Source organism: Allobosea sp. 117 (genome assembly GCF_000702305.1).
Lineage (GTDB): Bacteria > Pseudomonadota > Alphaproteobacteria > Rhizobiales > Xanthobacteraceae > Ancylobacter.
The window spans coordinates 1-56,622 of sequence record NZ_JNLC01000014.1; the positions used below are offsets into that span (position 1 = coordinate 1).

Annotated in this window: 53 protein-coding genes and 1 pseudogene (1 of these 54 only partly in view); 38 read left to right on the plus strand and 16 right to left on the minus strand. The window is 69.2% G+C overall.

Annotated elements, in window-relative coordinates; translation table 11 throughout:
• The 3 genes and pseudogenes from U742_RS0113120 to U742_RS0113130 form a co-directional block, all read left to right on the plus strand.
• Nucleotides 1-340: pseudogene (locus U742_RS0113120) on the plus strand (GTP 3',8-cyclase MoaA); the annotation flags it as partial.
• Between the two features lie 112 nt (nt 341-452).
• On the plus strand, nt 453-1,652 hold the full coding sequence (locus tag U742_RS0113125; RefSeq protein WP_038361527.1) for an MFS transporter: 1,200 nt from the start codon (nt 453-455) through the stop codon (nt 1,650-1,652).
• Between the two features lie 89 nt (nt 1,653-1,741).
• Nucleotides 1,742-2,641: a DMT family transporter gene (locus tag U742_RS0113130; protein WP_051661156.1), complete on the plus strand. Its 900-nt coding sequence runs from the start codon at nt 1,742-1,744 to the stop codon at nt 2,639-2,641.
• Nucleotides 2,642-2,654: 13 nt separating this feature from the next.
• Here the strand turns inward: U742_RS0113130 and U742_RS0113135 are convergent, their stop codons facing one another.
• From U742_RS0113135 to U742_RS0113155, 5 genes are all read right to left on the minus strand, one after another.
• Entirely contained in the window at nt 2,655-3,755 is a 1,101-nt protein-coding gene (locus U742_RS0113135; RefSeq protein ID WP_029353724.1) for a TRAP transporter substrate-binding protein, read from the minus strand.
• Nucleotides 3,756-3,778: 23 nt separating this feature from the next.
• Nucleotides 3,779-4,864, minus strand: a complete 1,086-nt coding sequence (dctP, locus tag U742_RS0113140; protein WP_029353726.1) for a TRAP transporter substrate-binding protein — start codon at nt 4,862-4,864, stop codon at nt 3,779-3,781.
• Between the two features lie 125 nt (nt 4,865-4,989).
• The gene (locus tag U742_RS0113145) at nt 4,990-6,078 is read right to left on the minus strand and encodes a TRAP transporter substrate-binding protein (RefSeq protein WP_029353727.1); all 1,089 of its coding nucleotides are present in this window, start codon (nt 6,076-6,078) and stop codon (nt 4,990-4,992) included.
• Nucleotides 6,079-6,233: 155 nt separating this feature from the next.
• Nucleotides 6,234-7,580, minus strand: coding sequence for an ATP-binding protein (locus tag U742_RS0113150; protein ID WP_029353729.1), 1,347 nt, complete (start codon nt 7,578-7,580; stop codon nt 6,234-6,236).
• Nucleotides 7,581-8,309 carry a response regulator gene (locus U742_RS0113155; protein ID WP_029353731.1) on the minus strand — a complete coding sequence of 243 codons (729 nt, stop codon included), beginning with the start codon at nt 8,307-8,309 and terminating at the stop codon, nt 7,581-7,583.
• Between the two features lie 213 nt (nt 8,310-8,522).
• Between U742_RS0113155 and U742_RS22540 the strand changes: the two genes are divergently transcribed.
• Together U742_RS22540 and U742_RS0113165 are read left to right on the plus strand one after the other, a co-directional pair.
• Complete coding sequence (locus U742_RS22540) at nt 8,523-9,251, plus strand: hypothetical protein (RefSeq protein ID WP_029353733.1); 729 nt, start codon at nt 8,523-8,525, stop codon at nt 9,249-9,251.
• 143 nt (nt 9,252-9,394) lie between these two features.
• Nucleotides 9,395-10,249, plus strand: a complete 855-nt coding sequence (locus U742_RS0113165; RefSeq protein WP_029353736.1) for a sterol desaturase family protein — start codon at nt 9,395-9,397, stop codon at nt 10,247-10,249.
• Between the two features lie 7 nt (nt 10,250-10,256).
• Here U742_RS0113165 and U742_RS0113170 read toward each other — a convergent pair whose 3' ends face one another.
• Entirely contained in the window at nt 10,257-11,459 is a 1,203-nt protein-coding gene (locus U742_RS0113170; protein WP_029353737.1) for an Mrp/NBP35 family ATP-binding protein, read from the minus strand.
• Nucleotides 11,460-11,704: 245 nt separating this feature from the next.
• On the opposite strand from U742_RS0113170, the gene U742_RS0113175 reads away from it, so the two are divergent.
• From U742_RS0113175 to U742_RS0113185, 3 genes are all read left to right on the plus strand, one after another.
• Nucleotides 11,705-12,481, plus strand: coding sequence for an ABC transporter substrate-binding protein (locus tag U742_RS0113175; RefSeq protein ID WP_029353739.1), 777 nt, complete (start codon nt 11,705-11,707; stop codon nt 12,479-12,481).
• 120 nt (nt 12,482-12,601) lie between these two features.
• Nucleotides 12,602-13,324, plus strand: coding sequence for an ABC transporter permease (locus U742_RS0113180; protein WP_029353741.1), 723 nt, complete (start codon nt 12,602-12,604; stop codon nt 13,322-13,324).
• The gene (locus U742_RS0113185; protein WP_029353743.1) at nt 13,324-14,073 is read left to right on the plus strand and encodes an ABC transporter permease; all 750 of its coding nucleotides are present in this window, start codon (nt 13,324-13,326) and stop codon (nt 14,071-14,073) included. The genes U742_RS0113180 and U742_RS0113185 overlap by 1 nt, the downstream gene beginning before the upstream one ends.
• On the opposite strand, the gene U742_RS0113190 is transcribed toward U742_RS0113185, so the two are convergent.
• The 4 genes from U742_RS0113190 to U742_RS0113205 form a co-directional block, all read right to left on the minus strand.
• Nucleotides 13,997-14,719 carry a uracil-DNA glycosylase family protein gene (locus U742_RS0113190; protein WP_081852992.1) on the minus strand — a complete coding sequence of 241 codons (723 nt, stop codon included), beginning with the start codon at nt 14,717-14,719 and terminating at the stop codon, nt 13,997-13,999. The genes U742_RS0113185 and U742_RS0113190 overlap by 77 nt on opposite strands.
• A 219-nt stretch (nt 14,720-14,938) precedes the next feature.
• Entirely contained in the window at nt 14,939-17,149 is a 2,211-nt protein-coding gene (locus U742_RS0113195) for a xanthine dehydrogenase family protein molybdopterin-binding subunit (protein ID WP_081853016.1), read from the minus strand.
• 5 nt (nt 17,150-17,154) lie between these two features.
• A complete protein-coding gene (locus U742_RS0113200) occupies nt 17,155-17,607 on the minus strand; it encodes a (2Fe-2S)-binding protein (RefSeq protein ID WP_029353750.1) in 453 nt (150 codons plus the stop codon).
• A gap of 183 nt (nt 17,608-17,790) precedes the next feature.
• On the minus strand, nt 17,791-18,273 hold the full coding sequence (locus U742_RS0113205) for a thermonuclease family protein (protein ID WP_248310358.1): 483 nt from the start codon (nt 18,271-18,273) through the stop codon (nt 17,791-17,793).
• 111 nt (nt 18,274-18,384) lie between these two features.
• Between U742_RS0113205 and U742_RS0113210 the strand changes: the two genes are divergently transcribed.
• On the plus strand, nt 18,385-20,001 hold the full coding sequence (locus tag U742_RS0113210) for a sensor histidine kinase (RefSeq protein WP_029353753.1): 1,617 nt from the start codon (nt 18,385-18,387) through the stop codon (nt 19,999-20,001).
• A 29-nt stretch (nt 20,002-20,030) separates the two neighbouring features.
• Here U742_RS0113210 and cobT read toward each other — a convergent pair whose 3' ends face one another.
• Nucleotides 20,031-21,053 carry a nicotinate-nucleotide--dimethylbenzimidazole phosphoribosyltransferase gene (gene cobT, locus U742_RS0113215; protein ID WP_029353755.1) on the minus strand — a complete coding sequence of 341 codons (1,023 nt, stop codon included), beginning with the start codon at nt 21,051-21,053 and terminating at the stop codon, nt 20,031-20,033.
• A gap of 129 nt (nt 21,054-21,182) precedes the next feature.
• Here cobT and bluB point away from each other — a divergent pair, with 129 nt between their 5' ends.
• Genes bluB through U742_RS0113235 form a run of 4 tightly spaced genes read left to right on the plus strand, consistent with a single transcriptional unit; the run spans nt 21,183 to nt 23,579 of the window.
• Nucleotides 21,183-21,824 carry a 5,6-dimethylbenzimidazole synthase gene (gene bluB / locus U742_RS0113220; RefSeq protein ID WP_029353757.1) on the plus strand — a complete coding sequence of 214 codons (642 nt, stop codon included), beginning with the start codon at nt 21,183-21,185 and terminating at the stop codon, nt 21,822-21,824.
• A 4-nt stretch (nt 21,825-21,828) separates the two neighbouring features.
• Nucleotides 21,829-22,635, plus strand: a complete 807-nt coding sequence (gene cobS, locus U742_RS0113225; RefSeq protein WP_029353759.1) for an adenosylcobinamide-GDP ribazoletransferase — start codon at nt 21,829-21,831, stop codon at nt 22,633-22,635.
• A gap of 21 nt (nt 22,636-22,656) precedes the next feature.
• The gene (locus tag U742_RS22940) at nt 22,657-22,860 is read left to right on the plus strand and encodes a DUF1289 domain-containing protein (protein WP_038361534.1); all 204 of its coding nucleotides are present in this window, start codon (nt 22,657-22,659) and stop codon (nt 22,858-22,860) included.
• A complete protein-coding gene (locus tag U742_RS0113235) occupies nt 22,857-23,579 on the plus strand; it encodes a retropepsin-like aspartic protease family protein (RefSeq protein ID WP_029353763.1) in 723 nt (240 codons plus the stop codon). The genes U742_RS22940 and U742_RS0113235 overlap by 4 nt, the downstream gene beginning before the upstream one ends.
• Before the next feature lie 4 nt (nt 23,580-23,583).
• Here U742_RS0113235 and U742_RS0113240 read toward each other — a convergent pair whose 3' ends face one another.
• From U742_RS0113240 to U742_RS0113250, 3 genes are all read right to left on the minus strand, one after another.
• Entirely contained in the window at nt 23,584-24,414 is an 831-nt protein-coding gene (locus U742_RS0113240) for a sulfite exporter TauE/SafE family protein (RefSeq protein ID WP_029353765.1), read from the minus strand.
• A gap of 83 nt (nt 24,415-24,497) precedes the next feature.
• Nucleotides 24,498-25,508, minus strand: coding sequence for a tRNA dihydrouridine(20/20a) synthase DusA (gene dusA, locus U742_RS0113245; RefSeq protein ID WP_029353767.1), 1,011 nt, complete (start codon nt 25,506-25,508; stop codon nt 24,498-24,500).
• Between the two features lie 124 nt (nt 25,509-25,632).
• Complete coding sequence (locus tag U742_RS0113250; RefSeq protein WP_248310359.1) at nt 25,633-26,436, minus strand: IclR family transcriptional regulator; 804 nt, start codon at nt 26,434-26,436, stop codon at nt 25,633-25,635.
• Nucleotides 26,437-26,621: 185 nt separating this feature from the next.
• On the opposite strand from U742_RS0113250, the gene U742_RS0113255 reads away from it, so the two are divergent.
• From U742_RS0113255 to mmsB, 23 genes are all read left to right on the plus strand, one after another.
• Nucleotides 26,622-27,911, plus strand: coding sequence for an ABC transporter substrate-binding protein (locus U742_RS0113255; protein ID WP_029353771.1), 1,290 nt, complete (start codon nt 26,622-26,624; stop codon nt 27,909-27,911).
• A gap of 98 nt (nt 27,912-28,009) precedes the next feature.
• Nucleotides 28,010-28,906 (plus strand): branched-chain amino acid ABC transporter permease, encoded by an 897-nt coding sequence (locus tag U742_RS0113260; RefSeq protein ID WP_029353773.1) that lies wholly within the window; start codon nt 28,010-28,012, stop codon nt 28,904-28,906.
• Nucleotides 28,903-29,856, plus strand: a complete 954-nt coding sequence (locus tag U742_RS0113265) for a branched-chain amino acid ABC transporter permease (protein WP_029353774.1) — start codon at nt 28,903-28,905, stop codon at nt 29,854-29,856. Before U742_RS0113260 ends, U742_RS0113265 begins: the two co-directional genes overlap by 4 nt.
• Nucleotides 29,853-30,614: an ABC transporter ATP-binding protein gene (locus U742_RS0113270; RefSeq protein ID WP_029353777.1), complete on the plus strand. Its 762-nt coding sequence runs from the start codon at nt 29,853-29,855 to the stop codon at nt 30,612-30,614. The genes U742_RS0113265 and U742_RS0113270 overlap by 4 nt, the downstream gene beginning before the upstream one ends.
• Nucleotides 30,607-31,284 (plus strand): ABC transporter ATP-binding protein, encoded by a 678-nt coding sequence (locus U742_RS0113275; protein ID WP_029353779.1) that lies wholly within the window; start codon nt 30,607-30,609, stop codon nt 31,282-31,284. Before U742_RS0113270 ends, U742_RS0113275 begins: the two co-directional genes overlap by 8 nt.
• A gap of 81 nt (nt 31,285-31,365) precedes the next feature.
• Entirely contained in the window at nt 31,366-32,523 is a 1,158-nt protein-coding gene (locus U742_RS0113280) for an iron-containing alcohol dehydrogenase (RefSeq protein WP_029353781.1), read from the plus strand.
• A gap of 83 nt (nt 32,524-32,606) precedes the next feature.
• A complete protein-coding gene (locus U742_RS0113285; RefSeq protein WP_029353783.1) occupies nt 32,607-34,061 on the plus strand; it encodes an NAD-dependent succinate-semialdehyde dehydrogenase in 1,455 nt (484 codons plus the stop codon).
• Between the two features lie 225 nt (nt 34,062-34,286).
• Complete coding sequence (gene ytfQ / locus U742_RS0113290; RefSeq protein ID WP_029353785.1) at nt 34,287-35,264, plus strand: galactofuranose ABC transporter, galactofuranose-binding protein YtfQ; 978 nt, start codon at nt 34,287-34,289, stop codon at nt 35,262-35,264.
• 280 nt (nt 35,265-35,544) lie between these two features.
• Nucleotides 35,545-37,065 carry a sugar ABC transporter ATP-binding protein gene (locus U742_RS0113295; protein ID WP_029353787.1) on the plus strand — a complete coding sequence of 507 codons (1,521 nt, stop codon included), beginning with the start codon at nt 35,545-35,547 and terminating at the stop codon, nt 37,063-37,065.
• Nucleotides 37,066-37,076: 11 nt separating this feature from the next.
• Entirely contained in the window at nt 37,077-38,069 is a 993-nt protein-coding gene (locus U742_RS0113300; protein WP_029353789.1) for an ABC transporter permease, read from the plus strand.
• A gap of 20 nt (nt 38,070-38,089) precedes the next feature.
• Nucleotides 38,090-39,073 (plus strand): galactofuranose ABC transporter, permease protein YjfF, encoded by a 984-nt coding sequence (gene yjfF / locus U742_RS0113305; RefSeq protein WP_029353791.1) that lies wholly within the window; start codon nt 38,090-38,092, stop codon nt 39,071-39,073.
• Complete coding sequence (locus U742_RS0113310; protein ID WP_029353794.1) at nt 39,070-39,792, plus strand: FadR/GntR family transcriptional regulator; 723 nt, start codon at nt 39,070-39,072, stop codon at nt 39,790-39,792. The genes yjfF and U742_RS0113310 overlap by 4 nt, the downstream gene beginning before the upstream one ends.
• A gap of 12 nt (nt 39,793-39,804) precedes the next feature.
• A complete protein-coding gene (locus U742_RS0113315) occupies nt 39,805-41,547 on the plus strand; it encodes an IlvD/Edd family dehydratase (protein WP_029353795.1) in 1,743 nt (580 codons plus the stop codon).
• Nucleotides 41,548-41,564: 17 nt separating this feature from the next.
• On the plus strand, nt 41,565-42,497 hold the full coding sequence (locus U742_RS0113320; RefSeq protein ID WP_029353797.1) for a dihydrodipicolinate synthase family protein: 933 nt from the start codon (nt 41,565-41,567) through the stop codon (nt 42,495-42,497).
• A 16-nt stretch (nt 42,498-42,513) separates the two neighbouring features.
• The gene (locus U742_RS0113325; RefSeq protein WP_029353799.1) at nt 42,514-43,455 is read left to right on the plus strand and encodes a Gfo/Idh/MocA family protein; all 942 of its coding nucleotides are present in this window, start codon (nt 42,514-42,516) and stop codon (nt 43,453-43,455) included.
• 7 nt (nt 43,456-43,462) lie between these two features.
• Nucleotides 43,463-44,551, plus strand: coding sequence for an aldose epimerase family protein (locus U742_RS0113330; protein WP_029353801.1), 1,089 nt, complete (start codon nt 43,463-43,465; stop codon nt 44,549-44,551).
• A 23-nt stretch (nt 44,552-44,574) separates the two neighbouring features.
• A complete protein-coding gene (locus U742_RS0113335; RefSeq protein WP_029353803.1) occupies nt 44,575-46,380 on the plus strand; it encodes an IlvD/Edd family dehydratase in 1,806 nt (601 codons plus the stop codon).
• Nucleotides 46,367-47,293: an SMP-30/gluconolactonase/LRE family protein gene (locus tag U742_RS0113340; protein WP_051661158.1), complete on the plus strand. Its 927-nt coding sequence runs from the start codon at nt 46,367-46,369 to the stop codon at nt 47,291-47,293. Before U742_RS0113335 ends, U742_RS0113340 begins: the two co-directional genes overlap by 14 nt.
• Nucleotides 47,293-48,225: a 2-dehydro-3-deoxygalactonokinase gene (locus U742_RS0113345; protein WP_029353807.1), complete on the plus strand. Its 933-nt coding sequence runs from the start codon at nt 47,293-47,295 to the stop codon at nt 48,223-48,225. Before U742_RS0113340 ends, U742_RS0113345 begins: the two co-directional genes overlap by 1 nt.
• On the plus strand, nt 48,222-48,887 hold the full coding sequence (locus U742_RS0113350) for a 2-dehydro-3-deoxy-6-phosphogalactonate aldolase (RefSeq protein ID WP_029353809.1): 666 nt from the start codon (nt 48,222-48,224) through the stop codon (nt 48,885-48,887). Before U742_RS0113345 ends, U742_RS0113350 begins: the two co-directional genes overlap by 4 nt.
• A gap of 84 nt (nt 48,888-48,971) precedes the next feature.
• Complete coding sequence (chvE, locus tag U742_RS0113355) at nt 48,972-50,042, plus strand: multiple monosaccharide ABC transporter substrate-binding protein (RefSeq protein ID WP_029353811.1); 1,071 nt, start codon at nt 48,972-48,974, stop codon at nt 50,040-50,042.
• Between the two features lie 64 nt (nt 50,043-50,106).
• Nucleotides 50,107-51,642 carry a multiple monosaccharide ABC transporter ATP-binding protein gene (gene mmsA / locus U742_RS0113360; protein ID WP_029353813.1) on the plus strand — a complete coding sequence of 512 codons (1,536 nt, stop codon included), beginning with the start codon at nt 50,107-50,109 and terminating at the stop codon, nt 51,640-51,642.
• Nucleotides 51,639-52,832 (plus strand): multiple monosaccharide ABC transporter permease, encoded by a 1,194-nt coding sequence (gene mmsB / locus U742_RS0113365; protein ID WP_029353814.1) that lies wholly within the window; start codon nt 51,639-51,641, stop codon nt 52,830-52,832. The genes mmsA and mmsB overlap by 4 nt, the downstream gene beginning before the upstream one ends.
• Nucleotides 52,833-52,841: 9 nt before the next feature.
• Here the strand turns inward: mmsB and U742_RS0113370 are convergent, their stop codons facing one another.
• A complete protein-coding gene (locus U742_RS0113370) occupies nt 52,842-53,786 on the minus strand; it encodes a LysR family transcriptional regulator (RefSeq protein ID WP_051661159.1) in 945 nt (314 codons plus the stop codon).
• 383 nt (nt 53,787-54,169) lie between these two features.
• On the opposite strand from U742_RS0113370, the gene U742_RS0113375 reads away from it, so the two are divergent.
• Nucleotides 54,170-54,772, plus strand: a complete 603-nt coding sequence (locus U742_RS0113375) for an NADPH-dependent F420 reductase (protein ID WP_029353817.1) — start codon at nt 54,170-54,172, stop codon at nt 54,770-54,772.
• A gap of 106 nt (nt 54,773-54,878) precedes the next feature.
• Here U742_RS0113375 and U742_RS0113380 read toward each other — a convergent pair whose 3' ends face one another.
• Nucleotides 54,879-56,027 carry an acyl-CoA dehydrogenase family protein gene (locus U742_RS0113380; RefSeq protein WP_029353819.1) on the minus strand — a complete coding sequence of 383 codons (1,149 nt, stop codon included), beginning with the start codon at nt 56,025-56,027 and terminating at the stop codon, nt 54,879-54,881.
• A 142-nt stretch (nt 56,028-56,169) separates the two neighbouring features.
• Here U742_RS0113380 and U742_RS0113385 point away from each other — a divergent pair, with 142 nt between their 5' ends.
• Nucleotides 56,170-56,622: the 5' portion of a winged helix-turn-helix transcriptional regulator gene (locus U742_RS0113385; RefSeq protein WP_029353821.1), read on the plus strand. Its footprint extends 249 nt past the window's final position; the window shows 453 of its 702 coding nt (coding positions 1-453); it begins with the start codon at nt 56,170-56,172; its stop codon lies off the right edge, out of view.

Genomic DNA, 56,622 nt, shown 5'->3' on the forward strand with positions numbered 1-56,622 from the left:
GACGCTGGAGGACATCCCGTTCCGCACCGGCGGACCGGCACGCTACGTCTCGATCCGCGAGACCGGCGGACGGCTCGGCCTGATCACGCCGCTGACGCATAATTTCTGCGAGGGCTGCAACCGCGTGCGCGTCACCTGCACCGGCACGCTCTATATGTGCCTCGGCCAGGACGACGCGGCCGATCTGCGCAAGCCGCTGCGCGCCTCCGAGAGCGACGAGCTGCTGCATGCCGCGCTGGACGAGGCGATCTTCCGCAAGCCCAAGGGCCACGACTTCGTCTATGACCGTCGCGGCCAGGCGCCGGCGGTGCGCCGTCACATGAGCGTCACCGGCGGCTGACAGCGTCCTGATCTCCGCATGACTGGGTTGCCGCGCCGCCCCTTGCTGCATTGCAGCATGAGGCGTAGGTAGAATCCCCGACTCAACATCCACCGCTTTCCGGGACGTTGCCATGCAGCTTCCGCTGATCGCCCTTGCCATGGCGTCCTTCGGCATCGGCACCACCGAATTCGTCATCATGGGCCTGCTGCCGGAGGTGGCGGCGGACCTTAACGTGTCGATCCCGGCCGCCGGCCTTCTGGTCACCGGCTATGCGCTGGGCGTGGTGATCGGCGCGCCGATCGTCGCCATCATCACCAATTCGCTGCCGCGCAAGGCGACGCTGATCGGGCTCGCCAGCGTGTTCGTGCTCGGCAATTTCCTGTGCGCGGTGGCCCCGGACTACTGGACGCTGATGGGCGCGCGGGTGGTCACCGCCTTCTGCCACGGCGCCTTCTTCGGCATCGGCGCGGTGGTGGCGGCCAATCTCGTGCCGCCGAACCAGCGGGCGAGCGCGATCGCGCTGATGTTCGCCGGGCTCACCCTCGCCAATGTGCTCGGCGTGCCGCTCGGCACCGCGCTCGGCCAGGCGATGGGCTGGCGCGCGACCTTCTGGGCGGTGGTGCTGATCGGCATCGCGGCGGTCGCGGGCATCGCGCTGTGGGTGCCGAAGGCGATCCCGCACGAGGGCGGCAACATCGTCAGCGAATTCGCGGTGCTGAAGCGCCCGCAGGTGCTGCTCGCCATGGGCATGAGCGTGCTCGCCTCCGCGAGCCTGTTCACCGTCTTCACCTATATCGCGCCGCTGCTGCGCGACGTGACCGGCCTTACCCCGCACAGCGTGACCTATGTGCTGCTGCTGTTCGGCGTCGGTATCACGGTCGGCAACTTCCTCGGCGGGCGGCTGGCCGACTGGCGGCTGATGCCCTCGCTGATGGCCATTTTCACCGGGCTCGCCGCGATCCTGGTCTCGCTGGTGTTCGCCAGCCCGTTCGCGACGATGATGGTCACCCTCGTCTTCGTCTGGGGCATCCTGGTCTTCGCCGTGGTGGCGCCGATCCAGATGCGGGTGGTCGACAGCGCGGTCGGCGCGCCGAACCTCGCCTCGACGCTCAACCAGGGCGCCTTCAATCTCGGCAACGCCTCCGGCGCCTGGATCGGCGGCGCGGTGCTGACCCTCGGCATCGGCTATGCGGAGCTGCCCTGGGTCAGCGCGGCGCTGGCGGTCGGCGCGCTCGGCCTGTGCGTCGCCTCGCAGGCGCTGGAGCGGCGCAACGGCGCGCTTGTCGACGAACCGGACGGCGAAGCGGCCACCGCCTGCGAGAATTGCTGACAACGCGCGGCTGACCCGCGCAGATTGTTCGGGCACCCATGGTGCAAATCAGCTAGAAGGACGCGGTCCGAACCCCTCGCGTCCTTCCCATGCACGACGTTTCAGCCAATCGCCGCGGCATCCTGCTGATGGTCGCCGGCACCGCCGTCTTCGCGGCCAACGACGCCAGCTCCAAGCTCGCCTCCGCCTACATGCCGGTCTCCGAATTCATGGCGGTGCGCGGCTTCTGCGCGGCGCTGATCCTGGCCGTCATCCTCGGCCTGCGCGGCGAATTGCACGGCATGCGCCATGTGGTGGACCGGCTGGTGCTCACCCGCGCCGGAACCGAGGCGGTGAGCGCTTTCTTCTACATCACCGCGCTGAGCATGATCGGCCTCGCCGACGCCTCCTCGATCATGCAGGTGGCGCCGCTGGTGACGCTGGCGGCGGCCGCACTGCTGATGGGGCAGCGTATCGGCTGGCGGCGCTGGATGGCGGTGGCGACCGGATTCCTCGGTGTGCTGCTGGTGATCAAGCCGGGCCCCGGCACCTTCCAGGCGGCGGCGCTGCTGCCGCTCGGCTGCGCCTTCCTCATCTCGTTCCGCGACTTCACCACCGGGCGGATCGCGGCGCATGTGCCCACCCTGGTGGTGGCGACCGCGACTGCTTTGTTCGGCATGCTGGTCGGGCTGCTCGGCAGCGACTTCCATAGCTGGCGCGCGCTCGGCGTCGAGGCGATCGCGATCACCCTGTTCGGGGCGGCGACGCTGGTCTGCGGCCACATGCTGGTGATCTCGGCGTTCCGCAGCGCCGACCCGACCGTGGTGGCGCCGTTCCGCTACGCCAACGTGCCCTTCGCGGTCACCTATGGCGCGCTGATCTTCGGCATGCGCCCGGACGTGATCGCCATCGCCGGCATGACGCTGATCGTCGCCGCCGGCATCTACACGCTGCGCTCGCAGACCCGCGCCGCCCGCCGCACCGAGCCGAGCCTCGAGCCGGCGGAGTGAGGGCGGTCCGCCCTCACCCCCGCGTGCGGGCGCGGATCATGTAGCCGTCATAGGGATATTCGCCGACCTGCCACCAGAGGTACTCCTCGTTGCGGAAGGCGAGCATCGATTCGTAGATCGTTTTGAAGTCGGCGTTCTTGGCCGCGATCTCGCCGAGCAGCTCGGACGTGGTCTTGTAGGCGGCGTCCATCACCGAGGCCGGGAAGGCGCGGAGCTGCGCGCCCGCCGCCACCAGACGGCGCAGCGCGGCGGGGTTGCGGGCGTCGTATTTCGCCAGCATGTCGGCATTGGCATAGGCGCTGGCGGCGGTGAACACCGCCTGATAGGCCTTGGGCAGCGCGTCCCACGCCTTGAGCCCGACGACGAAATGGATGGTCGGGCCACCCTCCCACCAGCCGGGATAATAGTAATAGGGCGCGACGCGATAGAAGCCGAGCTTCTCGTCGTCATAGGGGCCGACAAACTCGGCGGCGTCGATGGTGCCCTTCTCCAGCGCCGGATAGATGTCGCCGCCGGCGATGTTCTGCGGCACGAGGCCGTGGCGGGCCAGCACCTGACCGGCCAGCCCCGGCAGGCGCATCTTGAGCCCGCTGATGTCGGCGATGTCCTTGATCTCCTTGCGGAACCAGCCTCCCATCTGGGCGCCGGTATTGCCGCCGGCAAAGCCGATGACGCCGTATTTGGCGAGGAAGGCGTTCTGCAGGTCGAGACCGCCGCCATGGTAGAGCCACGCGGTCTGCTGGCGGGCGTTCAGCCCGAAGGGCAGCGTGGTGAAGGGCGCGAAGGCCGGGTCCTTGCCGATGTAGTAGTAGAGCGCCGTCTGCGCCGCCTCGACGGTGCCGTTCTGCACCGCGTCGAAGGCCTGCAGGCCGGGCACGAGCTCGCCGGGGGAGAACACCTCGACGTTGAAGCGCCCGTCGGTCGCCTCGCGCACATATTTCGAGAGCACGCCGCTGGTGCCGAAGATGGTGTCGAGCGACTTCGGATAGCTCGAGGTCAGGCGCCAGCGGATCTCCGGCGCGCTCTGGGCGATGGCGGGGGCGGCAAGGCCGGCGGTGGCGGCGGTGAGCGTGGCGCCGCGCAGCAGCGAGCGGCGTCCGAGCGTGGTCGTCATGGGCTGTTTCCTCACTGTCCGTCTTAACCGCGACTGCGGGCGCGGATCATGTAGCCGTCATAGGGATATTCGCCGACCTGCCACCAGAGGTATTCCTCGTTGCGGAAGGCGATCAGCGCCTCGGTGATCTTGCGGAAGCTCTCCGAGCGGGCGCCGAGCTCGGCATAGAGCTCGTTGGTCGCCGTATAGGCCGCGTCGAGGAAGCTCTGCGGGAAGGTCTTGAGCTGGGCGCCGGCGCCGACGAGGCGGCGCAGCGCGGCCGGATTGAAGGCGTCGTATTTCGCCAGCATGTCGGCATTGGCATAGGCGCAGGCGGCTTCGAAGATCGCCTGATAGGACTTCGGCAGCTCGTTCCACTTCGCCTGATTGACCACGACATGCATGGTCGGGCCGCCATCCCACCAGCCCGGATAGTAGTAGTAGGGCGCCACCCGCACGAAGCCGAGCTTCTCGTCGTCATAGGGGCCGACCCATTCGCAGGCGTCGATGGTGCCCTTCTCCAGCGCCGCATAGACGTCGCCCGGAGCGATCTGCTGCGGCACCACGCCGAGCTTGGCCACCACCTGCCCGGCAATGCCGCCGATGCGGAACTTCAGCCCGCGGAAATCCGACAGCTCCTTGATCTCCTTGCGGAACCAGCCGCCCATCTGGGTGCCGGTATTGCCGCCGAGGAAGCCGACGACGCCGTATTTCGCCAGGAACTCGTCCTGCAGCTCACGCCCGCCGCCATGGTAGAACCAGGCGTTCTGCTGGCGCGCGTTCAGCCCGAAGGGCATGGCGGTGAAGCAGGCGAAGGCGGGGTCCTTGCCGAGATTGTAGTAGAGCGGGGTCTGCGCCGCCTCCACCGTGCCGTTCTGCACCGCGTCGAAGGCCTGCAGGCCCGGCACGATCTCGCCGGCGGCGAAGCTCTGGATGGTGAAGCGCCCGTCGGTCGCCTCGCTCACATATTTCGCCACAAGCTCGTTGGCGCCGAAGATGGCGTCGAGCACCTTCGGCACGCTGGCGGTGAGGCGCCATTTCACGGGCGGGGCGGACTGGGCGACAGCCGGTGCCGCCACCGTGGTCGCGGCAAGCCCGGCGCCGGCGGCGAGGAGATCACGACGCTTCATCGGAGGGATCCTGCGTTTGCGGGCGCGATGTTTGCCGCAGGACGCGGTGAAGGGCAACCGTGCACGAGCCCGAAAGGAAACGGCCGGGCGATTGCCCGGCCGTCATGCCTGCGATCCGTTCGGGCTCAGCCGCGCACGCGGTTGCGGATCTGGAAGCTGTCGAAGGTGTATTCGGCGACCTGCCACCACAGATAGCCGTCGTTGCGGAAGGCCTGCATGGTCTCGATCGCCTTCTTGAAGTCGGCGTTCTTGGCGGAGATCTCCGACCAGAGCTGGTTGGTAGCCTTGAGGCTCGCGTCCATCACGTCGTTCGGATAGGGGCGCAACTGCGTGCCGTTCGCCACCAGCCGCTTGATGGCGAGCGGGTTCTGCACGTCGTAGCGCGCCTGCATGATGGTGTTGGCATAGGTCGAGCCGGCGATCAGCGCGGACTGGTAGTTCTTCGGCAGCTCGTTGAACTTGGCGAGGTTGGCGAAGGCGTGGATGGTCGGGCCGCCTTCCCACCAGCCGGGGTAGTAGTAGAACTTCGCCACCTTGTAGAAGCCGAGCTTCTCGTCGTCATAGGGGCCGACCCACTCGGCGCCGTCGATGGTGCCCTTCTCCAGCGCCGGATAGATGTCGCCGCCGGCGATCTGCTGCGGCACCACGCCGAGCTTGGCCATCACCTGGCCGGCGATGCCGCCGATGCGCATCTTCAGGCCGTTCATGTCGGCGACCGACTTGATCTCCTTGGAGAACCAGCCGCCCATCTGCGCCCCGGTGTTGCCGCAGGGCAGGCCGTAGACATTGTATTTCTTGAAGAATTCGTTGAACAGCTCGTTGCCGCCATGCTGGTAGAGCCAGGCGTTCTGCAGGCGGGCGTTGAGGCCGAACGGCACCGAGGCGGCGATCGCGAAGGTCGGGTCCTTCCCGACGAAGTAGTAGGAGACGGTGTGGCACATCTCCACGGTGTTGTTGGTCACCGCGTCGAGCACCTGCAGGCCGGGCACGATCTCGCCGGCGGCGAAGACCTGGATCTGGAACTTACCGTCGGTGAGTTCCGAGACCATCTTCGACATCACCTCGGCGCCGCCATAGATGGTGTCGAGCGACTTCGGGAAGCTGGAGGCGAGGCGCCATTTGATCTCGGGCGCGGACTGGGCGATGGCGGGGGCGGCAACGGCGCTGGCCGCGACGCCCGTGCCGGCGGCGGCGAGAAACTGACGACGCTTCATCGGATCGATTCTCCTCAGGGGGTTTCCTCGGTGACGCAACTGGCCGGACCGGCCGCTACGCCTTTGGCTTCAAGCCTTTTAAGTCCTCAAAGAGGTACGCTACGGCTTTCCGCAACGCAACAGCCGCGGCGTCCGCCTTTTGTCGGACGGACGCGTTAGGGCAGGCGCGGCAGCGCCAGCACGAAGCGCGCGCCGCCCCCCTCTCGCTCGCCCACGGTGAGCTCGCCGCCATAGGACTGCGCGAGCTGGCGGGCGATGGCGAGGCCGAGGCCGGCGCCGCCGTGGCGGCGGTTGCGCGAGGCCTCCAGCCGCCGGAACGGCTCGAAGATGTGCTCGCGCTCCCCGGGCGGCACGCCGGGGCCGCGATCCTCCACCCGCAGCTCCAGCCGGTCGCCCTGCGCCACCACGCTGACATCGGCGCAGCCTCCATAGGCGACGGCATTGTCGATGAGGTTGGCGGCGATGCGGGCGACGCCGGCCGCCCCGGCGCTGACCCGGGCCGCTGCCGGCAGCGCGGCGAGACGCACCGGCGCGCCGGCGGCGATGCGCGCCTCGCATTCGCGCTCCACCACCCGGCCGAGATCGACCGTCTGGTTCTCGCTGATGCCGAATCCGGCCTTGGCGAAGAGCAGCGCATCCTCCAGGAGGTCGTTCATGTCCTCGACGTCGCGCTGGCTGCGGTCCCGGATATCGCCCTCGGGCAGCATCTCGATGCGCAGGCGCAGCCGGGTGAGATAGGTGCGCAAATCGTGCGAGATGGCGCCGAGGATGAAGGTGCGCGCGCGCACCAGCGTGGCGATGCGCCCCTGCATGCGGTTGAAGGCGCGGGTCAGCGCCCGCACCTCGGAGGCGCCGGTCTCCGGCAGCGACACCGGCTGCGCCTCCTCGCCGAACCGCTCCACCGCCGCGCCGAGGCGGGCCAGCGGGCGGGTCTCGCGCACCACCGCGACCAGCGCCGCCGCCGCGATGAGGAAGCCGAGCAGGCCGCTCCACAGGCCCGGCGGCAGGCCGAAGACGCGGGCGGTCAGCTCATCGGTGCTCTCCACCACCAGCCATTGGCCGCCCGTCAGGCCGACGACGAAGCGCGCCGATACCCGCCCGAAGCGGCGGATCATCTCGCCGGGCAGGATCATCCGCTCGTCGGAGGTGAGCGCGTAGACGGTGATGTCGCGCGGCTTTTCGTCGGCAAGGTAGCTTGCCACCGCCTGCTCGACGATGCCGAGGCGGGTCGCGTTCGAGGGCAGCGGCGGCGCGGCGTCGACGATGCTGGCGCGCAGGCCGGCGCCGTTGATGGCGCGCAGCACCAGCGCGTGCTGGCCGGGGTCTGGCTCCTCCAGCAGATGCACCATGGCCGCCACCTGATCCGGCAGCGGCAGCCGGAATCCGGCCTCGGTGTCGCGGTCGCGCTGGATGTAGTTGGCGGCGATGGCGATGAACTGGACCGCCATCAGGGCGGCCGCCACGATGAGCCCGACGCGCCAGACGAGGCCGAAGCGGCGCACTCAGACCTCCCGCACCTCGGCGGCGAACAGGTAGCCGCCATTGCGAACGGTGGTGATCAGTGCCTCGCCTCCGGTTTCCACCGCATCGAGCTTACGCCGCAGCCGGCTCACCGTGACGTCGATGGTGCGGTCGAACGGATCGGCCATGCGCCCGCGCGTCCAGTCGAGCAACTGGTCGCGCGAGAGCACGCGGCGCGGGCGTTCGAGGAAGCAGGCGAGCAGGTCGAACTCGGCGGAGGTGAGCGGCAGCGGCGCGCCGGCCTCGGTCACGACCGAGCGCGCGTCGAGATCGGCGAGCAGCCCGGCGAAAGCGAGGCGCCGGCGCGGCGATCCCATCTCGGGCGAGCGCGAGGCGCGCCGCAGGATGGCGCGCAGCCGCGCCAGCAGCTCGCGCGGGTTGAACGGCTTGCCGAGATAGTCGTCGGCGCCGAGCTCGAGGCCGACGACACGGTCGATCTCGTCGCTCTTGGCGGTCAGCATCAGGATCGGCGTCTCGCTGCGGGCGCGCAGGCGCCGGCAGATGGAGAGCCCGTCCTCTCCGGGCAGCATCAGGTCGAGCACGATGATATCGGGCCGGCAGCGGACCAGCGCGCGGTCGAGCGAGGCGCCGTCCTCGGCCACCTCGACCTCGAAGCCCTCACGCGACAGGAAGCCGGCGAGCAGGGTCTGGATGTCGAGATCGTCCTCGACGATCAGCACGGTACGGCGGGGCGCGGCTGGATCGGACATCAATTCGCCTGACGAGGCTAACACCGTGGACAACCTGACGGTGCGGTGATCCCGCACGCTGCGGGATAGGTCCGCCGGCGGCAATGCTTAACGAAGCCGCTGTTACAAAACGTTACGAAACGGCCCTTCGCTGCAACACGGTAGTAAAGCGGAAAGGTCAAATTGCAATCATGAGTTTGGCGGTCAAGGCCGATCGCCTCATGGAGACAGCAGATGAAGACGACCTCGGTCATCACCGCCACCCTCGCCGGCGCCCTGCTCGTCGGCACCGTGGCGGAAGCCGGCGCCTGGGGCCGTAGCGGCGGCTTCACCGGCGCTCGCGGCTACTACGGCGTGCAGGCCCGCGGCGGCTGCACCTACGGATCCTGCTCACGCAGCCGGACGGTCACCGGCCCCTATGGCTATGGCGTGACGCGTCAGGGCACCGTTTCGCGTACCGCCCCCGGACAGTACACCTACACGGGCTCCTCGACCGGCCCGCGTGGCAACAGCATCACCCGCCAGGGCACGGCGACCCAGACCGCTCCCGGCCAGTACAGCTACCAGGGCAGCGCCACCGGCCCGCGCGGCTACAACACCGTGACCAAGCAGGGCACGGCGACCGTCAACGGCCCCGGCAACGTCACCACCAATGCGACGGTGACCGGCCCCTACGGCGCCACGGCCACCAAGCAGCGTCAGGTCAGCGGCGCACCCGGCCATTACACGTACAACAGCACGAGCACGGGCCCCTACGGCAACACCGTGACCCGCCAGGGCCAGACCAACAGCACCTACGGCAACTACCAGTACAACAGCACGGTCACCGGGCCCTACGGCAACTCGGTGAACCGCCAGGTCAATGCGGCCGGCACGCCGGCCACCGGCTACAACTATTCCGCGTCGCAGACCGGTCCCTACGGCAACACCTATTACGGCGGGGGCACCGTCTACCCCTACTGAGCCGTCCGGTCGCACTGATCTTGCTCTGACATCTCCCTTCGGGCCGCCGGCACGCCACACCGCCGGCGGCACCCGAACAGCGCCGGGCCGGCGTTCACCGCGTCGCCCTGCCGGCCCGGCGTTGCCAATTTCAGGCGTTCCCCATGGAAAGGCTGTTCGCCGGCGCCGCCGATCTGGCGGCGCAATACCCTGCCCTGCGCCTTATTCCCCTGCTGGCGCTGGCCCTGATGGCGGTCGAATGGCTCTATGCCCGGCTCGCCCTCCACGATGTCGAGACCTACGACCTGCGCGAAACCGCGGCCTCGCTCGCCATCGCGATCGGCAACCAGATCATCCGCCCGCTGACCGCCGGCCTCACCGCCGTCCCGCTGTTCCTCGCCTGGGACTACCGGCTGTTCGACATCCCGACCAGGGCGCTTGGACTTGCCACGCTGTTCGTGCTGGTCGACTTCGCGGCCTATTGGCACCACCGCGCGGCGCACCGCATCCGCTTCCTGTGGGCGACCCACGCCGTGCATCATTCGGCGACGCGGTTCAATCTCAGTTGCGCCATCCGCCTCGGCTGGACCGGCGCCTTCTCCGGCGTGATCTTTTTCTACCTGCCGATCGTGCTGATCGGCTTCCATCCGCTAGCGGTGCTCGGCATGGTCGGGCTCAACCTCGTCTACCAGTTCGTGCTGCACACCGAGCATGTGCCACCGCTCGGGCCGGTCGAGTGGGTGATGAACACGCCCACCCATCACAAGGTGCACCACGCCTCGAATGCGGGATGCCTCGACCGCAACTATGGCGGCGTCTTCATCGTCTGGGACCGGCTGTTCGGCACCTTCGCCCGCGCGCCGGAGGACGAGGCGCTGCGCTACGGCCTCGTCGGCGAGGACGGACCGAGCCGCAACCCGCTGGTCATCCAGTTCCGCGAATGGCTGCGGCTGGCGCGCGACGTGACGCGCGCGCCGGGCCTCAGGGCGCGGCTCAGGGCGCTGTTCGGCGCGCCCTGAACGCCGCCTACCCTTCCACCACGATGCGCGGCGCCGGGCGCGCGCCGACATGGCCGCCGGCCAGCGCCTCGCGCACCGAGCGGGCGATGGAGCGGTAGATCTCCGCCTCGGCGCTGTCCGGCGCGGTCGCCACGACTGGGCGGCCGGCATCGGAAGTCTCGCGGATCGTCATGTGCAGCGGCACCTCGCCGAGGAAGGGCACCTTGAGGCGCTGCGCCTCGTGCCGCGCCCCGCCATGCCCGAAGATGTCCGAGCGGGTGCCGCAATGCGGGCACAGGAAGTAGCTCATGTTCTCGACCACGCCGAGAACCGGCACGTTCACCTTCTCGAACATGGCGATGCCGCGCCGCGCGTCGATCAGCGCGAGGTCCTGCGGGGTCGAGACGATCACCGCGCCGGCGAGCGGCACCTGCTGGGCCATGGTGAGCTGCGCGTCGCCGGTGCCGGGCGGCATGTCGACGACGAGCACGTCGAGCGGCGCCCAGTTCACTTCCTTGAGCATCTGGCTGATGGCCGACATCACCATCGGGCCGCGCCAGATCATCGGCGTCTCCTCCTCGACGAGGAAGCCGATCGACATGACCTTCAGCCCCCAGGATTCGAGCGGCTGCAGCATGCGGCCCTCGGCGACCGGCCGGCCCTTGAGGCCGAGCAGGCGCGGCACCGAGGGGCCGTAGATATCGGCGTCGAGCAGGCCGACCTTGAGGCCGAGCGAGGACAGCGCCAGAGCGAGGTTCGCGGCGAGCGTCGACTTGCCCACCCCGCCCTTGCCGGAAGCGACCGCGATGATGGCGCCGACACCCGGCAGGCCGCGGCTCTCCTTCTGCGGGTCGGACGGCGGGGCGTGCGTGTGACCGGCATGAGCGTGACCGGCATGGGCGCCCTGCCCCGAGACGCGCACCGGCTGGGTCGACGTGCCGCCGGCAGGGGCGGGTGGCGCCGCGCCGGCCGGAGCCGTGCCAGCCTTGCGCTCGGCGGTGAGCGCCACCAGCGCCGAGACGACGCCGGGCGTGCCGCGCACGGTGCGCTCGACCGCCTGGCGCACCGGCTCCCAGGCCTGCGCCTGCGCCGCGTCCACCGAGATCGACAGATAGACCTTGCCGTCCGAGACCACGATCTCCGACAGCGCGCCCGTCTCGATGACCGGTCGCCCGTCGGGCGCCGTCACCTGGGCGAGCCGCGCCTTCACCTCGTCAGCGGTTACCGCCATCGTCGCGCTCCTTCGACTGTTCGGGACCGTGAGACACCAGTCGGACCGGAGCGTCAACCCGTCGGGACTGCTTGTTCGATCGGCATTTCCGATGGAAGCCGATTGCCTAATCAACGACCAGATGAGCGAAGTGATCAGGAATGCGGCAGCCCCGTTGCGCATCCCCCCGAATTAATGCCAGCATCGCGGCGGCCGGGAGAAAAACAACAGCCCGGCTCCAGAGCAATCTTCCAGAGGGGAACAGCATGAGCCTCGTCACCCGCCTCGCGGCAGCCGCCATCGTCGTCATGGCCGCCGCGACCGGCGCATCCGCCAAAGAGTGGAAGGTCGTCCGCATCGGCACCGAGGGCGCCTACCCGCCGTTCAACTATGTCGAGAACAACGAGATCAAGGGCTTCGACATCGACATCGGCAAGGCGCTGTGCGCGAAGATGAAGGTCGAGTGCACCTTCGTGGCGCAGGACTGGGACGGCATCATTCCGGCGCTGCTCGCCGGCAAATACGACGCCATCGTCGCCTCGATGTCGATCACCGAGGAGCGCAAGAAGCAGATCGACTTCTCCAAGAAGTACTACAACACGCCGGCGAGCTTCGTCGCCCCGAAGGACACCAAGATCACCGACACCTCGCCGGCCGCGCTGAAGGGCAAGGTGCTCGGCGCGCAGGGCTCCACCATCCACTCGAACTATCTCGAGGACATCTACGCCAAGGCCGGAGCCGAGGTGAAGCTCTACGGCAAGCAGGACGAGGCCAATCTCGACCTCGCCAATGGCCGCCTCGACGCCGTGCTGGCCGACAAGGTGGTGCTGCTCGAGTGGCTGAACTCGAAGGACGGCGCCTGCTGCAAGTTCGTCGGCGCCGAGTACAAGGACCCGAAATATTTCGGCGAGGGCGTCGGCGTCGGCATCCGCAAGGACAATCCCGAGCTGGTGACGATGTTCAACAAGGCGATCGACGAGATCCTCGCCGACGGCACCTACAAGAAGATCAACGACAAGTATTTCCCCTTCAGCGTCTACTGACGCGACCGGGCCGGTCGCCGTTCCGGACGAGGCTCCCGGAGCGGCGACCCGATCTGGGGCGAGCGGGCGCCTGACCCGCGACACCGGCGGCCGGCGCAACCGCGGAGCACTTCCCCTTCCATGCTCGAACTCCTGGACCTGCTCTCCTTCGGTCCAAACGGCTGGGGCGACGAGATCGCGCGCGGCGCGCTGCTCACCATCGAACTCGCCGTCGCGACATTGCCGGTCGGGCTCGCCATCGGGCTCGGCGTGGCGCTCGCCAAGGACTCCTCGTCACTTGTCGTGCGCGGCATCGGCGACATCTACACCACCGTGTTCCGCGGCCTGCCCGAGCTGCTGACGCTGTTCATCGTCTATTACGGCGGGCAGATGCTGCTCACCCGCATCGCCGGCTATTTCGTCGACGGCGCCAATGTCGAGGTGAACCAGTTCGTCGCCGGCGTCGCCGCGCTCGGCCTCGTGCTCGGCGCCTTCTCCAGCGAGGTGTTCTACGCCGCCATCCGCGCCGTGCCGCGCGGGCAAAAGGAAGCGGCGGCGGCGCTCGGGCTTTCGAAATACCGGGTGTTCCGGCTGGTCACCTTCCCGCAGCTCTGGCGCGTCGCGCTGCCGGGGCTGTCGAACAACTGGCTGGTGCTGCTGAAGGACACATCGTTGGTCTCGGTCATCGCCATCAACGACCTGATGCGGCAGACCGCGATCGCGGTCGGGGTGACCAAGCAGCCCTTCTTCTTCTATCTCGTCGCCTGCCTGATCTATCTCGTGTTCTCGATGCTCTCGAGCGCCGTCTTCGTGCGGCTGGAGGCGCGGGCCTCGCGCGGCTTCAAGCGCGTGGGAGGCCACTGATGCAGACGCTGCTCGACATGCTCGGCAACGGCTTCCTCGGAGTCATGGGGCTTCTCGGCCTCAACACCGAGCTGATGGCGCGCTACGGCCTGCGCTTCCTCGACGGCGTGTGGGTGACGATCGAGCTCGTCATCTGGTCCGTCGCGCTCGGCGGCCTGCTCGCGCTGCCGCTCGCCATCGCCCGGGTCGAGGGCAACAAATATGTCGCCCGCGCCGCCTTCGCCTATTCCTATTTCTTCCGCGGCACGCCGCTGCTGGCGCAGACCTTCCTCGTCTATTACGGCGCCGGCCAGTTCCGCGAGGAGCTGACCGCCATCGGCCTGTGGTGGTTCTTCCGCGACGCCTTCTACTGCGCGGTGCTGACGTTCACGCTCAATACCGCCGCCTATCAGTCGGAGATCCTGCGCGGCGGCATACAGAGCCTGCCGGCCGGGCAGATGGAGGGGGCCTTCGCGGTCGGCCTGTCGAAGGTGCTCGCCTATCGCAAGGTGATCCTGCCGCAGGCGATCGGCATCGGGCTGCGGCCGCTCGGCAACGAGCTGATCCTGATGATCAAGGCGAGCTCCATCGCCTCGGTGATCACCGTCTACGACCTGATGGGCGTCACCCGCCTCGCCTTCTCCCGCTCCTACGACATGGAGGTCTATCTCTGGGCGGCGGTGCTCTACCTCGTCATGGTCGAGGGCGTGCGGCGGGTGTGGAACGTGCTGGAGCGCCGGCTGAACCGGCACCTGCTGGTGGGGCGCTGAGGCATCGCTGCAGCGCCGCCGCCACCTCGGCGCGAAGGACCGGCAGCAGCTCCGTCTCGAACCACGGATTGCGCTTCAGCCAGCCTGTGTTGCGCCAGGAGGGATGCGGCAGAGCGAGGATGCGCGGATGCGCGCGCGCCTCGAAGATCTCCCGCCAGCGCAGCACGCGCTCGGTGAGGCTGAGCGGGACGAAGCGCTCCAGACCCAGCCGGCGCAGATGGTAGTTCTGGGCGGGCGCGCCGATCACCAGCACCAGCTCGAAGGCGGGCAGCGCGGCGAACAGCCGGTCGTGCCATGTGGCGACGCATTCGGCGCGCGGCGGCAGGTCCGCGCCCTTGGCATCCTGCCCCGGGAAGCAGAAGCCCATCGGCGCGATGGCGATGCGGCCGACGTCGTAGAAGGTCTCCACATCGACGCCGAGCCATGAGCGCAGCCGGTGGCCCGAGGCATCCGTGAAAGGCATGCCCGACAGATGCACCCTGGTGCCGGGCGCCTGGCTGGCGATGAGGATGCGCGCGCTCTCCGACACCCGCAGAACCGGGCGCGGCTCGTGCGGCAGGGGCCGGCGCAAGGGCGCGTCCACGCAGACGCGGCAGGCGCGAATCTGCGCGACGAGAGTATCGAGGGTGTCGGGGAGCGCGGACATCGCCGCAAGAGATGGGCGTTCCGGCCGCGCTTGTCACGGCCGGAACGCCCAGGGGATCGCTTTCCCGCTGCGCGCCTATGATCGGGGAGACGTCATGGCCGGGCTTGCCCCGGCCATCCACGTCTTCCTCGACCTAAGGGCGTGGATGCCCGGCTCAAGGCCGGGCATGACGCATGCCGGAGGAGGCCGGCGCGGCCCGATGCGCCGCGAGCCGGCGGTTCAGGTCGCCTTGAACTCGTCGAGCTTGAACGGCAGCGAGTAGAGCCGCTTGCCGGTGGCGTCGAAGATCGCGTTGGACAGGGCCGGCGCGATCACCGGCACGCCCGGCTCACCGACCCCGGTGGGCGCGTTCGCCGACGGCACGATATGCACCTCGATCTTCGGCATCTCGGAGATGCGCAGCGGCACATAGGTGTCGAAGTTCGCCTGCTCGACCACGCCCTTGTCGAGCGTGATCTCGTCATGCAGCGCCGCGCCGAGGCCGAAGCCGATGCCGCCCTCGATCTGCGCGGCGACGACATCCGGGTTGACGGCGATGCCACAATCCAGCGCGCAGACCACCTTGTCCACCTTGATGCGGCCATCCACCACCGAGACGTCGACGATGCTGCCGACCACGGTATCGAAGGATTCGTGCAGGGCGATGCCGCGGCCCTTGCCCGGCCCGGCCGGCTTGCCCCACTCGCCCTTCTCGGCGAGCAGCTTCAGGACGCCGAGATGGCGCGGATGCTCCTTCAGCAGCTCGGTGCGGAAGGCGACGGGGTCCTTGCCGGCGGCGCGCGCCAGCTCGTCGATCGTCACCTCCATCACATGCGCCGTGTGGGTGTGGCCGACCGAGCGCCACCACAGCGTCGGCACGCCGACCTTCACGGTGTGCAGGTCGACCTCGAAATCGGCGATGGCGTAGGGCGAATCGGCGGAGCCCTCGACCGAGGTGCCGTCGATGTCCTCCTTCACGATCACCGGCTCGAAGGGCGTGCCGACGATGAAGGACTGGCCGACGATGCGCTGCCGCCAGCCGGCGATGCGCCCGTCGGAGGTGATGCCGGCCTGCACCTTGTGCACGAAGAGCGGGCGATAGAAGCCGCCCTTGATGTCGTCCTCGCGGGTCCAGACGAGGTGCACCGGCGCCTTGCCGTCGATCGCCTTCAGGATGGTGGCGGCTTCCGCCATGTAGTCCGCCGGCGGGTTGGCGCGGCGGCCGAAGGAGCCGCCGGCCCATTGCGTCTCGATCTTCACCTGCTCAGGCTTCAGGCCGAGGATGCCGGCGACCACCGCCTGCTCGACCGTCTGGAACTGCGAGCCGGCCCAGATGGTGACGCCGTCGCCGGTCTTCTCGATCACGCAGTTGAGCGGCTCCATCGGCGCGTGGGCGAGATAGGGGAAGGCGAAGTCGAGATCGACCGTCTTGGCCGCGCCCGCGAGCCCCTTCGCCGCGTCGCCGCGCCGGGCCGCCGGCTTGCCGGGCGTGCCGGCGAGCTTGCGGTACTCGTCGAGCAGCTCGGCGGTGCCGCGGCTCTCCGCCTTGGCCTCGTCCCAGACGATGTCGGCGAGCGCATCGCGCCCCTGCATCGCCGCCCAGGTATTCTGCGCCAGCACCACGATGCCGGCCGGCACGGTGACGACGTCGACCACGCCGGGCACCTTCTTCGCCGCGCTGGCGTCGAAGCTCTTCACGCTCGCGCCGAAGCGGTCCGGCCGCTTGATGAGGGCGGTCAGCATGCCCGGGCGGCGGATGTCGAGCGCGTAGATCGCCTTGCCGTCGGTCTTGTCGGCGGAATCGAGGCGCGGCAGCCGCGTGCCGATCAGCTTGAAGTCCTTCGGCTCCTTGAGCCGGACCTCCTTCGGCACGGCCTGCTTCGCGGCGTCGGCGGAGAGCTCGCCGAAGGTCGCGCGGTTGCTGCCGCTGGTCAGCACGCCCTTTTCTATCGAGATGCTGCTTGCCGGCACCTTCCAGCGCTCGGCGGCAGCGGCGACCAGCATGTGGCGGGCTGCGGCGCCGGCCTTGCGCAGTTGCTCCCAGCTATTGGCGACCGAGGTCGAGCCGCCGGTGCCCTGCACGGGGCCGAAGGCGAGGTTGTTGTAAAGCGCCGGATTGGCGGGGGCGAACTCGGCGCGCATCTGGCCCCAGTCGGCGTCGAGTTCCTCGGCGACGATGGTGGTGAGGCCGGTGGTGACGCCCTGCCCCATGTCGAGGTGCTTGATCAGCACGGTGACGGTGTTGTCCGGGGCGATGCGCACGAAGGCGTTCGGCATCGGGCCGTCGTCCTTGGCGGCCGCCATCGCCCCACGCGGGGCGAGGTGGACGCCGATGACGAGCGCACCGGCGAGCGCGGCGCCGCCCTTCAGGAAGCCGCGGCGCGAGGCGGCCGTCGCCGGCGCGAGCTGCGCCAGCATGCGGGCATATTGATCGGGCTTGATGATGTGCATGGCGGTCACGCGAGATTGCTGGCGGCTTCGTGGATCGCCGCCCGGATGCGCTGATAGGTGGCGCAGCGGCAGACATTGCCGTCCATCGCGGCGTCGATGTCCGCGTCGGTCGGCTTGCGGTTCTCGCTGAGCAGGCCGACGGCAGACATGATCTGGCCGGACTGGCAGTAGCCGCACTGCACCACGTCGAGCTTGCGCCACGCCGCGACGACGGCGTTGCCGACCTCGCCCGAGACGCCCTCGATGGTGGTGACGCTCTTGCCCTCGACGTCGGCGACGGCGGTCTGGCAGGAGCGGACGGGGGTGCCGTCGACATGGACGGTGCAGGCACCGCACAGCGCGGCGCCGCAGCCGAATTTGGTGCCGGTCAGGCCGACGACGTCGCGCAGCGCCCACAGAAGCGGCATCTGGCCATCGACATCGAGCGTGCGCTCGGCTCCGTTGAGCATGAATTTCATGGATCGCCCTGTTCGTGAAGGGATGGGCAAGCGCATTCGCCCGTGGCCGCTGTCTCTGCCGGATGGCCGCCGCGACGCACCGAAGCGCTCCCATGCCGAAGCTAACGCCTCATGACGACCATCATCTAATCACCGTTCTGTGACTATTCCAATTCGAGGGTAGCGAGCCCCCCGCCGGCCCGATCAGGGATGGAGGGCCCGCCACTCGGCCGGCCGCTCGAACGGCCCCGACCAGATGCCGCTCCTCGCCCGCCGGGCATTGGCCTCGGCGCCCGCATAGGTGAGGCCGAGCGCCACCGCCATACCCTGCTCAGCCATGTGCCGGGCGAGGTCGACATCGCCGGCGTGGCAGAACGACACCGAGCGGCCGTAGCGGTCGGTGTCGAGGGGGCGGCAGGAGACCTCCCGCCCCTTCACCGCCGCCTCCAGCGCGGCGCGGGCGCGACGGCCGCACGGCCAGGCCTTCTCCGGCGGCCCGCAATTCTGGTTCAGTTCGGGCGCATCAATCCCGTCGAGCCGGATGCGCTCGCCGCCGACCTCCAAGCTGTCGCCGTCGACGACATGCACCGTGCCGGTGAGCGCCGGCAGCCAGCGCTCGGCGACCAGCGCGACGACGATCATCACCAGCGCGACGAGGACGGACCGGATGGTGCTACGGCGCCACACCGCGTGTTTTCCCAAGGCTGTAACGAAGCATTAACCACAATCCTAGAGACACCGTTAAGCATTCGGGCGGAATGTCTAGCGTGGGCTGCAGACGAGTGTGTGTGGGGGCAGATGAGCACGACGGCTGCAGCCGTTCGCGAGGTCGCAGGCCGCAGGGCGGACGGCTCGGCGTCCGCCGAACGTCGCGCCCATGTCTCGCGCAGCGTGCGCGAAGTGCGTGACCGCCTCACCTCCACCACCGGCAGCCGTCCCGCCTATGACCACGAGCTGATCCGCCTTTTCGTCGACAACCGGACCGGCGCGACGCCAGGCATCGTCGCCATGACGATCCTGACCGGCGGCCTCGCGATGATCTGGCTGCCGCCGCTGCTCGCCGCCTGCTGGGCCGTCTTCATCCTCGCCTTGCACGGGCTGAGCGTCACGTTCTGCCGGCGCTTCCTGCGGGAAGGTGCCAATCCGCGCACGCTGCGCCGCTACCGGCTCGCCTTCGCGACGCTCGACGGCGTGCTGGCACTCGCCTGGCTCGCGCTGATGGCCGGCATCCTGACGACCGGCGCCACCGAGGCGCGGGAATTCGCGCTGGTGGCCGCGCTGGTGTTCATCGGCGGCATGGCGATGCTGTCCGCCACCATCCCCGCCGTCGTCTATGCCGGCACGCTGCCGGTGATCGTCGCGACCACCGGCTACTATCTGATGCGCGGCTCGCTCGGCGACATCGCGCTCGCCGTGATGGTGTGCGAGGCCTCGGCCTGCTTCCTGATCATGGCCCGCCGGCTCAACGGCAACGCGCTGGCGACGCTCGAGGCGCGCGGCGAGAAGGACGCGCTGATCGGCGAGCTCGAGCAGGCCAAGGCGAAGTCCGACGACGCGGCGCTTCGCGCCGAGGCCGCCAGCCTCGCCAAGTCGCGCTTCCTCGCGCAGATGAGCCATGAGCTGCGCACCCCGCTCAACGCGATCCTCGGCTTCTCCGAGGTGATGAAGAGCGAGATTCTCGGCGCCCATTCCAACCCCACCTACCGCGAATATGCCGGCGACATCCACGCCTCCGGCCAGCATCTGCTGAACCTCATCAACGAGATTCTCGACCTCTCGCGCATCGAGGCCGGACGCTACGAGCTGAACGAGGAGGCGGTGGCGCTCGCCCATGTGGTCGAGGATTGCCGGCATCTCCTGAAGATCCGCGCCAAGGCCCGCGCCATCACCATCCACGAGGTCTACGAGCCCGACCTGCCGCGCCTGTGGGCGGACGAGCGGGCGCTGCGGCAGATCTGCCTCAACCTTTTGTCCAACGCGATCAAGTTCACCCCGCAGGGCGGCGAGATCTGGATCAAGGTCGGCTGGACCTATTCCGGCGGTCAGTATCTCTCGGTGCGCGATACCGGGCCGGGCATTCCCGAGCACGAGATCCCGATCGTCATGGCCTCGTTCGGCCAGGGCAGTAACGCCATCAAGACCGCTGAGCAGGGCGCCGGCCTCGGCCTGCCGATCGTCAAGGGGCTGGTCGACCTGCATGGCGGCACCTTCCACCTGAAATCGAAGCTGCGGGTCGGCACCGAGGTGATCGTCACCTTCCCGAGCGAGCGCGTGATGGCCGCCCTGCCCCCGGTTCCCGGCGCGCCGCTGGCGCCCGACGCCGGCGCCCTCGGACCGCGCGCGGCCGATGCGGCCACGACGGGGGAAGGCGGGACCACGCGCCGGCGGGCCTTCCTCACGCGGCGCGGCTGGTAGGCTTGCCCGGCGAATCTGCCCCGCGAAGCTCAGGCGTCGGCGACGCCGGCCTCCGAAAAGGTCGCCATACCGGCATGGCAGGCGAGCGCCGCCTTGATCACGCCGATGGCGAGCGCCGCGCCCGAGCCCTCGCCGAGCCGCATGCCGAGGTCGAGCAGCGGCCTGAGGCCGAGGCTCTCCAGCACCCGCCGGTGCGCCGGCTCGGCGGAACAGTGGCCGGCGAAGCAGTGATCGAGCGCGGAAGGATCGAGCGCATGCAGCACCGCCGCCGCCGCGGTGACGACATAGCCGTCGAGCACCACCGGCACGCGCTGCAGCCGCGCCGCGAGGATGGCGCCGGCGATCGCCGCGACCTCGCGGCCGCCAAGCTTGCGCAGCACCTCCAGCGGATCGTCGAGATGGCCGGCGGAGCGCGCCACCGCCGCCTCCACCGCCGCGATCTTGCGGGTCAGCACCTCGCCGGTCGAACCGGTGCCCGGTCCCACCCATTCCTCCGCGCGCCCGCCATAGAGGCCGTTGAAGACCGCGGCGGCGACCGTGGTGTTGCCGATGCCCATCTCGCCGAGGCACAGCAGGTCGGGCTCGCCCGCCAGCGCCTCCATGCCGAAGGCCATGGTGGCCGCGCATTCTGCCTCGGTCAGCGCGTCCTCCTCGACGATGTCCGGCGTCGGCAGGTCGAGCGCGAGGTCGAATACGCGCAGCCCCGCGCCGAACACGCCGCAGATCTGGTTCACCGCCGCCTTGCCGGCGGTGAAGGTGGCGACCATCTGCTTGGTCACCTCGGCGGGATAGGGCGAGACGCCGCGCGCGGCGACGCCATGGGTCGCCGCGAACACCGCCACCGTCGGGCGGTTCACCGCCGGGATGGCCTTGCCCTGCCAGCCGGCGATCATGATCGCGATCTCCTCCAGCCGTCCGAGCGCGCCCGGCGGCTTCACCAGCTCACCCTGCCGTGCCTCGGCCGCCGCGCGGGCAGCGAGGTCCGGACCCGGCATGGCGGCGATGAGATTGCGGATGTCGTCGAAGGGAAGGCCGGAGGCGGCGCGGAGCATGCTAGAAACCCTCATCGAGTCCGGAGGACGGGTGGCGGCGTAGACCGCCCGCGCCGGGCGTGCAAGCCGTCTTTCCGGCTGGCCGACACGAACGGGACGATGCGGGGAGCGGATTCGCCGGGAGCGCCGATGGCCGAGCAGCCTCATTTCGACGATGCCTTCCGGGCCGAACTGGAGCGCCTGTTCGTCTGGCGGCGCGACGTGCGCCGTTTCGAGCCCGCCCCGGTGCCGGAGGCGGCGATGGCCACGCTCATCGCCAGCGCCAACGCGGCGCCGAGCGTCGGCCTCAGCCAGCCCTGGCGGCTGGTGCGCGTGCGGAACGCTGCGCGGCGCCTCGCGGTGCGCGGCATCTTCGAGCACTGCAACGCCGACGCGCTCGCCGCCCAACCGGAGGACCGCGCAGGGCTCTATGCGCGGCTGAAGCTCTCCGGCCTCGACGAGGCGCCGGAGCATCTCGCCGTCTTCACCGACGAGGGCACCGCGAAGGGCGGCGGGCTCGGCCGCGCCACCATGCCGGAGACGCTCGGCTATTCGGCGGTGCTCGCCATCCACACGCTGTGGCTCGCCGCCGCCGCGCGCGGGCTCGGGGTCGGCTGGGTGTCGATCCTCGACCCGGAGGCGGTGGCACGCGCGCTCGACGTGCCGGCCGGCTGGCGGCTGACCGGCTATCTGTGCATCGGCTATCCGAGCCAGCCGTCGGACACCCCGGAACTTGAACGCGCCGGGTGGGAGCGCCGCGCCAGCGTCTCCGATCTGCTGCTGGAACGCTGACGCCATGACGCCGCTCGACCTGCTGCGGGCCCTGCCCGCCACGCTGCGCTTCCTCACCCGGCTGCCGATCCCCGCCTTGCCCTTCGAGGACGCGCCGCATGCCGCGCCGAGCGTCGAGCGCATGGCGCCCTCCTTTCCGCTCGCCGGCGCGCTGATCGGGACGGTGGGCGCGGCGGTGCTGGCCATCGCCCATGCCGCCGGGCTCGGCGGCTTCCTTTCCGCCACGCTGGCGCTGGCGACGCTCGCCGCGATTACCGGAGGCTTTCACGAGGACGGGCTCGCCGATATGGCCGACGGCCTCGGCGGATCGAGCCCTTCGCGCCGGCTCGACATCATGAAGGACAGCCGCCTCGGCAGCTTCGGCGTGCTGGCCCTCATCTTCGCCTTCGCGCTACGGCTCGGCGCGCTCGAAGGATTGACCGGCGCCGGCATCGGCACCGCGGCGGCCGGGCTGATCGCCGCCTCGGCGGTGGGACGGGTCGGCGGCCTTTGGCTGCTCTTCGCGCTGCCGCCGGCGCGTGGGAACGGGCCCGGCAACGGGCTCGCCGGCACCGCCGGGCGCCCAAGCCGGGAAGCCATCGGCACCGCCGTTATCGTCGCGCTGGCGCTCGCCGGGCTGCTGACAGTGCCGGTGTGCGGCCTTGTCGATTTCGTCGTGGCGCTCATCGCCACCGCGCTCGCCGTGCTCGGGGTGCAGAAGCTCGCAGCCCACGCGTTCGGCGGGCAGACCGGCGACGTCGCGGGTGCCGCATGCCTCGTCGCGGAGATTGCCTTCCTGCTCGCGCTGCTTATCTTCGCGGCGCAGTCCTGAAAGCCGCCGAATCCGATATCCATGCCCGTCTCGACACCCTGCATAGGCGTCTGCACGCTCGATCCGGCGGGCCGGTTGTGCCTCGGCTGCGGTCGTACGTGTGAGGAGATCGGTTCATGGCGCGTGCTCGACGAGACGGCCCGCCGCGCGATCATGGCGCGGCTGCCCGCGCGGCTCGCGGAGCGGCAGGCGGGCGGGCGGCACGCGGCGGGGGTGGCGCGATGAACGCGGACCGCCTGATGTGGATCGTGGTGATCGGCCTTGCCGCTGGCATCGGCCTGATAGCCTTGTCGCACGACCGCGGCGAGCTCGTCGGGCTCTCGACGAACGAGTTCGCGCATCTCGTCTTCTACGGCGCGCTGGCGCTGGTGATCGGTGCCGGCGTGTTCGCCACCTTCACCGGCCGCCTCGGCGAGGCGCTGAAGGCGGCGCTGCTGTGGCTGCTGATCTTCGGCGTGATCGCGGTCGGCTATACCTATCGCTTCGAGCTGCACGGCGTCGCCTATCGCGTGCTCGCCGAGATCGCGCCCGGCTACGCCGTGCCGTTGAAGGACGGCCCGTCGGTCGAGGTAGCCCGCGCCCGCGACGGTGACTTCAACGTCCGCGTCGAGGTGAACGATTCGCGCATCCCGATGCTGGTCGACACCGGCGCCTCCAGCGTGGTGCTGACGCCGGAGGATGCGCGCGAGGTCGGCCTGCCGGTCGAGTTCCTGCGCTACGACATCCCGATCGACACCGCCAACGGGCGCGGCAAGGCCGCCTCGGTGGTGCTCGACAAGATCTCCATCGCCGGCAACATCGAGGAGCGCCGCGTGCCGGCGCTGGTGGCGAGCCCCGGCATGCTCAAGCACAGCCTGCTCGGCATGAGCTTCCTGTCGCGGCTCGACAGCTTCGAGATCCGCGGCGAGAAGCTGGTGATGCGCGCCAAGCAGCTCGATCGCTGAGGCGTCAGAACAGCCCCACGACGAAGCGCAGCCCGATGATCAGTAGATAGAGCCCGAAGCCGACCTCGAGCTGGCGCTTGGTGAAGGCATGGGCGAGGCGTGCGCCGAGCGGGGCGGTGAGCGTCGCGATGCCGCCGACCAGCAGCGCGCCGGGGATCGACACATAGCCGATGGAGAGCGGCGGCAGCCCGGCCATGTGCGGCCAGCCGCTGAGGATGTAGCCGATGGTGCCGGGTATGGCGATCAGCACGCCGAGCCCGGCCGAGGTGGCGATCGCCTGATGGATCGGCACCCGGTAGAGGGTGAGGATCACGCTCGCTATGCCGCCGCCGCTGATGCCGATCAGCGGCGCGCTCAGGCCGATGCCGAAGCCGTAGGCATTCATCGTCAGGCGGCCGGGCAGCCGGTCGCCGAGCGCCCAGGAATCCCGCCCGAACAGCAGGCGGAAGCTCATCAGCGCGGCGAAGACGATGAAGGCGATCTTCAGCACCCGGTCCGGCGAGACGGCGGCGAGCGCGCCGCCGGCGATGACGCCGATGACCACCGGCACCGCCCATTGCCTGAGCGCATCGGTGCGGATGGCGCTGCGGGCGCGGTGCGCCATGAAGGAGCGCAGCGCGGTCGGGATGATAATGGCGAGCGAGGTGCCGACCGCGAGATGCATGCGCTCCGCCTCCGGCACACCGACGACGCCGAACACCTCGAACAGCACCGGCACGATGATGGCGCCGCCGCCAATGCCGAACAGGCCGGCCAGGATGCCCGTGGCGAAGCCGGCGAGCAGCAGCGCGCCGGCGAGCCAGGCGAGCTGATCGAAGGGAATCATCAGGTCCATGCCGCGCTTTTAGCGCGCCCGGCCGGCGGTTGCACCGTCACGCAGCGGCGTTCCGATCAGGGCAACGAGCGCGCGGCGCCGGTCTAAGCGACGAGCGCGCGCCGCTCATGCGCCCGGCGCTCCGCCTGTCGCACCTCGTCAACCGCGGCGCGCAGCACGTTGAGCCCTGCCTCGGGCTTCACGCCCTCGATGGCGAGCCGGCGGCGATACCCCCGCGCGCCGGGCCGGCCGGTGAACAGGCCGAGCATGTGGCGGGTGACGTCGTGCAGCCGGCCGCCGGCGGCAAGATGCGCGGCGATGTAGGGCTCGAACGCCTCCACCGCCGCGAAGGCGTCCGCATGCGGCGCCGGCTCGCCGAACAGCTCCGGGTCGACCTCCAACAGGATCCCGGGATCCTGATAGGCCGCGCGGCCGAGCATCACGCCGTCGACGTGTTCGAGATGGGCACGCATCTGCTCGATGGTGGCGATGCCGCCATTGATGCCGACCGGCACGCCGGGCAGGCGCCGCTTCAGCCGGTAGACGCGATCATAGTCGAGCGGAGGAATGTCGCGGTTCTCCTTCGGGGAGAGCCCCTGCAGCCACGCCTTGCGGGCATGCACGACGAGCGCGTCCGCCCCCGCCGCGAGCACGGCGTCGGCCAGCGCGTCGAGCGCTGGCTCGGGGTCCTGCTCGTCGACGCCGATGCGGCACTTCACCGTCACCGGGATCGCGACCTGCGCCTTCATCGCGGCCACGCATGCGGCGACGAGGGCCGGATCGCGCATCAGGCAGGCGCCGAAATTGCCGCCCTGCACGCGGTCGGAGGGGCAGCCGACATTGAGGTTGATCTCGTCATAGCCGTGATCGGCGCAGATGCGCGCGGCCTTGGCGAGCGCCTCCGGGTCCGAGCCGCCGAGCTGCACGGCGACCGGGTGCTCGGCCTCGGCAAAGCCGATCAGCCGGTCGCGGTCGCCGAAGATCACGGCGTTCGCGGTCACCATCTCCGTATAGAGCCGCGCCCGGCGCGACAGCGTGCGATGGAAGGCCCGACAGTGACGGTCGGACCAGTCCATCATCGGGGCGACGGAGAATCTGTGCTCCTGAAAGATCATCGTCCTCTAGCATTCTCACAGGCCGGCGCGGCGTTCGGCAGTCTCTCGCATCGGCGGCCATATCGCCATGCAACGGCAGGCGAATGCAACCGCGAGGGCAAATCCGCTCATAGCATCCAAACGGTCAGGAACCGAGCCGCTGCGAGAGCAGGCGCGCATAGCGGATGACATCGGCGCCCATCCGGTCGACATGCGCGCTCTCCACATGGGGATCGAGGATGGAGATGGCGAATCCGCCGATGGCGCGCTCGCCGGAGAAATCGAAGATCGGCGCGCCGACGCACACCATGCCGTCGCGCACCTGATGGTCGTCGACCGAGAAGCCCCGCACGCGCACCTCGTCCAGCTCCCGCTCCAGCGCCTCCATGTCACGCACCGTGCGCGCTGTCAGCGGCGGCGGCAGGCCGCGCGGATAGAGGCCATGCACCTCCTCCCGCTCCATCGTGCTCAGCATCGCCTTGCCGGTGGCGGTGAAGGCGGCCGGTAGGCGCATGCCGATCCGGAAGGTGATCCCGAGCGGGTCCACGCCGTGGCGCGAGGCGATGTAGACCACGTCGGCGCCGTCGAGGATGGTCAGCGTCAGCGTTTCCACCCGGAGCTCGGGCGTCTCGTCCCACAGCCGCGTGAATTCCTCGACGACGTCGGAGCGGGCGGCGAAGGCGTTCGCCCAGCGCATCACATGCCCGCCAAGCACGAAGCCGCTGCCGCGGCGGCCCAGCAGGCCAAGATTGACGAGGGTCGCGCACAGGCCGTGCGCCGAGCTCTTCGGCAGGCCGAGCGCGCGCGCCACGTCGGCGAGCGCCAGCGGCGCATTGCTGCGCGCGGCGAGATCGAGGATGGCGACGGCACGGCTGACCGCCGGCACATCCTTAGCCGGCACGTCTTTGGTCGCCGCTTCCTTGGCGGCGGTAACCGGTTCCCTGGTCACGCGAATTCTCCCGTTCGTCTTCTACGCCTTTTTGCGGAAGGCGTGGCGGTTGCCTTTTGAAGCGACCGCCTTATACATCCGCCTTATACACCATACAGAACGATGTTCAATTAGTTGAACACCCAAGAACAGAAGCCGGCAGATCAACCCGGTCGTGGTCCCCCGGAAACTCAGGAGGAAGTTCGATGAATCTCTCCCGCCTCATGTCCTCGCTCGCCTGCGCGGCTGTTCTCGCCGCGCCCGCCGCGGCGCACGCACAGGCCGAGAAGCCGTTCAAGATCGGCGTCCCCACCTTCCTGTCCGGCGCCGCCGCCGGCCCCTTCGGCATTCCGGCGAAGAACGCCGCCGAGGTGTTCGCCGCCGCCGCCAATGCCGGCGAGCTGCCCGCGCCCTATGACAAGAAGGGCTTCGGCGGGCGTCCGATCGAGCTCGTGGTGATCGACGAGGCCGGCGGCACCACCAAGCAGGTGTCCGAGTTCCGCAACCTCGTGGAGCAGCAGGGCGTCGACATGGTGGTCGGCTACACCTCCTCCGGGGACTGCCTCGCCGTGGCGCCGGTCGCCGAGGAGATGAAGACGCTGACCCTGCTGTTCGACTGCGGCACGCCGCGCATCTTCGAGGCGGCGAGCTACGACTACGTATTCCGTCCGGTCGCCACCGCCACCATGGATAATGTCGGCGCGGCGCTCTACGTCTCGGAGAAGCTTCCCGCGTTCAAGAGCTATGCCGGCATCAACCAGAACTACGCCTGGGGCCAGGATGCCTGGGCCGACTTCGAGGGTACGCTGAAGTCCGTCAAGCCGGACACCACGCTCACCACCTCGCAGATGCCCAAGCTCGGCGCCGGCCAGTACAACGCCGAGATCTCGGCGATCCTCGGCTCCAAGCCCGATGTCGTGCATTCCAGCTTCTGGGGCGGCGACCTCGAGGGCCTGATCCTGCAGGGTGCCCCGCGCGGCCTGTTCAAGAACGCCGTGGTGGTGCTCACCTCGGGCGAGACCGCCCTGCACCGCCAGGCCAAGCAGATCCCGGACGGCACCATCATCGGCGCCCGCGGCCCGAACGGCATCTTCGCGCCGGACAACGCCTACAATGCGTGGTTCCGCAAGGCCTATAACGACAAGACCAAGGAATGGCCGAGCTATCCATCCTACCACATGGTGCAGTCGCTGATGGCCGCCAAGCTGGCCTATGAGAAGGCGCAGGGTGGCGACGCCGCCAAGGTGCCGAGCAAGGAAGAGGTCGCCAAGGCGCTCGCCGGCCTGTCCTTCGAGGGTCCCTCGGGCAAGGTCGAGATGAGCCTCGGCAAGGGCCACCAGGCGGTGCAGGAGATGGTCTATGGCCGCGTCAAGAAGGACGCCGACGGCAACATCACCTTCGTCGACGTGGTGCGCTATCCGCCGGAGCGGGTGAACCCGCCGGAAGGCACCACCTCCGCCGACTGGATCAAGGCCGGCCTCAAGGCCTCCAACTGAGACCCCGCCTCTCCGGTCCCCGGGCCGGAGAGGCCGCCGGCTTTCAGTGAACCGGGGGGCGCCGCGCTCCCCGCATGCCCCTCCCGCACGAGCAGGACATGAACGGACTTCTCGGCGCCGTCGTCGACGGCATCCTCTACTCCGCCTGGCTCTTCATCATCGCCGTCGGCCTGACGCTGATCTACGGCGTGATGAAGATCCTCAACATGGCGCACGGCACCTTCTACGCCGTCGGCGCCTATGTCGCGGTCACGCTGCTCGGCTGGTGGTTCGCGCAGGAGCTGCCGCCATGGGGCATCGTCCCGGTGATGATCGCCTCGGCGCTGGTCGCCGGGCTGGTGCTCGGCGTGGTGGTGGAGCGCGGCATACTGAGCCGCTTCGCCGGGCGCGATCCGGTCGTCCTGCTGCTCGTCACCTATGCGCTGTTCCTCATCCTCGAGGACGTGATCAAGCTGATCTGGGGCGTCGATCCGTGGATCGCCTCCGAGCCGCTCTGGGTGTTCGGCCAAGTGGAGTTCGGCGAGCTCACCTATCCCACCTACAACCTCTTCATCGTCGCCGTGGCGGCGGTGGTGGGCGGCCTGCTCACCTGGTTCCTGCAGTTCACCGCCAAGGGGAAGATCCTGCGCGCCGTCATCCATGACCCGGAGGTATCGCGGGCCATGGGCGTGAATGTCGGGCGCTGGAACCTGATCGCCTTCATCACCGGCTCGGTGCTGGCCGCGCTCGGCGGTGCCTTCACCGCGCCGACCATCTCGGTGGTGCCCGGCATGGGCGTCGAGGTGGTGGTGATGATGTTCGCGGTGGTCGTCATCGGCGGCCTCGGCTCGATTCCCGGCACCGTCGTCGGCGCCCTCATCGTCGGCTTCGTGCGCTCCTTCGCGGTGCACTACTGGCCGGAGCTCGAGGTGTTCAGCGTCTACGCCGTGATGGCGCTGGTGCTGGCGATCCGTCCGCAGGGTCTGTTCGCGGGCGTGGAGTTGCGCAAGATATGAACCGTACCCTCACCTTCCTGCCGCCGCTCATCGGCGGCGCCGCGCTGCTCGCGCTCCTCGCGTGGCTCCTGCCGAGCTGGAACTTCGTGCTCGCCATCGGCCTCGCCAAGGGCCTGCCGGTGCTCGGCCTGGTGCTGCTGATGCGCGGCGGCCTGGTCTCCTTCGGCCAGGGCCTCTATTACGCGCTCGGCGGCTACACGGTCGGCCTCGCCTCGCAGTTCTTCGGCCTGAAGGACGCGGCGGCGCTGCTGGTCATCGCCGCCATCGGCGCGGCGGTGGTCGCCTTCGTGGTCGGACTGCTGTTGTCGCGCTATCGCGACATCTTCTTCGCCATGCTGACGCTGGCGCTCTCCATGCTGCTCTACGGCATATTGGTGAAGAGCACCGAGCTCGGCGGCACCGACGGCTTCAACATCCACGGCATCACCCTCTTCGGCCTGCCGCTCACCGGCGCCGACCGGATGAACGGCTTCGGCCTGCTCATCGCCATCGTGGTGCTGGCGGCGATCAATCTCGGCCTGTTCGGCGCCACCGCCTTCGGGCGGCTGCTCGCCGGCGTGCGCGACAACGAGATCCGCGTCGAATATCTCGGCGCCTCGGCCAATCGCGCGGTGCTCATCGCCTATGTGCTCGCCGCGGTGATGGCGGCGCTCGGCGGCGCCATGAGCGGCATCATCGTCGGCCACATCGACCCGGAGATGGCGTTCTGGGCGACCTCGGGCGAGTTCGTGGTGATCGCCATCCTCGCCGGCACCGGCGGCGTCATCGCCCCCTTCGTCGCGGCGGTGGTGCTGGAGGTGGTGCGCTCCTTCGCCTACCAGTACGCGCCGAACACCTGGCAGCTGGTGCTCGGCCTCATCATCCTCGCCCTCATCCTGTTCCTGCCGCAGGGCCTCTCCGGCCTGGTGCGCCGCGGCCCGCGCGCCGCGCCCGCGGGAGAGAAGCCATGACCCAGCCCATCATCGCCGCCAAGGGCCTGCGCAAGCGCTTCGGCGCCGTGGTCGCCGCCAACGACGTGAACGTCGACATCATGCCGGGCACCATTTCCGGGCTGATCGGCACCAACGGCGCCGGCAAGACCACCTTCATCAACATGATCACCGGCTATCTGCAGCCGGACGAGGGCTCGATCCTGCTGGAAGGCCGCGAGATCGTCGGGCTCACCCCGCGCGACGTGACGCGCAGCGGCGTCGCCCGCTCGTTCCAGATCCCGCAGCTCTTCAACTCGCTGACCGCGGTGGAGAACCTCACCCTCGCCGAGGCGGCGCTGAAGAGCCGCGGCCTCGCCGGCTTCGCCATGCTGCCGGACCGCGCGCTGGAGAAGACCGCGCGCGAGACTCTGGAGCGCTTCGGCCTCGAACGCTTCGGCGACGCGCTGGCCGGCACGCTGCCGGAGGGCATCCGCAAGCTGCTCGACATCGCGGTCGCGATGGTGGCGCGCCCGCGCGTGCTGTTCCTCGACGAGCCGACCTCCGGCGTGTCGAGCGAGGAGAAGTTCCCGATCATGGACCGGGTGATCGCCGCCACCCGCGCCGACAGCATGAGCGTGCTCTTCGTCGAGCACGACATGGAGATCGTGCGCCGCTACTCCGACCGCGTGCTCGCCTTCTTCGAGGGGCGCGTGCTGATCGATGGCAAGCCCGACGTGGTCATGAACGACGCGCAGGTGCGCACCCTCATCATCGGCGAGGAGAAGGCCCATGGTTGAGGCGAAATCGGCTGAGGTGAAGCCCATCCTCGAGGTCGACGGCATCGACGTCGCCATCGGCCAGGTGCAGATCCTGCGCAAGGTGTCGCTCGCCATCCCGCAGGGGGCGATGGTGGGCATCATCGGCCGCAACGGCGCCGGCAAGACCACCATCATGCGCGCCATTATGGGCCTGCTGCCGCTGCAGGCCGGCGCGGTGCGCTTCGAGGGCGTCGAGATCTCGAAGGAGCCCGCCCACAAGCGCGCCGGCCGCGCTATCGGCTTCGCGCCGGAGGACCGCCGGCTGATCCCCGAGCTCACCGTCGAGGAGAATCTCCTCCTCCCCTCCTGGGCGAACCACCACAAGGACGCCCGCGAGCGGCTGGAGGACACCTACCGGCTGATCCCCGAGGCGCGCGAGTTCCGCGGCCGCCGGGCGCTCCAGCTCTCCGGCGGCCAGCAGAAGCTGGTCGCCATCGGCCGCGCCCACATGGTCGGCACCCGGCTGCTGATGCTGGATGAGCCCTTCGAGGGCGTCGCGCCGGCGCTGTCGAAGCGCATCGCCGAGGTGGTCGCCTCGCTGCGTCCGCTCGGGCTCTCGGTGCTGCTGTCGGGCGCCGACCTGCAGCATGCGGGCGGCAGCCTCGACAGGGTCTACCGCATCGACCGCGGTCAGATCGACGCGGGCTAGCGCGAACACGGTTCTGCGACCTGGCGGCCACCGCGGGCCGAGGCCGATTTGGGAAGACGCGGACCTGAACGGACGACGGACATGAACGACTTCATCTTCAGCACGACCAAGACCATCATCTCGCAGGTCGGCGCCACCGCGCGGATCGGCGAGATCGTGAAGCCGGTGCTCGGCACGCGCATCGTGCTCGTCACCGACGCCGGGCTGCGCCGGGCGGGTCTGCTCGATCCCGCGCTCGCCTCGCTCAAGGCGTCCGGCATCGCGGTCGAGATCTTCGACAACGTGGTCGCCGATCCGCCGGAAGAGAACGTCCTGTCGCTCGTCTCGGTCATCCGCGACCACGAGGCCACCGGCGTGCTCGCCATCGGCGGCGGCTCGCCGATGGACGTCGCCAAGGTCGCCTCCCTCGTCGCCGGCAGCGGCGAGGCGCTCACCGACGTCTACGGCGTCAACAAGGCCAAGGGTCCGCGCCTGCCGCTGGTGCTGGCGCCCACCACCGCGGGCACCGGCTCGGAGGTGACGCCGGTCGCCATCATCACTACCGGCGAGGCGATGAAGGCGGGCGTCGTCTCGCCGCTGCTGCTGCCCGACATCGCCGTGCTCGACGCCGAGCTCACCGTCGGCCTGCCGCCGGCGGTCACCGCCGCCACCGGCATCGACGCCATGGTGCACGCAATCGAGTCCTACGCCTCGGCCTCGCCGAACAACAACCCGATCTCGCAGGGCCTCGCCCGCCAGGCGCTGCGCCTGCTCGGCGCCAACATCCGCGAGGCGACCTTCAACGGCCAGAACCGCGACGCCCGCGCCGCCATGCTGCTCGGCGCGCTGTTCGCCGGCCAGGCCTTCGGCAACTCGCCGGTGGCGGCGGTGCATGCCCTCGCCTATCCGATCGGCGGGCATTTCCATGTGCCGCACGGCCTGTCCAACGCGCTGGTGCTGGCTCCGGTGCTGCGCTTCAACCTGCCGAAGGCCTCCGGCGTCTATGCCGAGATCGCCGCGGACGCCTTCCCCGAACTCGCCGCGGTGAGCGCGGATGTGCGCGGCGAGGCCTTCGTCGAGAAGCTCGCCGAGCTCGGCCGCGACCTCAAGGTGCCGCAGGGCCTGCACGAGGTGCAGATCCCGCGCGACGCGCTGCCGATGATGGCGCGCGACGCGATGAAGCAGACGCGCCTGCTCGTCAACAACCCGCGCGAGATGAGCGAGGCCGACGTGCTGGCCATCTACGAAGAGGCGTTCTGAGCGCCCTCCGCACTACCGCAACTGCCGTCTTGGCCGACGCGCCGTCCTCTCGCGACGCGCCGACCGCAACCAGGACATGTGACATGACGTCCAGCGCAAAGAATTCCTTCCTCCGCGAGGCGGTGCTGATCGGTGGCACCTGGGTGGGCGCCGACAGCGGCGCCACCATCGCCGTCACCGATCCGGCGACCGGCGCCGCCCTTGGCACCATCCCGGATGTCGGCGCGGCGGAAACGCAGCGCGCCATCGCCGCCGCGCAGGCCGCCTTCCCCGGCTGGGCTGGCCTGCTCGCCGGCGAGCGCGCCGACCGGCTCATCGCCATGGCGAACACCATCCGCGCCAATGCCGACGTGCTCGCCTCGCTCCTCACCAGCGAGCAGGGCAAGCCGCTGAAGGAGGCGAAGGGCGAGGTGACCATCGCCGCCGCCTATATCCAGTGGTTCGCCGAGGAAGCGCGCCGGGTCTATGGCGAGGTCATCCCCTCGCCGTGGAAGGGTCGCAAGATCCTCGTCACCCGCGAGCCGGTGGGCGTGGTCGGCGCCATCACGCCGTGGAACTTCCCGTTCTCGATGATCGCCCGCAAGCTCGGCGCGGCACTGGCGGCGGGCTGCACCATCGTGGTGAAGCCCTCCGAGTTCACCCCCTATTGCGGCCTCGCCTGGGGCGTGCTCGCCGAGATGGCCGGCATCCCGAAGGGCGTCGTCAACGTCGTCACGGGCGACGCCAAGGCGATCGGCGGCGCGCTCACCTCGAGCCCGGTGGTGAAGAAGATCACCTTCACCGGCTCGACCCGCGTCGGCAAGATTCTCATCGAGCAGTCGGCGGCGACGGTGAAGCGCGTCTCCATGGAGCTCGGAGGCAACGCGCCCTTCCTGGTCTTCGACGACGCCGATCTCGACCGCGCGGTCGAGGGCGCGCTGGCGGCCAAGTACCGCAATTCCGGCCAGACCTGCGTATGCACCAACCGCTTCTTCGTGCAGGCCGGCATCTACGACGCCTTCGCCGAAAAGCTCGCCGCGCGCGCGGCGGCGATGAAGGTCGGCAACGGCTTCGAGGACGGCGTCGAGCAGGGCCCGCTCATCAATGCGGCGGCGGTGGAGAAGGTCGAGCGCCACATCGCCGACGCGCTCGGCAAAGGCGCGCGGCTGCTCACCGGCGGCTCGCGCCACGCGCTCGGCGGCACCTTCTTCGCGCCGACCGTGATCGCCGACGTGAAGCCCGGCATGGTGGTGATGACCGACGAGACCTTCGGCCCGCTCTCGGCCATCGTGCGCTTCGAGACCGAGGCGGAGGCGATCGCCGCGGCGAACGCCACCGAGTTCGGCCTCGCCGCCTATCTCTACACCCGCGACCTCGCCCGCGCCTTCCGCGTCACCGACGCGCTGCAATACGGCATGGTCGGGGTCAATGAGGGCATCATCACCACCGAGGTGGCGCCCTTCGGCGGCGTGAAGGAGAGCGGCATGGGCCGCGAGGGCTCGCTGCACGGCCTCGATGACTATCTCAACATGAAGTATATCAGCCTCGGCGGCCTCTGACGGCTATTGAGACCTGAGAGGGCGGCGGGACGGTGCCTTGAGCACCGACCCGCCGCCCTTTTTGATTCATGGCCTCGACGAACCTCCTCGACCGGCCTGACCATCGAAAGTCCAATCTAAAAGTCAAACAGTATGACTATTCAGGCCGATCACTCTGTGGCATAAATCCGTCGTCGGCAAGCGCCCGAAAGTGGCGCGCCGGTTGGCTCCACGGGAGAAACGCCAATGAATTTCAAGACCTTGCTGCTCGCGACCGCGCTGTCCGGCGTCGCTGCCGGTGCGCTCCTCTCCGCTCCCGCCCAGGCGGCGGAGCTCACCATCGGCTTTTCGCAGATCGGCTCGGAATCGGGCTGGCGCGCCGCCGAGACCACGGTCTCCAAATCCGAGGCCAAGAAGCGGAACATCAATTTCAAGATCGCCGACGCCCAGCAGAAGCAGGAGAACCAGATCAAGGCGATCCGCTCCTTCATCGCCCAGGGCGTCGACGCCATCTTCCTCGCTCCCGTCGTCGCCACCGGCTGGGATGCGGTGCTGAAGGAAGCGAAGGAAGCGCAGATCCCGGTCGTGCTGCTCGACCGCGACATCGACCCCTCGGGCAAGGAGCTGTACCTGACCGCCGTGACCTCGGACAGCGTGGCCGAGGGCAAGGTCGCCGGGCAATGGCTGGTGAAGACGGTCGGCTCCAAGCCGTGCAACGTCGTCGAGCTGCAGGGCACGGTCGGCGCCAGCGTCGCCACCAACCGCAAGAAGGGCTTCGAGGACGGCATCGCCGGCGCCTCCAACGTGAAGATCGTGCGCAGCCAGACCGGCGACTTCACCCGTGCCAAGGGCAAGGAGGTGATGGAGAGCTTCATCAAGGCCGAGGGCGGCGGCAAGAACATCTGCGCGGTCTACGCCCACAATGACGACATGATGGTCGGCGCCATCCAGGCGATGAAGGAAGCCGGGCTGAAGCCGGGCACCGACGTCCTCACCGTCTCGATCGACGCGGTGCCGGACATCTTCAAGGCGATGGCGGCCGGCGAGGCCAACGCCACCGTCGAGCTGACTCCGAACATGGCCGGCCCGGCCTTCGACGCCATCATCGCCTACAAGGCCAAGGGCACGGTGCCGCCGAAGTGGATCCAGACGGAATCCAAGCTCTACACCCAGGCCGACAACCCGAAGGCGATCTACGAGAGCAAGAAGGACCTCGGCTACTAAGCCGAGGCCGGGGCGGGCAACCGCCCCATGCCCGCCCCGACGTCATCCCCAGGCTTGAACCGGGGATCCATGCGGTTCCGCCGGGAGCTCCCGGTCCAGGGCGTGGATGGCCGGATCAGGTCCGGCCATGACGACCCTCTAGGAGCCGCGCATCGGCAGCCGGGAAGCCAGCATCCCCGCTCCTTCCCTGTGGACGACATCCGGTTGTCCACAGGTCCGTCCACAGCCTCGCCGCTCCGGAAAACCCATCCGCCGCAGTCGCATGCCTTCGAGCCGCATCATGCCGAACGACGACAGCATCCTCCTCTCCCTGACCGGCTTCTCGAAGGCGTTCGCCGGCTTTGTGGCGCTGGACCATGTCGACTTCACCCTGCGCCGCGGCGAGATCCATGCGCTGCTCGGCGAGAACGGGGCCGGCAAGTCGACCCTCATCAAGACGATGACCGGCGTCGTTGCCCGCGATGCCGGCACGATGCGCCTCGACGGCGTCGAGATCGCACCCCGCTCGGCCGCGGAGGCGACGCGGATGGGCATCGCCACCGTCTATCAGGAGGTCAATCTCGCGCCGAACCTCTCGGTGGCGCAGAACCTGTTCCTCGGCCGCCAGCCGACCCGGCTCGGGCTGGTGCGCGAGCGCGAGATGCGCCGGCGCGCCGAGGACCTCCTCGCCGGGTTCGGCCTGTCGATCGACGTCGCCGCGCCGCTCGAAAGCTATTCGGTGGCGATCCAGCACATCGTCGCCATCGCCCGCGCCGTCGACCAGTCCGCGCGCGTGCTGATCCTCGACGAGCCGACCGCCAGCCTCGACGCCCATGAGGTCGAGGTGCTGTTCGGCGTCATGCGCCAGCTCGCCGCGCGTGGCATCGGTATCGTCTTCGTCACCCATTTCCTCGATCAGGTCTATGCGATCTGCGACCGCATTACCGTGCTGCGCAACGGACGGCTGGCCGGCAGCGCGCCGGTCGCCGAGCTGCCCCGGCTCGATCTCGTACGCATGATGCTCGGGCGCGAGCTGAGCGCGGCCACCGCCCAGCGCCCGCCCCGCGCGCCGGCGACGGATGCCGCTCCCCTCGCCGCCTTCGAAAGCTTCGGCAAGGCGGGCACCGTTGCGCCCTTTGACCTCACGCTGCGCCCCGGCCACGTGGTCGGCCTCGCCGGCCTGCTCGGCTCCGGGCGCACCGAGACGGTTCGCCTCGTCTTCGGCGCCGACCGCGCCGATTGCGGGCGCGCGGAGGTCGGCGGGCAGGCCGTCGTCATCGCTTCCCCGCGCGAGGCGATGCGGCTCGGCTTCGGCTACTGCCCGGAGGAGCGCAAGACCGAGGGCATCGTCGCCGAGCTCACCGTGCGCGAGAACATCGTGCTCGCCCTGCAGGCACGGCGCGGCGCGATGCATCCCCTCTCCCGCCGCGAACAGGACGAGATCGCGGCCAAGTTCATCCGCCTGCTCGACATCCGTCCGCCGGACCCCGAGCGGCCGATCGGCCTGCTCTCCGGCGGCAACCAGCAGAAGGCGCTGCTCGCCCGCTGGCTCGCCACCGCCCCGCGCCTGCTCATCCTCGACGAGCCGACGCGCGGCATCGACGTCGGCGCCCATGCCGAGATCATCGGACTGATCCGCGACCTGTGCGCGGAAGGGATGGCACTGCTGGTGGTCTCTTCCGAGCTGGAGGAGATCGTCACCTATGCCGATGAGGTGATCGTGCTGCGCGACCGGGCGCATGTCGCGCAGCTCACCGGCGAGGCGATCAGCGTACCCGCCATCCTCGCCGCCATCGCCGAAGCCCCGGCGGACGCGGCGTGAGGGAGGCTGCAATGGCGTTGCGTCTGCCCCGCATCGGCACCTCGCAGGTGGCCGCCCTCGTTCTCATCCTTGCCGCCAACTGGATGGTGTCGCCGCAGTTCTTCGACATCCGGATGCAGGACGGGCGGCTGTTCGGCAGCCTCATCGACGTGCTGAACCGCGGCGCGCCGGTGGCGCTGCTGTCGCTCGGCATGGTGCTGGTCATCGCCATGCGTGGCATCGACCTGTCGGTCGGCGCGGTGATGGCGATCTGCGGCGCCATCGCTGCCAGCCTCGCCGACAGCCATTCGCTACCCGTCGTGCTCGCCGCCGCGCTCGGCGCCGGCCTGGCCTGCGGGCTGTGGAACGGGCTGCTGGTCGCCGTGCTCGGCATCCAGCCGATCGTCGCCACGCTGATCCTGATGGTGGCGGGGCGCGGCATCGCCCAGCTCATCACCGAGGGACGCATCGTCACCTTCACCTCGCCGGAGCTCGCCTTCCTCGGCAGCGGCTCGGTGCTCGGCCTGCCGACCCCGGTGGTGCTGACGCTCGGCATGCTGGCGCTGACACTCCTCGTGGTGCGCGGCACAGCGCTCGGCCTGATGATCGAGGCGACCGGCGGCAATCCGCGCGCCAGCGCGCTCGCCGGCGTCGGCACGAGGGTCATCACGGTCGCGGTCTATATGTGGAGTGGGCTGTGCGCCGCGCTCGCCGGCATCGTCGCGGCGGCGGACATACTCGGCGCCGACGCCAACAATGCCGGGCTGTGGCTGGAGCTCGACGCCATCCTCGCGGTGGTGATCGGCGGCACCTCGCTGTTCGGCGGCCGCTTCAGCGTGATCCTCGCCGTGGTCGGCGCGCTGATCATCCAGGCGATGAACACCGGCATCCTGCTCTCCGGCTTCCCGCCGGAGACCAACCTCGTCGTCAAGGCGCTGGTGGTGCTCGCCGTGCTGCTGGCCCAGTCGCCGCGGCTCGGCGGCTTCCTGGCCGGGCTCGGCGTCCTGTTCGGGAGGCGCCCGTGACACGCTCGCTGAACCGCCTGATGCCAGTCTTCGCCACCACGGCGGTGTTCCTCGCCGGCTTCGTGCTCTGCTCGCTCGCCTATCCGAACTTCGCCTCCCTGCGGGTGGTGATGAACCTGCTCACCGACAACGCCTTCCTCGGCATCGTCGCGGTGGGCATGACCTTCGTCATCATCTCGGGCGGCATCGACCTGTCGGTCGGATCGGTGATCGGCTTCACCACCGTGTTCCTCGCGCTCGCCATCGAGCGCTGGGGCGTGCCGCCGCTCGCCGCCTTCGCAATCATCCTCATCATCTGCGCCGCTTTTGGCGCTGCGATGGGCGCGGTCATCCAGTATTTCGAGCTGCCGCCCTTCATCGTCACGCTGGCGGGCATGTTCCTCGCGCGGGGGGTGAGCTTCCTGATGTCGACCGAGTCGATCCCGGTCGATGCCGCGCTCTATTCCCACCTCTCGGACTACGCGATCCGGCTGAGCGGCGGCGCGCGCCTCACCGTGCCGGCGATGATCATGCTCGCCGTGGTCGGGGCCGGCATGGTGCTGCTGCATCTCACCCGGTTCGGCGCCAATGTCTACGCGCTCGGCGGCTCGCGCACGGCGACCGCGCTGATGGGCATCAACGTCGCGCGCACCACCGTGCTCATCTACACCCTGTCGAGCGTGCTGGCGGGGCTCTCGGGCATCGTCTTCTCGCTCTACACCTCGTCCGGCTACTCGCTTTCGGCGGTGGGGGTGGAGCTCGACGCCATCGCCGCTGTTGTGATCGGCGGCACGCTGCTCTCGGGCGGCTACGGCTTCGTGTTCGGCTCCTTCCTCGGCGTGCTGATCCAGGGCTTGATCCAGACCTACATCAGCTTCGACGGTACATTGTCGAGCTGGTGGGCGAAGATTGCGACCGGCCTGCTGCTCTTCGCCTTCATCGCCTTCCAGCAGATCACGCTTTACATGGCGCGCCGTTCGCGCCTGCGCCCCGCAGGCGTCGCGCAGGGAGTGCTCCAGCCGTGACGTCGCAGATCATCGTCATCCCCGCCCGCCGCGCGCATTCGAACCACGCGGAGATCGCCCGCTCGATCGGCATCGACATCATCGCCGGGCGCTATGGCGAGGGTGCCAAGCTGCCCGGCGACGCCGAGCTCACCTTGCTGTTCGGCGTCTCCCGGCCGGTGCTGCGCGAGAGCGTGAAGACGCTGGTCGCCAAGGGCCTGCTCTCCACCAAGTCACGGGTCGGCACGGTGGTGCGCGAGCGCGCGAGCTGGAACATGTTCGACCCCGACGTGCTGGCGTGGCACCTCGATGCCGGCATCGACAAGCGCTTCCTCAGCGACCTCTCGGAAATCCGCCTCGCGGTAGAACCCCGCGCGGCGGCGCTGGCCGCCGAGCGTCGCAGCGAGGAGGACCTCGCGGTGATGCGCCGGGCGGTCACCCGCATGGCGCAGGAGGATGGCGCCTCGGGCGGCTTCGCGGAGGGCGATCTTGCGCTCCACCTCGCCATCGCCAACGCCTCCGGCAACCCCTTCATGCGCTCCGTCGGCGCGGTGATCGAGGCGGCGCTGCGGGCCTCCTTCGTGCTCTCGGCCCCGGCCGATTCGCGCGAGCACGACATCGCGGTCGCCGCCCATGAGCGCATCGTCGAGGCGATCGCCGCCAAGGACGGCGAGGCGGCCGGGGCGGCGATGATGAACGTGATCTTCAACGGCCTGCGCCGCCACGGCGCGGCGGGCTGAGCAGGTGCCCCGATGAGCGACGACGACAAGGACGAGCGCAAGAAGCTCCGCAGCCAGGCCTGGTTCGGCCGGCAGGACAAGATGGGCTTCTACTACCGCTCCTTCCTGAAGAACTCCGGCACCCCGCAGGACCGGTTCGACGGGCGGCCGGTGATCGGCATCTGCAACACCTGGTCCGAGCTCACCCCCTGCAACGCGCATTTCCGCACCATCGCCGACCATGTGCGGCAGGGCGTGCTGGATGCCGGCGGCTATCCGCTGGAGTTCCCGGTCTCCTCGCTCGGCGAGGTGACGATGCGCCCGACCGCGATGCTGTTCCGCAACCTCGCCTCGATGGATGTCGAGGAGGCGATCCGCGCGCATCCGCTCGACGGCGTGGTGCTGCTGATGGGCTGCGACAAGACCACCCCCGCCCTCATCATGGGCGCCGCCTCGGCCGACCTCCCCGCCATCGGCGTCTCGGGCGGGCCGCAGCTCCGCGGCGTCTATCGCGGCCAGATCATCGGCTCGGGCACCAACATCATCTCGATGAGCGAGCAACTGCGCGCCGGCGAGATCACCCTCGACGAGTTCCACGAGGCGGAAGCCTCGATGAACCGTTCGGCCGGCTCCTGCATGACCATGGGCACCGCCTCGACCATGGCCTCGATGGTGGAGGCGCTCGGCCTCGGCCTGCCGGAGAACGCCGCCATCCCCGCCGCCGACGCCCGCCGCAACCTGCTGGCGCGCATGGCCGGCCGGCGCATCGTGGGCATGGTGGAGGAGGACCTGAAGCCGTCCGACATCCTGACGCGGCAGGCCTTCGAGAACGCCATCCGTACGCTCGCCGCCATCGGCGGCTCGACCAATGCGGTGGTGCACCTGCTCGCCATCGCCGGGCGCGTCGGGGTCGACCTGACGCTGGCCGATTTCGACCGGCTGGGGCGCGACGTGCACTGCCTGGTCGACCTGATGCCGTCCGGCCGCTTCCTGATGGAGGACTTCTACTATGCCGGCGGCCTGCCGGCGGTGCTGCGCGCGCTCGGCGAGCGCGGCCTGCTCCACAGGGACGCGACCACCGTCAACGGCCGCAGCATCTGGGAGAATGTCGAGAAGGCGCCGAACTGGAACGCAGAGGTCATCACCCCCTTCGAGGCGCCGTTCAAGGCGGATGCCGGCATCGCCATCCTCACCGGCAACCTCGCCCCGGACGGCGCGGTCATCAAGCCGTCCGCCGCCTCGCCGGAGCTGATGGTGCACACCGGCCGCGCCGTCGTCTTCGAGAGCGTCGAGGAGATGCACCACGCGGTGAACGACGAGGCGCTCGACATCGACGCCACCTGCATCATGGTGCTGAAGAATTGCGGGCCGAAGGGCTATCCGGGCATGGCCGAGGTCGGCAACATGCCGCTGCCGGCGAAGCTCCTGCGGGAGGGTGTGCGCGACATGATCCGCATCTCCGACGCCCGCATGTCCGGCACCGCCTATGGCACGGTGGTGCTGCACGTCGCCCCCGAGGCGACCGCCGGCGGGCCGCTCGCGCTCGTAGAGAACGGCGACCTCATCACCCTCGACGTGCCCGCCCGCTCGCTGCACCTGCATGTCGACGAGGCCGAGCTTGCCGCCCGCCGCGCCGCCTGGGTGCCGCCGGCCCCGCACGCCGCGCGCGGCTATCAGCGCCTCTATATCGACCACGTGCTGCAGGCCGACCGCGGCGCCGATTTCGACTTCCTTGTCGGCCGCACCGGCTCGCCGGTGCCGCGCGACAACCACTGAATGCTGGCAGGTGAACGATGACTACCCTCCCCTCCGCCCGGCCCTATAGGGGTGTCTTCCCGGTTGCCCCGACGGTGTTCGACGCCGACGGCCGGCTCGACCTCGACGGCCAGAAGCGGGCGATCGACTTCATGATCGACGCCGGCTCCGACGGGCTGTGCATCCTCGCCAACTTCTCCGAGCAGTTCGTGCTTTCCGACGCCGAGCGCGACCAGGTGATGGAGACCGTGCTGGAGCATGTCGACGACCGGGTGCCGGTGATCGTCACCACCACCCATTTCGCCACCCACATCTGCGCCGAGCGCTCGCAGCGGGCGCAGGAGCTGGGCGCGGCGATGGTGATGATCATGCCGCCCTATCACGGCGCCACCTTCCGGGTGCCGGAGAGCGCGATCTACGACTTCTACCGCGCCGTCTCGGACGCCATCTCGATCCCGATCATGGTTCAGGACGCCCCGGTCGCCGGCACGCCGCTCTCGGTGCCGTTCCTCGCGAAGATGGCGAAGGAGATCGGCAACCTCGCCTATTTCAAGATCGAGGTGCCGCAGGCCGCCAACAAGCTGCGGGCGCTGATCGAGGCCGGCGGCGAGGCCATCGAAGGTCCCTGGGACGGCGAGGAGGCGATCACGCTGATGGCCGATCTCGACGCCGGTGCCACCGGCGCGATGACCGGCGGCGGCTATCCGGACGGCATCCGCAAGATCATCGACCCCTATTTCGCCGGCGACCGCGAGGCGGCGATGGACGCCTATATGCGCTGGCTGCCGCTGATCAACTACGAGAACCGGCAAGCCGGCTTCGCCACCGCCAAGATCCTGATGAAGGAAGGCGGCGTCATCGCCCACGACACGCTGCGCGCGCCGCTGCCGCCGGTGCATCCGGCCACCCGCGCCGGGCTGATCGAGATCGCGCGGCGGCTCGATCCGCTGGTGCTGCGCTGGGGCCGGTGAGAAACGGGAGAGCGCCATGACCACGCCAACCGACGACATCCGCCTCGCCATAGTGGGACTCGGCAAGATCGCACGCGACCAGCACGTGCCGGCGATTGCCGAGACCGAAGGCATCCGCCTCGCCGCGGTGGCGAGCCGCAACGCTGAGCTGGACGGCGTCGCGCATTACGCGACCATGGACGAGATGCTGGAGGCGGCGCCCGACATCGAGGCGGTGGCGCTCTGCACGCCGCCGCAGGTGCGCCGCGCGCAGGCGGCCCTCGCGCTGAAGGCGGGCAAGCACGTGCTGCTGGAGAAGCCGCCCGGCGCGACGGTGGCGGAGCTCGCGCCTCTCGCCTCGGCCGCGCGCGACGCCGGCCTGACGCTGTTCGCCACCTGGCATTCGCGCTTCGCACCCGGCGTCGAGCCGGCCCGCGCCTTCCTCGCGGAGCGCACGATCCGCTCGGTCGAGGTCGAGTGGAAGGAGGACGTGCGCGTCTGGCATCCCGGCCAGCGCTGGATCTGGGAGCCCGGCGGGCTCGGCGTGTTCGATCCGGGGATCAACGCGCTGTCCATCCTCACCTATGTGCTGCCGCGCCCGTTCTTCGTGACGTCGGCGACGCTCGACTTCCCCGAGAACTGCGCGGCGCCGATCGCCGCCGAGATCGCCTTCGAGGACACCGAGGGGGTGCATATCACCGCCGCGCTCGACTTCCTGCAGACCGGGCCGCAGACTTGGGACATCCGCGTCGCGACCGACACCGGGACGCTGACCCTCTCCTCCGGCGGCGCGAAGCTGTTCCACGATGGCGAGCCTCTCGTCGAGGCGCCCGAGGCGGAGTACCGTTCCATTTATCGTCGCTTCGTGGCGCTGGTCTCTGCCGGCGCATCGGATGTCGACGTGACGCCGCTGCAGCATGTCGCCGACGCCTTCATGCTCGGGCGCCGACGCACCGTCGACCCCTTCGAGGACGCGTGAGGGCCGGATGCTCGCTTCGCCTCGCCCCGCCACCGCCGCGACATCCCGCGCCGTCTTCGGTCGCCTCGACGACGGCACGCCGGTCGAGGAGGTGCGCCTGCGCGGCGCGCGCGGCTTCGAGGCGCGCGTGATCGGCTACGGCGCAGCGCTGCGCTCGCTCCTCGTGCCGGATCGCGATGGCCGGCTCGACGACGTGGTGCTGGGGCATGACGACCTCGCCGGCTATGTCAGCGGGCGGCACTATTTCGGCGCCAGCGTCGGGCGCTACGCCAACCGGGTCGCGGGTGCCTCCTTCGCGCTCGACGGCCGACGCTACGAACTCGTCGCCAATGATGGCCCGAACGCGCTGCACGGCGGGCCGGCCGGCTTCGACCGGCGGGTGTGGACGACGCTCGCCCTCGGCGACGACCCGCACCCCTTCGTGACCTTCGGACTGTCGAGCCCGGATGGCGAGGAGGGCTATCCCGGTGCGCTCGAGGTCGAGGCGACCTATGCGCTCACCGGCCCGACCGAACTGACCGTCCATCTCACCGCACGGACCAGCCGTCCCACCATCGTCAACCTGACGAACCATGCCTATTTCAATCTGGGCGGCGCGAGAGGCGGTGACGTACTGGATCACAGGCTCACCATAGCGGCCGCGCAATATCTCCCGACGGACGCCTCCGCCATTCCGCTCGGCGGCCCGGAGCCGGTCGCGGGAACGCCGTTCGACTTCCGCACGCCGCAACCGATCGGAGCGCGGATTCGCGAGGCGGACGAACAGCTTCGCCGGGGCCGCGGCTATGACCACAACTGGTGCCTGGCGCCTGCCCGGCTCGACGAGCCGCGCCTTGCCGCGCGGCTGGAGGAGCCCCGCTCCGGACGGGTGATGGAGCTCCTCACCGACCAGCCCGGCCTGCAGTTCTATTCCGGCAATTTCCTCGACGGCTCGATCCCCGGCAAAGGCGGGCGGCTCTACCGGCAGTCCGACGCGCTGTGCGTTGAGCCGCAGATCTGGCCGGATGCGCCGAACCGGCCGGACTTCCCTTCCGCCCGCCTCGATCCGGCGCAGAAATACCTCCACACCTCGATCTACCGCTTTTCCGCAGCCTGACGCCTACCTTGGAAAGCACGCATATGCACGGCCAAACGCCTCCGCCCGCCCCGAAGCTCCGCTCCCGCGCCTGGTTCGACAACCCGGCGAACGCGGACATGACGGCGCTCTATCTCGAGCGCTACATGAATTTCGGGCTCAGCCAGGAGGAATTGCAGAGCGAGCGCCCGATCATCGGCATCGCGCAGACGGGCTCCGACCTGTCCCCCTGCAATCGCCACCATATCGAGCTCGCCAAGCGGGTGCGCGAGGGCATCCGCGAGGCCGGCGGCATCGCCATCGAGTTCCCGGTGCATCCGATCCAGGAGACCGGCAAGCGGCCGACCGCGGGCCTCGACCGCAACCTCGCCTATCTCGGTCTCGTCGAGGTGCTGTACGGCTATCCGCTCGACGGCGTGGTGCTCACCATCGGCTGCGACAAGACGACCCCCGCCTGCCTGATGGCGGCGGCGACGGTGAACATCCCGGCCATCGCGCTGTCGGTCGGGCCGATGCTGAACGGCTGGTTCCGCGGCGAGCGCACGGGCTCGGGCACCATCGTGTGGAAGGCGCGCGAGCTGCTGGCGAAGGGCGAGATCGACTATCAGGGCTTCGTGAAGCTGGTCGCCTCCTCGGCCCCCTCGACCGGCTATTGCAACACCATGGGCACGGCGACGACGATGAACTCGCTCGCCGAGGCGCTGGGCATGCAGCTTCCGGGTTCCGCCGCCATTCCCGCGCCCTATCGCGACCGGCAGGAAGTCGCGTACCGCACCGGCCTGCGCATCGTCGAGATGGTGCGCGAGGACCTGAAGCCGTCCGACATCCTGACGCGCGAGGCCTTCCTGAACGCCATCCGGGTCAACTCCGCCATCGGCGGCTCGACCAACGCGCCGATCCATCTCAACGCGCTCGCCCGCCATGTCGGCGTCGAGCTCACCGTGGACGACTGGCAGACCTATGGCGAGGACATACCGCTGCTGGTCAACCTCCAGCCGGCGGGCGAGTATCTCGGCGAGGACTACTACCATGCCGGCGGCGTGCCGGCGGTGGTCGCCGAGTTGATGAAGCAGGGCCTGATCGCCGAGGACGCGCTGACCGTGAATGGGCGCAGCATCGGCGAGAACTGCCGCGACGTCCGGATCGAGAACGAGGCGGTGATCCGCCCCTTCGACCAGCCGCTCAAGGAGAAGGCCGGCTTCCGCGTGCTGCGCGGGAACCTGTTCCACTCGGCGATCATGAAGATGAGCGTGATCAGCCCCGAATTCCGCAACCGCTACCTCTCCAACCCCGACGATCCCGAGGCGTTCGAGGGCCGCGCTGTCGTGTTCGACGGACCGGAGGACTACCACGCCCGCATCGACGATCCCGCGCTCGCCATCGACGAGATGACGATCCTGTTCATGCGCGGCGCCGGGCCGGTCGGCTATCCGGGCGCGGCGGAGGTCGTGAACATGCGGGCGCCCGACTACCTCATCAAGGCCGGCGTGCATTCGCTGCCGTGCATAGGCGACGGAAGGCAGTCCGGCACCTCCGGCTCGCCCTCGATCCTCAACGCCTCGCCCGAGGCAGCCACCGGCGGCGGCCTCGCCTTGCTGCGCACCGGCGACCGCGTGCGCATCGATTTGAGGCGCGGCACCGCCGACATGCTGCTGCCGGAGGAGGAGCTGGCGGCGCGCCGCACGGCGCTGGAGGCCGAGGGCGGCTACCACTACCCGGCGAACCAGACGCCCTGGCAGGAGATCCAGCGCAACCTCGTCGGCCAGCTCGAAGGCGGCGCGGTGCTGGAGCCGGCGGTGCGCTACCAGCGCATCGCGCAGACCATGGGGGTGCCCCGTGACAACCACTAGCGCGGCGACGGTGGCGCGTCCGACGGTGCACGAGACCGTGCCGGTCTCGGTGCTCTGCGCGGAGCGCTGTCATCTCGGCGAGGGGCCGAGCTACGACGCGGCGACCGACACCGCCTGGTGGTTCGACATCGTCGAGCGCCGCCTGTTCGAGGCGGATCTCGCCACCGGCGCGGTCGCGATCCACCCCCTGCCCTTCATGGCGAGCGCGCTGGCCGTGGTGGAGGAAGGCCGGCAGTTGCTCTCGACCGATGGCGGCCTGGTGCTGCGCGACGCCGTGACCGGCCGCCTCCAGCCGGTCGTCGCGGTCGAAGCCACCAATCCGCGCACCCGCTCCAACGATGCGCGCGTGCATCCGAGCGGCACCTTCTGGATCAGCACCATGGGCCGGCGGGCCGAGGCCGGCATGGGGGCGATCTATGCCTTCCGGAACGGCGAGGTCACGCCGCTGTTCACCGGCATCACCATACCGAACGCCATCTGCTTCTCGCCCGACGGCACCACCGGCTATTTCGCCGACACTCGCGAGAATCACCTCTACCGGGTTGCGCTCGACCCCGCGACCGGCCTTCCCATGGCCCCACCGAGCACGCTGCACCGGCATCCCGGCGAAGGCGGCCTCGACGGCGCCGTCACCGACGCGGAGGGGCTGATCTGGTGCGCGATCTGGGGCGGCGGCCACCTCGCCGCCTATACGCCGGAAGGTGAGCGGGTGCGCACCGTCTCGGTACCGGCACACCAGCCGAGCTGCCCGGTGTTCGTCGGGCGCGACTTCGGCCGCGTGCTGGTGACCTCGGCCTATCAGGATATGAGCACGGACGCCCGCGCGGGCGATCCGGGACATGGGCAGACGATCCTTCTCGACATCGGCGCGCGCGGCCGCGCCGAGCCGCGCGTGCGGCTGGGAGGCATATGATGGGCGCCCTCGCGCATGCCGTGGTCGACTGGGGCACGTCGAGCTTCCGCCTGTGGACGCTCGACCGCGACGGCCGTGTGCTCGGCGAACAGCGCAGCGGACAGGGCCTTCTCACGGCGGCAAAAGAGGGATTCGAGACCGTGCTCGAATCCCATCTCGCGGCGCTCGACGTGCCGGCGGAGGTCCCGGTCATGATGTGCGGCATGGTCGGCTCCCGCACCGGCTGGACGGAGGCCGCCTATCTCGATGCGCCCGTACGGCTGGAACGGCTCGCGACCCACGCTACGCGCGTGCCCGACACGCGGCGCCCGGTCCGCATCCTGCCCGGCATCGCCCAGCGAGAGGGTGCGCATCCCGATGTCATGCGCGGGGAGGAAACGCAGCTTCTCGCGCTCGCCGGCGAACGGCACAGCGGCCTCGCCTGCCTGCCCGGCACCCACTCCAAATGGGTGGAGCTGAAGGGCGGCGCGGTCCTGCGCTTCGCGACCTTCATGACCGGCGAGCTGTTCCAACTGCTGCGCACCGCCTCGGTGATCGCGCCCGCCGTCGAGGGCGGAGCGGCGGTCGATCCCGGATCGGCGGAGTTCTCGGAGGCTGTCGGCGAGGCATTCGCGGCGCCCGAGTTGCTCAGCAACCAGCTCTTCGAGCTGCGCGCCGGATGGCTGCTTGCGGGGCGTGGCGCGAGCGCCACGAATGCGCGGCTCTCCGGCCTGCTGATCGGCCTCGAACTCGCCGGGGCACGCCGCCGCATGGGATCGCTCGACGGCGCCGTTCTCGTCGCCGCGGGACCGGCGGCCGCGCTCTACCGGCGCGCCCTCGCGGTCGCCGGCGTCGCCGACATTACGGTCCGGGACGCGGAGGCGAGCGTGCGCGAGGGCTTGCACGCGGCGGCAAAGCTCGCCTTCCTAGAAGCCCAGGGAGCCTGCCCATGACGACAATCCCCGGCACGCCCTGGCCGCGCCTGAGACGGCCGCTCGTCGCCATATTGCGCGGCCTCGCCCCGCAGGAGGCGGAGGCGGTGGTCGGCGCGCTGATCGAGGAGGGTTTCGAGGCGATCGAGATCCCGCTCAATTCGCCCGATCCGTTCCGCTCCATCGCGGCGGCGGCGCGCCTCGCTCCGCCCGGCGTGCTGATCGGCGCGGGGACGGTGCTGGAGACGGCCGAGGTCGAGCGGCTGAACGAGGTCGGCGGCCGGCTGATGGTCAGCCCCAATGTCGAGCCGGAGGTGATCGCCCGCGCGAGCCGCCACGGCATGGTGACCATGCCCGGCGTGCTCACTCCGACCGAGGCGATCCGCGCCGTGAAGGCCGGCGCCTCGGCCCTGAAGTTCTTCCCGGCCAACCTGCTCGGACCCGCGATCATCCAGTCGATCGCCGTGGTGCTGCCGGCGGGCACGGTGGTCGGCGCGGTGGGCGGCGTCGGCGAGAAGGACTTCGCCGCTTATGCGGCGGCCGGCATCCGCACCTTCGGCCTCGGCTCCAGCCTCTACCGGCCCGGCGCGAGCGCCACCGAGGTGCGGGGCAAGGCGCGGGCGGTGATCGCCGCCTACGACGCCGCCTTTCCGGATCAGGAGACCTTGCGCGCCTCGGCGTGAGGCGCTCACCCCCATGCGCGGCATCCCGCCGCCAACAAGACGGCACGCAAACGCGGCCAACCGATTTCAACAAGGGAGTTACCGATGAAACGCCTGACGACCACTCTCTCCGCCATCGCGCTCGGCGCGCTGGCCATCGGGCTTGCCGGCCCGGCGGCCGCGCAGGACAAGCCGACGGTCGGCATCGCCATGCCGACCAAGGCCTCCGCCCGCTGGATCGCCGACGGCGACAACATGGTGAAGGTGCTGAAGGAGCGCGGCTACAAGACCGACCTCCAATATGCCGAGGACGACATCCCCAACCAGCTCTCGCAGATCGAGAACATGGTGACCAAGGGCGCCAAGGTGCTGGTGATCGCCTCGATCGACGGCACCACGCTCTCCGACGTGCTGAAGCAGGCGCACGACAAGGGCATCAAGGTCATCGCCTATGACCGGCTGATCCGCGACACGCCGAATGTCGACTACTATGCCACCTTCGACAATTTCCAGGTCGGCGTGCTGCAGGCGCAGTCGCTGCTCAAGGGGCTCGGCTATCCCGAGAACAAGGGGCCGTTCAACATCGAGCTGTTCGGCGGCTCGCCGGACGACAACAACGCCTATTTCTTCTACGACGGCGCCATGTCGGTGCTGAAGCCGCTCATCGACGCCGGCACGCTGAAGGTGCCGAGCGGCCAGATGGGCATGGACAAGGTCTCGACCCTGCGCTGGGACGGTGCCACCGCGCAGGCGCGCATGGATAACCTGCTCAGCGCCTTCTACACCGACAAGAAACTCGACGGTGTGCTCTCGCCCTATGACGGGCTCTCCATCGGCATCCTCTCCTCGGTGAAGGGCGTCGGCTACGGCTCGGGCAACATGAAGATGCCGATCGTGACCGGGCAGGACGCCGAGGTGCCCTCGGTGAAGTCGATGCTCGCCGGCGAGCAGTATTCCTCGATCTTCAAGGACACCCGCGACCTCGCCAAGGTGACCGCCGACATGGTCGACGCCTCGCTCAGCGGCAAGGAGGTCACGGTGAACGACACCAAGACCTACAACAACGGCCAGAAGGTCGTGCCGTCCTACCTGCTCAAGCCGGTCGTGGTCGACAAGGGCAACTGGCAGGAGATCCTGATCGGCAGCGGCTACTACAAGCAGAACCAGATCAACTGATCCCCTCCCCGCGCCGCGCGGCATGCGCGACGGCGCGGGGCAACTCCCCACACTGGAGCGCGCCATGAACGCTCTTCTGGAAATGCAGGGCATCAGCAAGAGCTTCACCGGGGTGAAGGCGCTGAGCGACGTGAGCTTCACCGTCGAGCCCGGCGAGATCCATGCCCTGGTCGGCGAGAACGGCGCCGGCAAGTCGACGCTGATGAAGGTGCTGAGCGGGGTCTACCCGCACGGCGCCTATGAGGGCGCCATCGTCTTCGACGGCGAGGAACGGCGCTTCCGCGACATCAACGACTCGGAGGCGCTCGGCATCATCATCATCCATCAGGAGCTCGCCCTGATCCCGCTGATGTCGATCGCCGAGAACATCTTCATCGCCAATCCACCCTCGCGCTTCGGCGTCATCGACCGCGACACGGTGCACCGGCGCGCCCGCGAACTATTGGCCAAGGTCGGGCTGGACGAAGCGCCCGACACGCTGGTGACCGACATCGGGGTCGGCAAGCAGCAGCTCGTCGAGATCGCCAAGGCGCTGTCGAAGAAGGTGCGGCTGCTCATCCTCGACGAGCCGACGGCGAGCCTCTCGGAAAAGGACAGCGCGGCGCTGCTCGACCTGCTGATCGAGTTCCGCGCCCAGGGCATCTCCTCGATCCTGATCTCGCACAAGCTCAACGAGGTCTCGCGCGTCGCCGACCGGATCACCGTGCTGCGCGACGGGCGGACCGTCGACACCATGGACTGCCACAACGGCGCGGTCGAAGAGGACCGCATCATCAGCAAGATGGTCGACCGCGACCTCGAGCACCGCTTCCCCACGCGCGAGCCGAGGATCGGCGAGACCATCTTCAGGGTCAGCGACTGGTCGGCCTTCCACCCGCTCCACACCGACCGGCAGGTGATCAAGAACGTCAATTTCGAGGTCCGCCGCGGCGAGATCGTCGGCATCGCCGGGCTGATGGGCGCCGGCCGCACCGAATTCGCGATGAGCATCTTCGGGCGCTCCTGGGGCCAGAAGATCAGCGGCCGTGCCGAGATCGAGGGCCGGGAGGTCGATCTCTCCACGGTGCGGCGCGCGATCGACGCCGGGCTCGCCTATGTCACCGAGGACCGCAAGCAGCTCGGCCTGCTGCTCGCCGAGGACATCCGCAAGAACATCACCCTCGCCAACCTGCCGGCGGTGGCGTCGGCGGAGGTGATCGACGACGTGAAGGAGCTCAAGGTCGCCGCCGACTATCGCGGCCGGATGCGCATCCGCAGCCACAGCGTCTATCAGGAGACCGGCAAGCTCTCCGGCGGCAACCAGCAGAAGGTGGTGCTGTCGAAATGGCTGTTCACCGATCCCAAAGTGCTGATCCTCGACGAACCGACGCGCGGCATCGATGTCGGCGCAAAATATGAAATCTATTGTATCATCAACGAGCTGGCGGATGCCGGCAAAGGCGTCGTGGTGATCTCCTCGGAAATGCCGGAACTCATCGGCATCTGCGACCGCATCTGCGTGATGAACGAGGGCGTGTTCGTCGGCGAGTTCCCCGGCGCCGAGGCGACACAGGAAAAAATCATGCGCTCGATCATGCGCAAGGGAGAGGCACGCCCATGAGCGACAAGATGGTCGCGCTCCAGGAGAAGCCGCGTCATGCGGGGTTCCTGAAAAGCAACTTACGCGAATACGGCATGCTGCTGTCGCTCTTCGCGATCATGATCTTCTTCCAGGTGGTGACGGACGGCACGCTGCTGCGGCCGCTGAACCTCACCAACCTCGTGCTGCAGAACAGCTACATCGTCATCATGGCGCTGGGCATGCTGCTGGTGATCGTGACCGGCCATATCGACCTTTCGGTCGGCTCGGTGGCCGGCTTCATCGGCGCGGTGGCGGCGGTGCTGATCGTGAAGCTCGGCGTCAACTACGTGCTCGCCACCTTCATCTGCCTCGCGCTCGGGGCAGCGATCGGCGCGGCGCAGGGCTACTGGGTCGCCTATTTCAAGATCCCGTCCTTCATCGTCACGCTGGCGGGCATGCTGGTGTTCAAGGGACTGGCGCTCGCCATCCTGCAGGGGCAGTCGGTCGGGCCGTTCCCGCAGACCTTCCAGAAGCTCTCCTCCGGCTTCATCCCGGAGATCTTCCCCGATGCCGGGCAGCTCTATCCGACCTCGCTCGCCATCGGCGCGCTGCTGGCACTGGTGCTGGTCTGGCAGAACTTCCGCAGCCGCGCCCGGCAGGAAGCGCACGGCATCGAGACCGAGCCCTACGGCTTCTTCCTGCTCAAGAATCTCGTGTTCTTCGGGGTGATCGTCTATTTCGCCTATCTGATCGCCTCGCACCGCGGGCTGCCCAACGTGCTGGTGATCATGACCGCGCTGATCGCGCTGTTCGGCTTCATCACCACCCGCACCACCATCGGCCGGCAGATCTACGCGGTGGGCGGCAACGAGAAGGCGGCCAAGCTCTCCGGCATCAAGACCGAGCGGCTGACCTTCCTCACCTTCGTGAACATGGGCGTTCTGGCGGCGCTGGCCGGGCTCATCTTCGCCGCGCGGCTGAACACCGCGACGCCGAAGGCGGGCCTCGGCTTCGAGCTCGACGTGATCGCCGCCTGCTTCATCGGCGGCGCCTCCGCCTATGGCGGCGTCGGGCGGGTCGGCGGCGCGGTGATCGGCGCGCTGATCATGGGCGTGATGAACAACGGCATGTCGATCCTCGGCATCGGCATCGACTACCAGCAGGTCATCAAGGGCCTGGTGCTGCTCGGCGCGGTGTGCCTCGACGTCTACAACCAGAAGCGGGCGTGACGGCGCGCGCTACGCTCCCGGACCGTCCTTGGTGGCCGGGAGCGGCGCGCTGTCGAACCGCATCCGCCTGAATGCCTCGACGACGAAGTCGACGAAGGCGCGGGTCTTCGCCGGCAGCAGGGTGCGGGACGCGTAGTAGAGCGAGATCGCGCCGGCATCGGCATGCCAGCCGGGCAGGACACGGACGAGCGCGCCGCCTTCGAGATCGGAGAGCACGTCCGGCACGGCGAGCAGCGTCACACCCAGCCCCAGGCGGGCGGCCTCGCGCATCGCGGCCGGATCGTTGGCCACGATCGTCTCGGCAAGGATCGCCGGCATCTCGACCCCGGCGGCGTCACGCATGGACCAGTGGCGGATGCGGCCGGTGCGCAGCGAACGCATGACGATGCCGTCGAGCGCGGAGAGCCCCGCCGGATCGGCGGGCGGCGTGCGGCCAGCCATATAGGCGGGTGACGCCACCGCGATGATGCGGGCCGGCGCCAGAGTGCGCGCGACAATGCCGGGCGCGAGATCGAAGCCGCCGCCGATCGCCGCGTCGTAGCCCTCCGCGACGAGGTCGACCTGCCGGTTCTCGAAATGCCATTCCGGCCTAATGAGCGGGTAGCGGCCGAGGAACTCCGGCATCAGCGGCAGGATATGGCCGATGCCGAAGGTCGGGCTCAGGCTCACCTTCAGCCGCCCGGCCGGCTCCGAGGCGCCCGACGCAGCCTCCGCAATCGCCGCCTGAAGCGCGTCGAGATTGCCGCCGATGGACTGGAGAAAACCCTCGCCGGCCTCCGTGAGCGTCAACTTGCGCGTGGAACGCTGGAACAGCCGCACCCCGAGATTGCGCTCCAGCATCGCGACATTGCGGCTCACCGCGGCGGGCGTGAGCGCGAGCCGCCGCGCGGCCTCCGAGAAGGAGCCGGCTTCGGCGCTGCGGACGAAGCTCTCCAGATTGGCCAGCGTCTCCATCACCGTCGCTTTCAATGATTGATTGAAGCCGATGATAGCCAATAACCGCTAATGCGATTGGAATAAACCCACCATCTTCACTCCATCGAAACCCGAGCCGGAGTGAAGACAATGGTGCTCCTTCGTAATTCCGCCGCGCAGGCCGGCGCCCCCCCGCGCCGCCAACAAGGCGGTCATCCGCCACCTGCTGGAAGGCGTGCAGCGCGACGGGGACTTCGACCTGTTCGATGCCCTGTTCGCCCCGGACTACGTGGACCACACGCCGTTCGGCGGCTTGTCGAATGCCCGCTCACCGGCAAGGCCGCCTTCGTCACCGGCGCCGAGATCGTCGCCGATGGCGGGCTGACCGCCTGAACACACCCCACGCGCAAAGGATCATTCCCATGCCCAGCATCGGCATCATCGGCGCCGGCAATATCGGCCGCGCCTTCGCCACCGCCCTCGCCCGCAACAACATCCCGGCCACGCTTTCCAACAGCCGGGGCCCGGACAGCCTGAAGGACACGGTCGCCGCCCTCGGACCGGCCATCGCGGCAGGCACCCGCGAGGAAGCCGCCTCGAAGGACATCGTACTCGTCGCAGTGAACTGGTCGAAGCTGCCGGCGGCGCTCGCCGGCCTGCCGGATTTCGGCGGCCGCATCGTGATCGATGCCAACAACCCGATCGAGGCGCCGCTGTTCAAGCCGGCCGAGCTCAACGGCCGCGCCTCCTCGGAGGTGTTCGCCGAGCTGGTGCCGGGCGCGCGCGTGGTGAAGGCGTTCAACCATCTCCAGCCGCATCTGGTCTCGGGCGATCCGCAGGCGGAAGGCGGCCGACGGGTGCTGTTCTATTCGGGCGACGACGCGCGGGCGAAGGCCGAGGTCGGCGCGCTGATCGACCGGCTCGGCTTCTTCGGCATCGACCTCGGTTCGCTCGCCGTCGGGGGCCGGCTGGTGCAGTTTCCCGGCGGTCCGCTGCCGGCGCTCAACCTGGTCCGCTTCGGGTGACGGAAGCGGCGGCCAAGGCCGCCGCCCTCCACCGTAGGCGCCATCGCGCCCCGCCGCTGGAGCATTTTCTCACCGATCAGGTGATTCCACCTGATCGGAAAGGGCTCTAGAAGCTGCGCGAGACGTCGAGCCCGAGCGCCAGCCGGCCGACGAAGTCCTCCTGTGCGCCGGGGCGCATCGGATGGTAGCGCGCGCCCTGAACGTCGCGGAACCGGCGCTCCAGCCCGGCGTCGCGGTAAAAGGCGGCGCCGCCGGCCGCTTCCATGGCGAGTTCCACCGCCGCGAGCACATGCCTTCCGACCAGCACGCGCGCGGTCATGATCTCGCCGGTGGTCTCCGGCGACGGGGTACCGCGCTCGGCAGCCGCGATCATCGCCGCATGAGCGTAACGCGCCGCGCTGAGCTCGGTCTCCATCCGGCCGAACAGCTCGATGGCATGCGCGCCGGGCGCGCGCCGCCTGCCGAGGCCGACGGCGATCTCGCGCGCGCTTTCGGCGACGCCGAGATAGGCGGCGTAGATGATCGGGAAGGCGATCATCGAGATGATGTGGAACAGCATGTGCCACTCGCCGGACTTGCGGCGCAGCGCGATCGCCGCATCCGGCACCACATGCCCGTCGATCAGGACGTCGTGCGAGCCGGTGCCGCGCATGCCGAGCGCCTTCCAGACCGGCGCGATGGAAACCGCGGGCGCGCTCATCGGCACGCCGAAATGCAGCACCCATGGGCCGTCCGGCTCATCCGCCACTGCGCTGGTCATCAAAAGGTCGCCGACCGGCGCGCCCGAGGCGAAGGCCTTGCGCGCGGTGATGCGGTAGCCGCCCTCCACCTTTTCCGCGCGGCCGGAGCCCTCGATCCAGTCCGAGCCGCCGCTCGACACCAGCACGATGCGCTCCGCTGCCACCCGCTTGAGCAGGGGTGCGACGGGAGCGGCCTGCTGGTGCGTCCAGCGCCAGGCCGGGATCGCCACCTGATGCGTATGCATGGCGAAGGCGAGCGCCGTCGAGCCGCAATGCCGGCCGAGCTCGCGGATCATGGCGCAGAGGTCGCCGACCCCGGCTCCTCCGCCGCCGAGGTCGGTCGGTACGCCGGCCTCGACGAGACCCGAGGCCTTCAGTTCCTGGTAGTTGGCGGCGACGAAGGCGTCGTCGTCGGCTTCGCCCGCGCGCGCCGCGAAGCCCGGCCCGAGGCTTCGGGCGATGGCGAGCGGATCGCGAAATTGTTCGGGCTGGTCGATTTTGGCAGCAATGATCATGGTTCCGTCTCCGGAAGTGGAAGATGGGCGGACCATCGACCTCGCCACGCTGGCCGACAAGTACAGAAAATGTACTCGCGTGACCTAGCCGGTCTTAGTATCTTCACATCCACCATCCGTGAGGGAACAGGGAGGTACGCCGATGGAAATGGCGGCAAGCTACGGCCAGTTCTGTCCGGTCGCGATGGCCGCCGAGATTGTTTGTACGCGATGGACAGCGCTGGTGCTGCGCGAATTACTCTGCGGCAGCCGTCGCTTCAACGATCTCAGGCGCGGCGTTCCGCGGATGTCGCCGACCCTGCTCTCCAAGCGATTGAAGGAACTCGCCCAGGCCGGCGTCATCGAGGCGAGGCGCACCACCGAGGGCATGGAATATCAGCTCACCTCGGCCGGCGAGGATCTGCGCGAGGTGATCATGGCACTCGGCTTCTGGGGGCAGCGCTGGGTGGAGACCGAAGACGCCTTGGAGAAGCTCGACCCGACGCTGCTGATGTGGGACATGCGGCGCAATCTCGACCCCAAGCCGATCCCCGAGCAGCGCCGCACCATACGCTTCCACTTTCCCGAAGTGCCCGCGAGCAAACAGAAATACTGG

Coding starts and splice junctions, on each gene's coding strand:
- U742_RS0113125 (WP_038361527.1), top strand. CDS start 453: ATGCAGCTTCCGCTGATCGCCCTTGCCATGGCGTCCTTCGGCATCGGC.
- U742_RS0113130 (WP_051661156.1), top strand. CDS start 1,742: ATGCACGACGTTTCAGCCAATCGCCGCGGCATCCTGCTGATGGTCGCC.
- U742_RS0113135 (WP_029353724.1), bottom strand. CDS start 3,755: ATGACGACCACGCTCGGACGCCGCTCGCTGCTGCGCGGCGCCACGCTC.
- dctP (WP_029353726.1), bottom strand. CDS start 4,864: ATGAAGCGTCGTGATCTCCTCGCCGCCGGCGCCGGGCTTGCCGCGACC.
- U742_RS0113145 (WP_029353727.1), bottom strand. CDS start 6,078: ATGAAGCGTCGTCAGTTTCTCGCCGCCGCCGGCACGGGCGTCGCGGCC.
- U742_RS0113155 (WP_029353731.1), bottom strand. CDS start 8,309: ATGTCCGATCCAGCCGCGCCCCGCCGTACCGTGCTGATCGTCGAGGAC.
- U742_RS22540 (WP_029353733.1), top strand. CDS start 8,523: ATGAAGACGACCTCGGTCATCACCGCCACCCTCGCCGGCGCCCTGCTC.
- U742_RS0113165 (WP_029353736.1), top strand. CDS start 9,395: ATGGAAAGGCTGTTCGCCGGCGCCGCCGATCTGGCGGCGCAATACCCT.
- U742_RS0113170 (WP_029353737.1), bottom strand. CDS start 11,459: ATGGCGGTAACCGCTGACGAGGTGAAGGCGCGGCTCGCCCAGGTGACG.
- U742_RS0113175 (WP_029353739.1), top strand. CDS start 11,705: ATGAGCCTCGTCACCCGCCTCGCGGCAGCCGCCATCGTCGTCATGGCC.
- U742_RS0113180 (WP_029353741.1), top strand. CDS start 12,602: ATGCTCGAACTCCTGGACCTGCTCTCCTTCGGTCCAAACGGCTGGGGC.
- U742_RS0113185 (WP_029353743.1), top strand. CDS start 13,324: ATGCAGACGCTGCTCGACATGCTCGGCAACGGCTTCCTCGGAGTCATG.
- U742_RS0113190 (WP_081852992.1), bottom strand. CDS start 14,719: ATGTCCGCGCTCCCCGACACCCTCGATACTCTCGTCGCGCAGATTCGC.
- U742_RS0113195 (WP_081853016.1), bottom strand. CDS start 17,149: ATGCACATCATCAAGCCCGATCAATATGCCCGCATGCTGGCGCAGCTC.
- U742_RS0113200 (WP_029353750.1), bottom strand. CDS start 17,607: ATGAAATTCATGCTCAACGGAGCCGAGCGCACGCTCGATGTCGATGGC.
- U742_RS0113210 (WP_029353753.1), top strand. CDS start 18,385: ATGAGCACGACGGCTGCAGCCGTTCGCGAGGTCGCAGGCCGCAGGGCG.
- cobT (WP_029353755.1), bottom strand. CDS start 21,053: ATGCTCCGCGCCGCCTCCGGCCTTCCCTTCGACGACATCCGCAATCTC.
- bluB (WP_029353757.1), top strand. CDS start 21,183: ATGGCCGAGCAGCCTCATTTCGACGATGCCTTCCGGGCCGAACTGGAG.
- cobS (WP_029353759.1), top strand. CDS start 21,829: ATGACGCCGCTCGACCTGCTGCGGGCCCTGCCCGCCACGCTGCGCTTC.
- U742_RS22940 (WP_038361534.1), top strand. CDS start 22,657: ATGCCCGTCTCGACACCCTGCATAGGCGTCTGCACGCTCGATCCGGCG.
- U742_RS0113235 (WP_029353763.1), top strand. CDS start 22,857: ATGAACGCGGACCGCCTGATGTGGATCGTGGTGATCGGCCTTGCCGCT.
- U742_RS0113240 (WP_029353765.1), bottom strand. CDS start 24,414: ATGGACCTGATGATTCCCTTCGATCAGCTCGCCTGGCTCGCCGGCGCG.
- dusA (WP_029353767.1), bottom strand. CDS start 25,508: ATGATCTTTCAGGAGCACAGATTCTCCGTCGCCCCGATGATGGACTGG.
- U742_RS0113255 (WP_029353771.1), top strand. CDS start 26,622: ATGAATCTCTCCCGCCTCATGTCCTCGCTCGCCTGCGCGGCTGTTCTC.
- U742_RS0113260 (WP_029353773.1), top strand. CDS start 28,010: ATGAACGGACTTCTCGGCGCCGTCGTCGACGGCATCCTCTACTCCGCC.
- U742_RS0113265 (WP_029353774.1), top strand. CDS start 28,903: ATGAACCGTACCCTCACCTTCCTGCCGCCGCTCATCGGCGGCGCCGCG.
- U742_RS0113270 (WP_029353777.1), top strand. CDS start 29,853: ATGACCCAGCCCATCATCGCCGCCAAGGGCCTGCGCAAGCGCTTCGGC.
- U742_RS0113275 (WP_029353779.1), top strand. CDS start 30,607: ATGGTTGAGGCGAAATCGGCTGAGGTGAAGCCCATCCTCGAGGTCGAC.
- U742_RS0113280 (WP_029353781.1), top strand. CDS start 31,366: ATGAACGACTTCATCTTCAGCACGACCAAGACCATCATCTCGCAGGTC.
- U742_RS0113285 (WP_029353783.1), top strand. CDS start 32,607: ATGACGTCCAGCGCAAAGAATTCCTTCCTCCGCGAGGCGGTGCTGATC.
- ytfQ (WP_029353785.1), top strand. CDS start 34,287: ATGAATTTCAAGACCTTGCTGCTCGCGACCGCGCTGTCCGGCGTCGCT.
- U742_RS0113295 (WP_029353787.1), top strand. CDS start 35,545: ATGCCGAACGACGACAGCATCCTCCTCTCCCTGACCGGCTTCTCGAAG.
- U742_RS0113300 (WP_029353789.1), top strand. CDS start 37,077: ATGGCGTTGCGTCTGCCCCGCATCGGCACCTCGCAGGTGGCCGCCCTC.
- yjfF (WP_029353791.1), top strand. CDS start 38,090: ATGCCAGTCTTCGCCACCACGGCGGTGTTCCTCGCCGGCTTCGTGCTC.
- U742_RS0113315 (WP_029353795.1), top strand. CDS start 39,805: ATGAGCGACGACGACAAGGACGAGCGCAAGAAGCTCCGCAGCCAGGCC.
- U742_RS0113320 (WP_029353797.1), top strand. CDS start 41,565: ATGACTACCCTCCCCTCCGCCCGGCCCTATAGGGGTGTCTTCCCGGTT.
- U742_RS0113325 (WP_029353799.1), top strand. CDS start 42,514: ATGACCACGCCAACCGACGACATCCGCCTCGCCATAGTGGGACTCGGC.
- U742_RS0113330 (WP_029353801.1), top strand. CDS start 43,463: ATGCTCGCTTCGCCTCGCCCCGCCACCGCCGCGACATCCCGCGCCGTC.
- U742_RS0113335 (WP_029353803.1), top strand. CDS start 44,575: ATGCACGGCCAAACGCCTCCGCCCGCCCCGAAGCTCCGCTCCCGCGCC.
- U742_RS0113345 (WP_029353807.1), top strand. CDS start 47,293: ATGGGCGCCCTCGCGCATGCCGTGGTCGACTGGGGCACGTCGAGCTTC.
- U742_RS0113350 (WP_029353809.1), top strand. CDS start 48,222: ATGACGACAATCCCCGGCACGCCCTGGCCGCGCCTGAGACGGCCGCTC.
- chvE (WP_029353811.1), top strand. CDS start 48,972: ATGAAACGCCTGACGACCACTCTCTCCGCCATCGCGCTCGGCGCGCTG.
- mmsA (WP_029353813.1), top strand. CDS start 50,107: ATGAACGCTCTTCTGGAAATGCAGGGCATCAGCAAGAGCTTCACCGGG.
- mmsB (WP_029353814.1), top strand. CDS start 51,639: ATGAGCGACAAGATGGTCGCGCTCCAGGAGAAGCCGCGTCATGCGGGG.
- U742_RS0113370 (WP_051661159.1), bottom strand. CDS start 53,786: ATGGAGACGCTGGCCAATCTGGAGAGCTTCGTCCGCAGCGCCGAAGCC.
- U742_RS0113375 (WP_029353817.1), top strand. CDS start 54,170: ATGCCCAGCATCGGCATCATCGGCGCCGGCAATATCGGCCGCGCCTTC.
- U742_RS0113380 (WP_029353819.1), bottom strand. CDS start 56,027: ATGATCATTGCTGCCAAAATCGACCAGCCCGAACAATTTCGCGATCCG.